Genomic DNA, 55371 nt, shown 5'->3' on the forward strand with positions numbered 1-55371 from the left:
GGTGGCCGGACCCGTGCGGGTCCGGCCACCGGCCATTCCACGAAATGGTCCGCGCGGTCAGCCTCCGGCGGAGTAGATGACGCGCTCGGCGGGAATGCGGACGGTGATCCGCTGCTCACCGGGCTGGCGGTAGGGGTAGCTGTCGACGCCGAGGTACTTCTTGGCGAGACGGTCGATGACCTCGTCCGCGCCGTCCTCCTCGAACCGCGCCGTCCCGGAGACGCTGACGGCGTGGAAGGCGTCGTTCGGGTCGAGCACGCTGATCGAGACACGGGGGTCCTGGCGGAGGTAGCGCTCCTTCGCCCGGCCGACCGCGGTGTTGAAGATGACGTCGTCCCCGTCCACGTCGACCCAGACGACGGTTCCGTGCAGGGAGCCGTCGGGGCGGACGGCCGTCACCCACGCGTGGTACGGCCGGCTCAGCAGTTCCTTGGCGTCGTCACTCAGTCCGGACATGGGTCTCCAGTCTGTCGTCGAAGGGCATGACGAAGGCCGCGCTCCGGATCGCCCTTCCGGTCATCCGGAACACTCCCCACCATGTTGTTGCACCTTCAACGAAGTAACAACCAAGCGGGCCGGCGCGCGTGTCACTCCCACCAGAAGGACCAGATCGTGCTGCCGCAGATCTGCTCCGCGTGACCCTCCAGGGTTCCCGGTCCCTGCAGGATGATCTCCGGGCAGAACGTCCAGTGCTCGGCCGCGACGTGCAGCGCGTGCCGGAAGGTGGTCGGCGGCGCGGCGACGCTCAGCTCCAGCGTGTTGAACCCGATCCCGATGACACGCGCCCCGAACCGGTCCTCCCAGCTGCGCACCACCGCGGACAGCGGCGCGGTCCAGGGGTTGTGGTGACGGGCGCCCTGCCAGCCCATCGCGGTGAGCGCGTCGGCGCCACGGGCCACGGGCACCAGCCCCAGGGGACGCCCGGACAGGACCTCCACGCACCGGCCGGCGAGGGCGTCGGGATCCTCACGACGCTCACCCGGCGGAGCGAGGCCGGGCGAGTAGCGGCCGAAGGGGGCGATGTCCGCGGCGGGTTCCTCCCACTCGGCCCACACCTCGGCCATGAAGGCGGCCGCGTCATAGTTGTCGATCTCGTCGACCGGCTCGGGGGCGATCTGACCGGTGGACCACGGCTGAGTGGTGTCCTCGAGCATCACCGGCCACAGGCCGGACGCGTGGTGTTCGGCCCGGAGCCGGGACCACAGCGCGCACGGGGCCGGGTCGTCGCTGATCCAGAAGGCGGGCCGCTTGGGCGGCTGATGCTGGGGGTAGCCCGGATCGGGCCAGACCACATATCCGGACGGAACCGTCACGGAGAGTGTCCGTCCGGCGGCGCCATCGGGGAAGAGTTCAGCCACTTCTGGCGGCAGCCGTTCGTGATAATCCATCGCAGTCGCTCCGGCGCCGGGCCGATCCAGGCGCTGCGGAGATCGTAGTGCGGCCGGGCCTCCCGCGTGCGGGCGGCCCGGCCGCTCATGCTGGGTCGGCGGACCTCAGCTCTTCGAAGCCGCGGCGAGCGCGGTCTTGCCGCTGAAGACCGGCAGGTAGCCGCTCGCGTGCCCGGTCGCCGTCGGGTGGTAGGAGCTGCCGATCGGGATGGTGACCGAGTTGAGCCAGCCGTCACCCGAGCAGAGCTCGTGCCCGGAGAACTGACCGCGGACGTCGGCGAAGGTGAATCCGGCGTTGGCGGCCGCCGTGCCGATCACGCTGTCGAGCTCGTCGGCGGCGCTGTTCAGGGCGACGTGCTTGGTGTGGCTCATCCCGATGCACCCGGAGTCGTTGGTGATGTACAGGTGCGGGTAGTCGAGCACGACGACGTGCGCGTTCGGCGCCTTCCACTTGATCGTGGAGTAGACGTTGCCCAGCAGGCCCGGCAGCTGCGTGTCGGCGAAGTTCTTGGCGGTGTTCACCGCGCTCACGCAGGACGAGTCGGAGCTCAGGACGCAGGTCTGCATCACGCTGCTGAACCCGGCGTCGTTACCGCCGATCGTGATGCTCACCAGCGAGGTGCTCGAGCTGAGCGAGCCGAGCTGGTTGCTGAGCACGTCGCCGGTCTTGGCGCCGGAGCAGGCCGCGAACGTGAACGAGGCGGGGGAGTGCGCGGCGGCCCACTTGGCGGGGTAGGCCTTGCTACTGCGCTGGCAGGTGCTGTCCAGGTCGTACGAGCCCGTGCCGGTGCCCGACGAGTACGAGTCGCCGAGCGCCACGTAGTTGACCGTCGCGGCCGAGGCGGAGGCGGCGGCGCCGACCACAGTGGCGGCCGAGAGGGTGACCGCGCATGTTGCGGAGACGACGAGGCGGGGGAGTTTCATCGACTCTCCTGAAAGGGGGGACGGAGGCTCGACTAACTCAAGCACCGGAATCCCCGTTTGAGGAGGAGCCGAAATCGGCCAGTTTTCGTGACCGATTAAGTCGTTGACACCTGACGAAACGACTGTCAGATTTGTTAACTATTCCCAGAAACCGGGACGATCAGGGCCGACAGGCGACATGTCGGGCGACCTGCTGTTTCATCCGGCGAAGGTGACCTGAGGGGCGCGGCCCAGCGCGATCAGCGCGAGATTGCGCAGTGACACGGAGCCCGGCCGCAGGTAGTCGCCGTGGCCCGCGGACCCGGCGGCGAAGACCCGCGCGCCGAACGCCGGCGACACCGGGTCGGTGCCGAAGCCCACGCCGAACATCCGCACGTGCGGCACGAGCCCGATCCAGTCGGCGGTGCCACGCGCCGCCCACACGCGCGCCCGCGTGCCCAGACCGGCCGCGCTGGACGCCGACATCCCCGGGCTCCCGAACGCCGCCACGTCGCTCACGGGCAGTCCCCGGACCGCCTCCCCGCACACGACCGATCCGTAGCTGTGGCAGAGCAGGGTGGTGTCGGCCGAGGGGTTCAGGCGGTGGACGTCGGTCACGAACCGGCGCAGCCGGGCCGCGCCGGTGTCGGCGCGGAAGTCGGTGATGACCCCCGGGCTCGTCACCTTGGGCGGGCTGTAGCCCAGCCAGGCGACCACCGCCAGGTCCGTACCCGGCTGGACGCGGCGTGCCTCGTCCAGCAGCGCCCGCGCCCCGCCGCCGGGCGTGGCGAACGGCCGGTGCCCGCGGACGTCGAACGTCGTCACGGTCGTGTCGGCGCCCGGCACCAGGATCGCCACCCGCCGGGCGTGGGCGAGATCGCCCAGGACCTCGACGGCGCGGCCGGTGCCGCGCGCGTCGAAGAACAGGAACCGCCGGCCGGGCACCATGAGGCGGCTCAGCGACCGGACCATCGCGAAGTCCTGGATCCGCCGCGCCGTCTGCAGCGCGGCCCCCATCGCGCGACGGTTCGCCTTGTAGCGGACGGCGAGGGTCGACACCGACAGGGCCGGCAGCGCTCCCGGCTTGGCGTACATGTTGACGCGTCCCGCGCCGAGGGTCGTCACCCAGATCGCGACCACGGCCGCGACGGCCGCCAGGCACCTTTTGAGAGCGCGGGTACGAGGCAGTCGAGGTGTGGTCATCCGGGGAACCCTCCAGGGGAAAGCGGCACGGCGTGGGTGGGGACGGGACCCGGACGGGGCCGGGTGCGCACCCGCCGGCCGACTCCGGGAGAGAGCCCCCACGCGGCGCCGCGCCACAGCATAGGCCACGTCGAACCTGACAATGCCGTGGTCGGGCCGCCGGAGAGTGAGACGGGCGGCCGGGGACGTTGGTTCGCCCGGCCGCCCGCCGATCTCGTCGAACCGCCTTACTGGACCAGCGCCCAGGAGGCGGGGGACGTGTCCGGGGCGGCCGACGTGTTGCGGCGCTTCGCCCGGTAGATCTCACCCTGGTGGTCCACCAGCGCGCCCGCCGGGTAGGCGGTGCCGGTCTTCCAGACCGTCAGCCCGACCGGCGAGATCCGGCTCGTACGCCCGTCGACGGCGCGGGTGCGCAGCAGCACGGTCGGTCCGGCCTGCACCGGGCCGGCGTACGGCTTCCAGGAGACGCCGTCGGCGGAGTACTCCAACGCCATCCCGGGATCACGGACGTTCGCGGTGAGCGTCCCGTTCCGCACCTGCCCGCCCGGCAGCGGGATGCGGTAGTTCACACCGACGCCCGGCAGCCCGACCGGCTTGTAGAAGGACAGCAGCGGGAAGGTGACCTGCCCGAGCGTGTTCGAGAAGACGTTCCACGCCGCCGGCATCTGGGCGGTGTTCGGCGTGTTGAGGTTCCAGGCCCGCTCGGCGACGCCGAGGAGCTTGGGGAACGCCTGGTACTCCCGGATCCCCTCCGCCTTGCCGTTCTCGGCGAAGAGCTGCGCCTCCATCCCGAGGATGTTCTTGCGGCCCTCGGGCGTGAGCTTCTCCCAACTCGGGTTCGCCGTGATCGGGTTGCCCCACCGGTCCTGGGTCGCGCTCGCGTACACGTCGTACGGCTGGTACGTGAACGTGCTCTTCTCGTCCACGTAGTTGGCCCAGTAGTAGCCGGGCTCGTCCGGGTCCTTGTTGTAGGCCAGGTCCATGTACAGGTTGGTGGCGTGCGCCAGGATCACCTGCCGGCCGGTGTTGGCGAAATGGTACGCCCAGTCCTCCCGGCCCCAGCCCCAGACGTTCTGCCAGGGCAGCGCGATGAAGTGGTCGAGGTTCAGCGTCCGCGGATCGTCGCGGATGACGTCCTCCCACCCGGCGGTCGTCGGCGCGGCCGTCAGCGCGATCTGGTTCCACTTCGCGAAGAAGTAGTTCATCAGCGCGGCGTCGTCCTTGCCGGCGGTCTCCGGGTTGCTCTCGCACGCGGGTGAGCCCTGCCAGCGGTCCGGTCCCGGCGGCTCGTCACCCCCCAGGTTCAGGGTGTTCAGCGGCGCGCCGGCTTCGGCGTACAGCTTCTTGACCTCGGTCACGACCTTGCCGAGGAACGCGTAGGTGCTCGGCAGGCACGGGTTGGCCAGGTTGTCGGTGTACCCCTGGACGCTGACGTGGTGCGAGGTGTCCTTCGGGTCCAGCAGCCGGTACGTCGCGTCGCCGGTCTGCTGGTAGCGGCGCTCCATCGACTGCACCGCGGCCCGCGCGTGCGCCGGGAAGTCGAACTCCGGGACGACCTGGATGTGCCGCTGGTCCGCGTACTTCAAGATCTCGGTGAAGTCCGAGGTCGTGTAGTAGCCGCTGCCCTTACCGACGAAGTTCACGGTGTCCTGCTCGAACCCCTGGTAGGCGGGCTCGCGTCCGAGATTGGCCTCGGTCGCGTCCCGGGCCTTGTCCGTGACGCCGTCGCCGCCGCCGAGGTCGTTGCCCGAGCCCATGGCCTGGTGCAGCTGCTTGCTCTGCGCGAGGTCCAGGCCGCGGTGCGCGCCGAAGCCGGTCAGCTCGGGGAGCCCGGGGATCTGCAGCCGCCAGCCCTCGTCGTCGGTGAGGTGGAAGTGCAGCCGGTTCAACTTCAGGTACGACATCAGATCGAGGAACTTCTCGATCGTCTGCTTGGTCTCGAAGTGCCGCGCGACGTCGATGCCCATCCCGCGGTACCCGAACAGCGGAGCGTCGGCGATCGTCGCCCGCGGTACGGCGATCTTCGACTGCCGGGCGCCGCGGGCCGCCGCCTCGTACGCCGACACGGGGATGAGCTGACGCAGCGTCTGCACGCCGTACAGCACGCCGGCCGCGTCCTTGCCGACGATGTCCACACCGCGGGCGGTCGAGCGCAGGGTGTAGCCCTCGGCGTCCGCCTTGCCGTCGTGGTCGACATCCAGCTTCGGGTCCACCGACAGCCGGATGACGGTCCCGCCCTTGCCGCCGCCGCTCTTGACGACGTCACCGAGCGCCGACCGCAGATAGCCCGCCTCGCCGGACAGCCCGGCCGGGTGGCGGATCACGGTCCGTCCGTCGACCGTCACCGTGCCCTGCCCGGCGGTGGCCGACAGGGGCTGCGGGACGAGCCGCTGCTGCAGGGTGAGGTTCGCCCGCTGCGCGGTGTTGTCGGCGAAGCGCGTCGCCGCGGTCTCGACGGGCCGGTTGTCGCCGGAGAACGCCTTGGTCTGCTTCGGATCCGCCGGATCGAGCAGCGCCTTGGCGGGCACCCACTCGGCGGGACCGCCGTCGAAGGAGATGCTCCAGGCCGCGGGCGCGTCGGTCTTCTGGATCGCCCAGAGCTCGAAGTTCATGTCGATCCGGCGGCGCTCGCCCGGCCTGAGCGGGGCGAACCCGCTCGTGGGCTTCAGGACGTACAGGTCGCCGCTCTGCGCCGTGTCGGCCCGGGCGACGGTCAGCCCCTGGGCGGCCAGTTGTGCCCGCCCGGTGTCGCCGGCCGCGCCGGACAGGACGGCGGCCGGCTGGCGTACGGAGTTGAAGTACAACGCCCAGTCGCCGTCGAGGGAGCACCGGCCGCCCCCGTTGGCCAGTGTGAGACGGGCGAGGTAGTACTGCGCGTCGGTGACCGTGTGGTCGATCGGCTGGAAGGTGACGGACAGGTCCCGCCCGTGGGGGTGACAGGTGCTGGTCACCGCGTGCGCGGGAGCCGTGGTCAGGACGAAGGACGAGGTCAGCGCCGTCGCCGCCAACAGGCGGAGCGCTGCCGATCTGATCGGGGTGCTCATAGTGGTAGGTGCCGCTCTCCTGAGAGGTCGGTGGGGCCATCGTCGCCCGATGGCTGGGCATGGAAGAGGCGCAGCGGGGCGAGAGGAGTGGTCACGGACCGTCACGCGGCCAGGGATCTAACACGAACAGGAAACTAACCTGTTTATTTTTGGGGGCGCAACGAGTCGGGCCTCCTTCGGCCATGAAGATTGAGGTCAGAACCTCTGACCAAAGGCGGTCAGTGGGCCCGGGGCTAGGCTCGCACTGTGATCAACGGCGGACGAGACGAGGAGGCCGCTTCACGCGGCGACGAAGACCCACCCGAGGAGACCACCCCGGCGACGGGAAACGCGTCCGCGCGCCGTCCGGACGCGGCGCCGAGGGCGCGGCCGGGCGCGGCGTCGAACGCGCGGCCGGGCGCGGCGTCGAGCGGGCGGGGAGCGGGCGCGGCGTCGAGCGGGCGAGGGGACGCGGTTTCGAGTCGGCGGCCGGACGCCGCGCCGGGTGGGCGAGCGGGCCGGGATCCGCGCCGCCGCCGGGCCCTGCTCGAGGCCGCCGACCGGATCATCCTCCGGGAGGGGCCGGAGGCGTCCATGGCCGCGATCGCGTCCGAGGCGGGCATCAGCAAGCCCATCCTCTACCGGCACTTCGGCGACAAGTCCGGTCTCTACCAGGCCCTCGCCGAACGGCACACGCGGGCGCTCATGGACAACGTCCGGGCGGCCTTCCTGCGACCCGGCGACATCCGCACCCGGTCGCGGGCGGCGATCGACACCTACCTCGCGGCCATCGCCGCCAACCGGCACCTGTACCGCTTCCTCGTGCACCGGGCCAGCGCCGAGGACACCGCCACGCACAGCGCGATGGGTACGGTCATCCGCGGTCTCGGCGGTGAGATCGCCGACATCCTCCTCCGAGAGGGCCTGCTGCCCGACCCGGTCCGCGTGCACATCTGGAGCCACGCCACCGTCGGCATGGTCCAGGCGGCGGGGGAGTGGTGGCTGGACCACCCCGACGTGCCACGCGAGACGGTGACCGACGGCATCGTCGACCTCCTCCTCGACGGGCTCCCCGAAGCCACCCGCCGCTGACCGGCTCTGCGCCGAGTCATGGCCGCCTGGGCGGTTTGTTCATCATCGCCGCGGGTAGGGCGAGCCGTGACAGGGGGCATCACGAAGGGCGACGGATCCGTCGCCGACGCCGCGACTCGCGGCGCGAACCGTACGGCGCTGTTCCACGGAGTGGAAGGCCGCGCGAACGCGGGGATCCTGGCGAACGGCCGAGCGTCGCCGCCCGCCTGAGGCGCGGACGACGATTCCAACGCGGGAACGGTTTCGGAGCGGCCTGACCGCCGGGAGCCTCTCAGGCGCGCGGACAGGTGTGGCCGGTGAGCGCGTCTCGCGGCAAAGGAGGCCAACATGAGCGCAGCCGAGAGTGCGAAGTCGACCTCGACGGGCTCCGAGTCACAAGGCGGCGCGGTCACCGCTCGGACGAGCGGTGAACTGGTCGGTGAGCACGGCAAGACGTCGATCGCGGACGCGGTCGTCGCGAAGGTCGCCGGCATGGCGACCCGTGAGGTGCCGGGGGTGTACGCGATGGGCTCGGGGCTGTCCCGCGCGGTCGGAGCCGTCCGCGAACGCCTTCCCAGGGCCGGCGGCCCGAGCGTCACCCAGGGCGTCGTGGTGGAGGTGGGCGAACGGCAGACGGCGATCGACCTGGGGATGATCGTTGAGTACGGCGTCTCCATCCCCGACCTCGCCAACGGCGTGCGGCGTAACGTCATCAACGCCGTCGAGAAGATGTGCGGGCTGGAGGTCACCGAGGTCAACATCACCGTCGGCGACATTCACCTCCCGGACGAAGAAGCCGAGCCGGCCGAGCCACGGGTCCAGTGACGATCTCCGGCGACACCGTGGAGGCCGGGCGGCTGGCCGACCGGATCAGGGAGAGGGTGACCGCCTGCGCGTCGGTCGCGCGTCTCGCCGAGGGCCCGGTCGCCACCTATCTGCCCGGTCGCTCCGTCCAGGGCGTGGCCGTCGGAGAGGGGGAGGTGCGCGTCGCGGTCGTGGCGGTCTACGGCCGGCCGCTGGCCGAGATCGCCGCCGAGGTCCGCCGAGCCGCGCGGAGCGTGGTGCCGGAGTGGCGGGTCGATGTGGCCATCGATGACATCGAGATTCCTGGACGGCGAAGGTGAGAGCGGACCGGCATGACTTCAGCGTCTGGGTGCGGGCGCACCACCCGGACGTGGGCGGCGATCCGGAGCAGTTCGCCGCCGGCATCGAACGCTGGCGCGCACCTTGCGGAGAAGCGGGGAGCGTGACGGTGTTCCGCTCCCGGCGCGGGCTGTGGCCGCTCGTCTGCTGGGCGAGGCGCCGACGCCGGGCGAAACGGCACCTGGCGTGAGGAATAACGGGGGGTGCACGGTATGGACGAACTGCGCTGGTGGCCGGTGGTAGGTCTGGGGTTCGGAATCGCGTTGGGATTCGCCGGCGCGTTCGGCGGCGTCAGCGCGTTCTTGATCGTGCTGGTGCTCGGAGTGGTCGGGCTGCTGACCGGACGAGCGCTCGTCGGCGATCTGAACCTGCGTGAACTGCTCGGTGGCCGGAGGCACACGTGAGCCCCGCGCCGTCGGCGCCGTCGGCGGTGCCCGAAGATTCTGAAGCGGCGGGGGAGACCCGCGGCCGTACCACGATCACCGCGCGGGTCGTGGAGAAGATAGCGTCCCGCGCGCTGACCGAGGTCGACGGTGTCCACGGGGCCGCCGGACGACCTCTGGGCCTGCCGTTCGGAGTCGGTCCGACGATCGCCGGACCGCGGGTGAAGGCCCGCGTCGACGGGGGGCTGGCGATGCTGCGGATGCGGATCTTCGTTGTCTACCCGGCGCCGCTACGACAGGTGACACGGAGGCTGCGCGCCCATGTCATGGCCCGCGTCGGCGAGCTGACCGGCCTGCGGGTCCGCCAGGTCGACATCGACATCGCCGGACTGACGCCGCCCGAGCGAGCCGGCGGGCGGCCGCTGTGACCGCCTCGGAGCAGGGCCGGCCGCCCGCGACGATGTCCCGCCGCGAGCGTCGGCGCGCGTTCCGGCCTCGCCGTGCCGTCCCGGCCATCGTGACGGCCGCCGTGCTGGCCACCGTCGCCATCCTCATCGCGGCGGAGGTGATCACGGCCCTGCTGTCGCACCGCGCGGGGAACGTGCTGCCGGTGTCGTACCTGGCGCGACTCGGCCGCGACACACGCTGGGCCGACCCCCTCACACTGGCCGTGGCGGCCGTGCTCGCGGCGCTCGGCCTCCTGCTGTTCCTGCTCGCGCTGTGGCCCGGGCGCCCGCGGAGCATCGCGTTGGCCTTCGACGACCCCGCCGTGGTCCTGGGGATCACGGCGGCGGGGCTCCGGCGGCAGCTCGCGCGGATCGCCCGGAGCGTCGACGGCGTTACCCGCGCCCGCGTCACCGTCCGACGCCACCGGGTCCGGGTACACGCGACCAGCCCGCTTCGCGATCCTCGCGGACTGGCCGAACAGGTGGAGCACGCCGTCACCGAACGGCTCCGGGAACTCGCACCGCTGCGTCCGCCGCGCGTGCGTGTCACCATCCGGCACCGAGAGGACTGACCCATGCCGCACCGCACCGCACGCCGGAACCGAATCGGCCTGGCGGTCATCGGGCTCATACTGCTTCTGGGCGGCGCCACGGCGTTCCTGCGCGGCATCGGCCTTTACCCCGGCGTGCTCGGAGTCGAGCGCACGCCGATCACCGACCGGGCCACCCGCTCCTTCGTCGACGGCCATATCTGGTTCTGGGCCGCGCTCGCCGCCGTCGCCGTCGTGATCGGAGTGGCCGCGCTGTACTGGCTCATCACCCAGGCCCCCACCGGCGCCCTGCGGGCGGTCCGGCTCGAGAGCGACCGCCGGGAGGGGGCCACGACGCTGCCCGCCCGCGTGGTCGGCGACGCGTTCAAGAGCGACCTTCTCGACAGCCCCGACGTGCGGAGCGCGGCTGTGACGCTCGCCGGGACCCCGGCCCGCCCGTGCCTCTCCCTCACCATGACCCTGGAACCGGACGCCGATCCGGCCGGCGCCAAAGACCTCCTCCATCCGGCACTTCGGCGGCTCCGCCAGACCATGGAGACCCCGGACCTGCCGGCCGTCGTCCGCATCCGAACCGGCCGCTGACCTCGTCGCAGGACTCCCGGGCCTTCTGCCGGCCGCGTCGGTCTCGGCTCACCGGGGGTACCCGCCGGTCGGTACCGCACGGTGCCGACCGTCATCCGGACGCCGAGTGCCCGGCCTGACGGAGGTCGTCGGCGAGGCACCGGCCCGTGTGCGACTCCTCGACGGTGAGCAGGCCGTCCGGCGTGCCCTCGTAGACGACGCGGCCGCCGCGGCGGCCCGCCTCCGGGCCGAGGTCGATGACCCAGTCGGCGTACTTCACGACGTCCAGGTCGTGCTCGATCACGATGACGGTGTTGCCGCCGTCCACCAGGCGGTCGAACAGCCCGAGCAGCCGCCGGGTGTCCGCCATGTGCAGTCCGGTGGTGGGCTCGTCGAAGACGTAGATCACACCGCTGTCCCGCAGCCGGTGGGCGAGCTTGAGTCGTTGCCGCTCGCCGCCGGACAGAGTGGACAGCGGCTGTCCCAGGGTGAGATAGCCCAGTCCGACCTCGCCGAGCAGGGAGAGTCTGCTGCGGATGCGCGCGTCGTCGAAGAAGGCGTGCGCCTCGTCGGCCGTCAGCGCGAGGACGTCGGCGATCGTCTTGCCGTGGAACGTGTGGCGCAGCGCCTCGTCGTTGAACCTGCGGCCCGAGCAGCGTTCGCACACGGTCGTCACGGGGTCCAGGAAGGCCAGGTCCGTCTCGATCTGTCCCCGCCCCTGACACTCGGGGCACGCGCCGGTGGAGTTGAAGCTGAACAACCCGGGCTCGGTCTTCGAGGCCCAGGCGAACGACCGGCGGATGACGTCCATGACGTCGAGGTACGTGGCCGGGGTGGAGCGCGTCGAGACGCCGATGGCGGACTGGTCCACCACGACGGTCTCCGGGTGCTGTGCCGTGAAGACCCGCGAGATCAGGGTGCTCTTTCCCGAGCCGGCCACTCCGGTCACGCAGGTCAGCACCGCGGTGGGAATGCCGACCGTGACGTTCCGCAGGTTGTGCAGGTCGGCGTCCCGGATCGGCAGGGTGCCGGTCGGAGCCCGGTACGTCCCCTTCAGCCCTGGCACCGTCAGCAGGCTCCGGCCGGTCGGGGTCCCGGACCGGCGCAGCCCCTCGACGCCGCCCTCGTAGATCACCTCGCCTCCGTCACCGCCCGCTCCTGGGCCCATGTCGATCACGTGGTCGGCGCTCTCGATCACGGTCCGGTCGTGCTCGACGACCAGGACGGTGTTCCCCTTGTCGCGGAGCGCGCGCAGCAGGCCGGTCATCCGGCGCACGTCGCGCGGGTGCAGACCGACGCTCGGTTCATCGAAGATGTAGGTGAGGTCGGTCAGACTGCTGCGCAGGTGCCGTACCACCTTGAGCCGCTGGGCCTCGCCGCCGGACAGGGTCGAGGTCTCCCGTGCCAGGGTGAGATAGCCCAGGCCGACCGCCTCGATGCCGCGCAGCGCCGCCACCGCGGCCTCGGCGACGGGCTTGACCGTGGGCGCCTTGATCCGGGTGAGCCGGGGGATCAGCTCACTGACCTCCAGGGCGGCGTAGTCGGCGATGTTGTCCCCGTCGATGCGGGAGTCCAGCGCCGCCTGGTTCAGCCGGGCTCCGCCGCAGACCGGGCACGGGCCCTCGACGACGACCTGTTCGACGGCCGCCCGCTCTTTGTCCTTGAGGCCGTCGAGGCCGTTCTTCAGATAGCGGCGGTCGAACCGGAGGGCGATGCCCTCGTACGCGTTCTTGTAGACGCCGTTGCGGCCCGTACGGTCCACCGTGAACCCGCTGCCGTACAGCAGCACCTCCCGGTCGGCGTCGCTGAACTCACGGATCGGCAGGTCCGGATCGAACAGGCCCGACTCGGCGTACAGCTGCCACAGGAAGGTGCCGGGCGCGAACGCCGGAAATCCGATCGCGCCCTCGTTCAGGCTCTTGTCCTCGTCGAGCAGCCGGCTCAGGTCCAGGCGCACCGTCGTGCCCAGGCCCTCGCACTCCTCGCACATGCCGCGCGGATCGTTGAAGGAGTACGCGTGCGAGTGCCCGGCGCTGGGGCGGCCGTGTCGGGAGAACAGCACCCGGAGGATGGGGCTGATCTCGGTCATCGTGCCGACCGTCGACCGCGCGTTGCCGCCGACGGGCCGCTGGTCGATGACGACCGCCGCGGAGAGGTTCTCGATGGCTTCGGCCTCCGGCCGCTCGTACCTCGGCAGCCGGTTGCGGATGAACCAGGGGAACGTCTCGTTCAACTGTCGCTGCGACTCGACGGCGATCGTGCCGAACACGACCGAGGACTTCCCCGAACCGGAGACGCCGGTGAACACGGTCAGCTGGTGCTTCGGGACGCGCAGGTCCACGCCCTTGAGGTTGTTCTGGCGCGCGCCGCCGAGAACGATGAGGTCCCCGGGATGAGCGCGCTGGCCGGCCGTCATGGATTCCTCCCGAGAGTCGGTGGTCCGAGGGGACCGCGCGGTCGGTCCGACACCATAATGGTTTCCGAACGGAAATCATATTCGGCCGAGGCCGGCCCTGTCCGCGAGCCGGCCCTGTCCGCGGGGGCGAGCGCCGGTCCGCGAGGGCGAAGAGCCGGTCCGCGAGAGTGAGCGCTGATCCGCGAGAGTCAGCGCCGGTCCGCGCGTCTTAGGATTGACCCGCGCCGCGGATCCGGCGTTCTCGTCATCCGAACCGGGGGTTTCCATGACGGCATCCGGCGCCCCACCGGAGATGCCTTCCGGTGAGCCCGACGAGCTGGAGGACGCCCTGTCCCACCTCCAGTGCGTCCTGGTGGCCCGGCGGGCGCTGGCCAATCCGGAAGGGGTCACCTGGCAGCAGTACGACGTGCTCGAACTGCTGCGCATCCGTGGCCCGATGATGCCCTCGGCCCTCAGCACGGCCCTCGGCGTCTCCCGGCAGACGATCTCGAAGGCCCTTCGGATCCTCAAGGACCTGGGACTCGTCGGCCAGGAGACGGTCGGTGCGGACCGGCGCGAGCTGACGACCTTCCTCAACGCCGAGGGGCACGCCTTCCTCGCGCGCATCGCGCACGGTCGCCGGGACAACGCCCGGGCCGTGGCGGCCGCGCTCACGCCGGCCGAACGCGCGATGTTCGCGGAGTTGTGCGAGAAGGCGACGGTGGCGCTGGGATTCGATCCCTCCCGACCGGACGGCGCGGATCGACTCCGGTCGGCAGGGGAGGTGCGCGAGGCTCGGTGAACGCCGGACGTACTCAACCTCTTAACGGGAGCGATCGGGGCGATCCGGGCCGCTGCGGCGGCGTTTCCCGAGACGTGCGCACACGGCATGATGCCGGGCCGGAGGTCGGCCCTTCACCCGAGCGGCGGCCGTCCCCTGGCCGGGGACGGCCGCCGCTGCGCCGGTGAGGGAGAGGTCAGGCGAGTTCCGCTTCGATCTCGCGGGTGCCCGAGGCGACCTTGGGGTCGCCCTCGTCGGCGTAGTAGTCGTCGGCGCGGGTGGCGTCGACGCCGTCCGCGGCCTTGACCGCCTTGAGCACGAGCGTCGCGACGACGGCGACGACCAGGTTGACGAGCAGCGCCAGCATGCCGACGTAGACCGTCACCTTGGTGTCGAACCCGAGGTCGCTCAGCGGGTACGCCGAGCCGCCGAAGTGCACCTTGTGGGTGGCCGGGTTCGGGATGCGGTAGAGCATCCACAGGCCCGCCGCGAGGCCCGCGACCCAGCCGGCCATGAGGCCGCCCCGGTGGAACCACCGGGTGATCAGGCCGAGGCCGACCGCCGGGAGCGTCTGCAGGATGATGACGCCGCCGATCAGCTGCAGGTCGATGGAGAACTGCGGGTCGAGCAGCAGGATGCACGCGACCGCGCCGACCTTGACCACCAGCGAGACCAGCTTGCTGACCTTCGCCTCCTCGGCCTCGCTCGCGTCCCGGCGGAAGTACTCCCGGTAGATGTTGCGGGTGAACAGGTTGGCGGCGGCGATCGACATGATCGCGGCGGGGACGAGCGCGCCGATGCCGACGGCCGCGTACGCCACGCCGGCGAACCAGCTCGGGAACATGTGGTCGAACAGCAGCGGGACGACCGTGTTGCTGTCCGGCTTGCCGCCGGTGGTGAGCGGCTTGACGCCGGCCGCGATGGCCATGAAGCCGAGCAGCGCGATCAGGCCCAGCACGAAGCTGTACGCCGGGAGCGCGGCCATGTTCCGCTTGATGACGTTGCGGTTCTTGCTGGCCAGCACGCCGGTGACGCTGTGCGGGTAAAGGAACAGCGCCAGCGCCGAGCCCAGCGCGAGCATCGCGTAGTTGAGCTGGTTGTTCGCGTTCAGCAGGGTGCCGTCCGCCGGGGTGGGCGTCTTGTCGAACTTCGCCTGCGCCGCGTTGAAGACGTGGCCCCAGCCGCCGAGCTTGTGCGGGATGTACAGCACGGCCACGCTGATCACGATGTAGATCAGCGCGTCCTTGACGAACGCGATCAGCGCGGGTGCCCGCAGCCCCGACTGGTAGGTGTAGGCCGCCAGGATCGCGAACGCGATGACGATCGGCCAGTGGCCGGTCACGCCCATCGCCTTCAGGGTCGCCTGGATGCCGACGAGCTGCAGCGCGATGTACGGCATCGTCGCGACGATGCCGGTGATGGCGATCAGCAGCGCGAGCAGCGGCGATCCGAAACGGGCACGGACGAAGTCGGCGGGGGTGACGAAGCCGTGCACGTGGGACACCGACCACAGGCGGATCAGCACGAGGAAGACCAGTGGGTAGACGACCACCGTGTACGGCACGGCGTAGAAGCCGGCCGCGCCGGCGCCGAAGACCAGCGCGGGCACCGCGACGAACGTGTACGCGGTGTAGAGGTCACCGCCGATGAGGAACCAGGTGATCCACGAGCCGAAGCTGCGGCCGCCCAGGCCCCACTCGTCGAGGGTGTGCATGGTGTCCGGGCGGCGCCACCGGGCCGCGACGAAGCCCACCACGCTGACCAGGACGAACAGGACGCCGAAGACGATGACTTCGGTGAGGTGTCGGCTCGACATGCCTCAGTCCTCCTTCGACCCGGACGGGCGCCGCGTCATCAGGTACACGACGGTCGTCGTCGCGACGCCGAGGATGATGAACGCGAACTGGGCCCAGTAGAAGAACGGGAAACCGGCGAGGCGCGGCTTGTCCTTGTTGAAGATGAAGGTCAGGAGCGGCACGACGACCGGAAGGACGAGCAGCCAGTTCCAGGGGCTGCGATCGCCGCGGCGGGGCCTGGGGGTGGTCTCGGCCAAGGGGGGCCTCCGTGGTGCGTTAACTACGTGACAAGGCCGTCCAGGGGACATTCCGGGCAGCCGTAATCGGATTTCGTACCACAAAGTTCATCAGCGCTGGATCTCGGTTAGGTCTCGGCGGCGTCCCGGATCGTGGGCGATGGCGTCCCGTATCGTGGGCGTGGCGTCACCGGATCGTGGGCGGTGATGCCGCCGGACCGCGTGCCCGGTGGCGCGGCCGGACCCGGAGCGGGTAGCCTTCGACCTATGCGAACCCAGCCGACCCAGTGGTGGTGGCGCCGCTAGGCGGCGCGGGTTACGCATTCTCTGATTCCGCAGCGACCGCCTTCGTCCGGCGGTCGTGTTCAGCTCTCCGCCGGAGGAGGCCCGACATCGAGGGGCCGATCGTGGAGACGACGACGGAGTATGTGACGGCCGGCGGCGTACACGTCACACGCACCGACACGCCGGTGGATCCGGCGCGCAAGAGCGACGCGCTCGACGCGCTCGTCCAGGCCGTGGGGGAGCGCCGTGGCGCCGTGCTGAGCTCGGGCATGGAGTACCCCGGCCGGTACAGCCGGTGGCACATGGCCTACGTCGACCCGTGCCTGGAGATCGTCGCGCGCGGCCGCCGGCTCGCGGTCCGCGCGCTCAACGACCGCGGTCGCGTGCTCCTGCCCGCCGTCTCCGAGGCGATGGCCGCCACCGGCGAGCCCGTGGACATCCCCGACGGCGTCGAGGTCTTCGTCCCGTCGACCGACGAGGTCTTCACCGAGGAGGAGCGCAGCCGCCGGCCCACCGTCTTCACCGCGCTGCGCGCCGTCACCGATCTGTTCCGCGGCGAGGACCCGCATCTCGGCCTGTACGGCGCCTTCGGCTACGACCTCGCCTTCCAGTTCGAGCCCATCCGGCTGAACATCGACCGCCCGGCCGACCAGCGCGACCTCGTCCTGCACCTCGCCGACGAGATGATCGTGGTGGACCGCAAGCGCGAGACCTCGGCCCGCATGTCCTACGAGTTCGAGATCGGCGGCGTCAGCACCCGTGGCCTGCCGAGGGGGACGGAGCCCACTCCGGTGCCCCGCGCCGCCGAACTGCCGCCGCAGCCGACGCCGGGCGCCTACGCCGAGGTGGTGCGCGAGGCCAAGGAGAAGTTCGTCCGCGGCGACCTGTTCGAGGTCGTGCCCGGCCACGTGATGTACGGGCCGTGCGACTCCCCGGCGGCGTTCTTCGAGCGGCTCCGCGTCACGAACCCGGCCCCGTACGAGTTCTTCTTCAACCTGGGGGAGGGCGAGTACCTCGTCGGCGCGTCCCCGGAGATGTTCGTGCGCGTCACGGGCGACCGGGTCGAGACCTGCCCGATCTCCGGGACGATCCGGCGCGGCGGCGACCCCCTCGAGGACGCCGACAACATCCGTGAGCTGCTCAACTCGGCCAAGGACGAGTCCGAGCTGACCATGTGCACCGACGTCGACCGCAACGACAAGTCCCGCGTCTGCGTCCCCGGCAGCGTCAAGGTGATCGGCCGGCGGCAGATCGAGATGTACTCCCGGCTGATCCACACCGTCGACCACATCGAGGGCCGGCTGCGGCCGGGCTACGACGCCCTCGACGCGTTCCTCACGCACATGTGGGCGGTCACCGTGACCGGCGCGCCGAAGACGTGGGCGATGCAGTTCATCGAGGACCACGAGGAGACGCCCCGCCGCTGGTACGGCGGCGCGGTCGGCTGCATCGGCTTCGACGGCTCCATGAACACCGGCCTGACGCTGCGCACCGCGCAGATCCGCGACGGGATCGCCGCCGTACGCGCCGGAGCCACGCTCCTGTACGACTCGGACCCCGACGCCGAGGAGCGCGAGACGTACCTGAAGGCACGGGCGCTGCTCGAGGCACTGTCCCCGACCGGCGAGGACGAGACCACCGCCGGCGCTCCGGAGCGCCCGCGCGTGGGCGAGGGGATGACCGTCCTGCTCGTCGACCACCAGGACTCCTTCGTCAACACCCTCGCCGACTACTTCCGGCAGCAGGGCGCGAACGTGACCACGCTGCGCTTCGGGTTCCCCGACAAGATGCTCGACGAGATCCGGCCCGACCTCGTCGTCCTGTCGCCCGGCCCCGGGCGGCCGACGGACTTCGACACCGCCGAGCTGCTCGACGCCGTGTACGTCCGGGAGATCCCGGTGTTCGGCGTCTGTCTCGGCCTGCAGGCCATGGTCGAGCACGCGGGCGGCGAGCTCGCCCTGCTGCCCGAGCCGGCGCACGGCAAGCCGGGCCGGGTCGCGGTCGGCGGCGGCGACCTGTTCGCCGGGCTGCCGGCCGAGTTCACCGCCGCGCGGTACCACTCGCTGCACGCGAAGGCCGACCAGGTCCGTGGCGGGTTCGCGGCCACCGCGATGCTCGGCGACGTCGTCATGGCCATCGAGGACCCGGCCAACCGGCGCTGGGCGGTGCAGTTCCACCCGGAGTCCATCCTCACCGCCACCGGGGAGACCGGACACCGGATCATCACCAACCTGCTGCGCCTGGCCCGCTGACCCTTCGGCGCGAAGCCGACCTGACACGGCGAGCGTCGTGGCCGGGTGAGGTACGAGCCCGGCCACGAGGCGAGCGAGGGGGTGAGCGACCCGTCGGCCGCGCTTGAGCGGCGGTCCGCCCGGGCATTGATCAGGCGTGACGGCAGCCGACGCGCTCGACGAGGCACTCGCGATGCCGCTCGTCGACCACCACTGTCACGGGGTACGCCGCGACGACCTCGACCGGTCCGCCTTCGAGCGGCTCGTCACCGAAGGCGGGCCGTCACCGGCCGGCACCACGCACTTCGACAGCCCGGTCGGGCTGGCGGTCCGGCGGTGGTGCGCGCCCATCCTCGGCCTCGAGCCGTACGCCGCGCCCGAGGCCTACCTGGACCGGCGACGGCGGCTCGGGGCCGAAGAGGCGAACCGGCGGCTGCTGCGCGCCGCCGGCGTCGCCGACTTCTGCGTCGACACCGGCGTGGCCGCCGCCGACCTGCTGACGCCGGAGGAGATGGGGCGGCTCGGCGACGCGCGGGCGCACGAGGTCGTACGGATCGAGTCGGTGGCCGAGGACGTGGCCGGCCGCTGCCCGCCGGCGACGGCGTACGCCGCGGAGTTCACCGAGGAGCTCATGCGCCGCGCGGACGGGGCCGTCGGCCTGAAGTCGGTCATCGCCTACCGGATCGGCTTGGAGTTCGACCCGCGTCCGCCCATCGCCCGCGATGTCACGGAGGCGGCCGCACGCTGGCTCGCCGGGCCGGCCAAGCTCACCGACCCGGTGCTGCTGCGGCACGCCCTGTGGACCGGCGCCGAGATCGCCGGCGACCGCGGGCTGCCGCTGCAGATCCACACCGGGTTCGGCGACACCGACCTGACCCTGCACCGGGTGAATCCCGCGCTGCTCACCGACTTCATCCGGATCGTGCCCGCGCCGATCGTCCTCCTGCACTGCTACCCGTACCTCCGGGAGGCCGCCTACCTGGCCGCGGTCTTCCCGCACGTGCACGCCGACATCGGGCTGACGGTCACCTACACCGCCGCGTCGTCGGCGCGGGCGATCGCCGAGGTCCTCGAGCTGGCGCCGTTCCACAAGGTCCTCTTCAGTACCGATTGCTACGGGCTCGCGGAGTTGTGCCACCTCGGCGCCCACTTCTTCCGGCAGAGCCTGGGCGCGGTGCTCACCGAGCGCTCGGGCGAGTGGTCGCCGACCGACGTCGTACGCATCGCGCGCCTGATCGGCGCCGACAACGCCCGCCGCCTGTACCCCCTGCCTCAGGGCTGACGCGGCTCGATCTCGACGCGGTTGTCGTGGAAGACGGCGCCGCCGCCCATGTCGGAGTCGCGTTCGTCGACGGTGGCGTTGACGGTCGCGCCGCCGTTGAACTTCGCCCAGTGCCCCTTCGACGTCGCCGCCACCCCGGGCCGTACGCGGTCCGAGACCTGCGCGACGGCCTCGAACGAGCCGCGGGCGTTCGACACCCGGATGGGCGTCCCGTCGGCGATGCCGCGTGCCGCCGCGTCGTCCGGGTGCACGGTGACGGTCGGCGCGCCGGCCCGCCGGCGCAGCTCCGGATTGTTGCCGAACGTCGTGTTGAGGAAGTTGTGCTGCGCCGCCGAGATGAGCACCAGCCCGTCGCCTGGGTCGGCGTGCGGGGTGTATCCGGGCAGCGGGTCGAGCCCCACCCGGGTCGCCCGCACCGAGTAGAACTCCAGCCTCCCCGACGTCGTGGGGAACCCGTCGGCGAACGGCAGGAACGGCCGCGCGACGTTCAGCCGGGCGAATCCCGTCTTCCGCAGCGTCTCGACCGTGATCCCGGCGAGCGACGGGTGCGGGGAGTCGAGGAGCTGCCGCGCCAGGTCCTCGTCGGAGTCGTACAGGCTCGGCTCGGTCAGGCCCATCCGGCGCGCCAGGCGGCGGAACGTCTCCGAGGTCGACAGGCACTCGCCGGGCGGCGCGACCGCCGGTTCGTTCCATCCGAGGTACAGGTGGCCGTACCCGGCGATGACGTCCAGGTGCTCGGTCTGCATCGTCGCGGGCAGCACGATGTCGGCGTAGTCGGTCGTGTCGGTCGGGAAGTGCTCGAGCACGACGGTGAACAGGTCCTCGCGCGCCAGACCCCGGCGGACCTTGGTCTGGTGCGGGTTGCTGCCCACGGGGTTCGCGCCGAAGACGAACAGCGCCTTGACCGGCGGGTCGGTCACGTCAAGCAGGCCCTCGCCGAGCCGTGTCATCGACAGGGTGCGCACCGGGTGCGGCAGCAGATCGATGCGGACCAGGCCCGGCAGGTTCAGCGTGAAATGACCGCTCGTCGAGTAGCACAGGCCGCCGCCGGGCAGCGCCCAGTCGCCGGTCACCCCCGGCAGGCAGGCGAGCGTGCGCAGGGCCATGCCGCCGCCCGCGTGCCGCTGCATGCCCTGCGTCGCGCGGATCGCGGTCGGCCGGGTCCGGGCGATGCGCTCGGCGAGCGCGACGATCCGCTCCTCCGGCAGGCCGGTGATCCGCGCCACGCGGTCGGGCGGGAACTCCTCGATCCGCGCCCGGAACTCCTCCCACCCCAGGGTGTGTCGGTCGATGAACTCCTGGTCGTGCGCGCCGAGCCGGACGATCACGTGCATCAGCCCGAGGGCCAGCGCGGCGTCCGTGCCGGGCAGCGGGGCCAGGTGCTCGTCGGCCTGCGCGGCCGTGCGGGTGCGCACCGGGTCGATGGCGACGATGTACGCGCCGTCGCGCCGGGCGTCCTGGATGAACTTCCACACGTGGTGGCCGCTGGTCAGCGGGTTGGTGCCCCACAGCACGATCAGCTTCGAGCGGGCGAAGTCCTCCGGGTCCATGCCGCCGGCCGTGCCCAGCGTGTACTTCAGGCCCCTGCTGCCGGCGACGGAGCAGATCGTCGGATCGTGGATCGACGCGCCGAGCACGTTGAAGAACCGGCGGCCCGCGAAGCCCTCGAGACCCTGGATGTAGCCGAGGGATCCGGTGCCCTGGAAGGGCCAGATCGCCTGCCCGCCGTACGTCCGGCGGACCTCGTCCAGTCGCGTGGCGATCTCGTCGAGGGCCTCGTCCCAGCTGATCCGCTCGAACCGGCCCTCGCCCTTGCGGCCCACACGGCGCATCGGATGCAGGATCCGGTCCGCGGCCCGGGTCTGCTCCAGGTAGCGGTTCACCTTGACGCACAGCGCGCCGCGGGTCACCGGGTGGGCCGAGTTGCCGCGCATGCTCACGGCCGCACCGTTCTCGACGTCGACCACCCAGGAGCACCCGTCCGGGCAGTCCAGCGGGCAGGCTCCCCAGACCTTGGTCAAACCTCTCCCTCGAAGTGCTCGGCCAGGTAGGCCTCCATGTCGGCGCCGCCCTCGCGGGCGAGGACGTGCCGCAGCCAGGCACGCCGCTCGAAGTCGGTGACGGCCAGTTCCCATACGCAGCCGATGGCGGGCGTCGGGTGCGGTCGCATGGCGCCGAGCCGGTTCGGCAGGGACGAGAATATCCGCTGGTGGATCTCGTTCTCCCCGGCCCACCAGTCGTAGAGCGCGAAGGCATAGTCGGCGGCGTCGTGGACGATGACGAAGCCGGCGCCGTACCGGTCGATGTCGTACGGGTCCTCGCCGCCCTTGTGCGCCGCCGGGTGCGGCAGCGCGGTCGGGACCAGCAGCTCGGCGGTCTTCACCAGCTCGGGCCGGGGACGCTCGCCGGTCGCGGCGATGCCGTAGAACTTCAGCCGCCAGCCATTCGACTCGTGCAGTTTGAGGAAGCTGATGGGCCGGGGGCGATGGGCGCCGGTCCTGGTCATCGTGGTCTGGGTCACCGCTCCTCCTGGGACAGGTGCTGCTTCAGGTATACCTGTCATTACCGTCACCTCCCGACGCCACTGACTCGCGCGGCGTTCGAGGCCGACCGCAGGGTCACTCCCCGATCACTGTCCGTCCGAGCCGCGGCGCTCAGAAGAGACGGCGGGCGCCGGGGTGGTCCTGGGCGCCGTCGACGGGGACGTTGGCGCCGTTGATGCCGCTCGCCCGCGGGGACAACAGGAAGCAGGCCGCGTCGGCCACCTCCTCGAGCGTGACCAGCCGGCCGGCGGGGAAGTCCTGCCGGGCGAAGGCCGCCAGCCGTTCCGGATGCGCCGCGCCGAACTCCGCCCAGCCGCCGCCCTCGAAGTACGTCGAACCTGGGCTCAGCGCGTTGACCCGGATGTGGCGGCTCGCCAGCTCCTGGGCCAGTGTCGCGGCGAGATGGATCTCGGCGGCCTTGGCGGAGGCGTAGGAGGACTTCGGGCCCGGCTTCCAGCCGGTGATCGAGGAGACGATCACCACGGAGCCGCCGCCGCGCCGCTCGAAGTGCGGCACGGCGCAGCGCACGGCGTGCGCGGCGTGCAGGACGTTCAGTGCGTAGGTCGCCGCCCAGTCCTCGGGCGTCGAGTCCAAGAGGTCCCCGCCCCGCGCGCCCCCGGCGTTGGCCACCAGGAGGTCGAGGCCGCCCAGCCGTTCGGCCGCGTCGTCGATCGCCCGGCGCAGTTGCTCGGGATCGGTGACGTCGGCGACCGCGCCGTACGCGCCGAGGTCCGCCGCCGCCTCTGCCAGGCGTTCGGGATCCCGGGCGCAGACGGCCACCGACGCGCCCTCGGCGATGAGCGAGCGCGCGATGCCGTACCCGATGCCCGCCGAGCCACCGGTGATGAACGCCGTCTTTCCCGACAGGCCCAGGTCCACGGGCGTCCCCTCGATCGTCCGCGTGTGCCGGTCAGCCTAGGGCTTCAGGAGAACGGCCTGGGTCTGCGTGGTCTGGGCGACCCTGCGGCCGTCGCCGTCGTACAGGTCGGTCTGCACGACGATGGTGGTCCGGCCCGTGTGCAGGGGGCGCGCCACCGCGCGTACGTCGCCGCCCCGCACGCCGCGGAAGAACCGCGTGCTCGTCTCGACCGTGGTGGTGTTCGCGCCCGGCGGCAGGTTGAGGAAGGCGCAGGCGGCGCCGACGCTGTCGGCGAGCGTGATCAGCGCGCCGCCGTGCATGACGCCGCCGGCGGTGCAGCGCTCCGGCGCCCAGGGGAGCCGGCCGGTGACCTCCTCGGCGGACGCCGACTCGATCACCAGGCCGGTGGCCCCGGCGAACGGCATGGCGGACAGGAGCTCGTCAGGGGAGATCATGCCGACAGTCTGCCGCCGCCGGTGCCACCGTCCATTACCCGCCGGGTAATGGACCTTCGGCGCGGCGACGGTGCTGCCGGATGGCGGCGGAATGCTCGCCTGCGGCTGTTCGGCGGTGGTGCCCGCCGCTCAGCCGGCGGCCAGGTCGAGGGCGACCGCGGCGGTCCAGGACTGGGGTCTGCTGCCGAGCGGGTGCGCGGTGAAGGGCTGGTAGTACTCCGCGAACACCCCGTCGGTGAGCTGGTAGAGCGCGGCCTCGCGCAGCCGGTCCGCGGCGTCGTGCTCTCCGGAGCGCTCCAGGCCCCAGATGAGCAGCAGGTTCATCGGCGGCCACTGCGGACCCCGCCAGTATCTGGCGACGTCGAACTCGGGCGCCTCCGGGCTGGTGCTGGGCGGCAGGGGATAGGCGAGGTCCGGGTTGCCGCACCAGGCGGGGGAGTGCAGCAGGTCGACGAGGCGACGCAGGCGGTCCGCGTCCAGACCGCCGGACAGGAGCGGCGCGAACCCCGCGAGGGTCTTCGTGCGCAGCGTCCGGTCCGACCGCAGGTCCACGTCGGCCGCGAACCCGTTCTCGTCGGTCGTGCCGAGCACGCCGCGGCGGAAGCGCGCGGCGTAGCCGAGCAGTTCGTCGCCGACGCCCAACCCGAGCTCGTCGCCGGCGCGGGCGAGATCCTCGTTCGCGGCCGCGAAGATCGCGCTGGCGAAGACGTCGGCCACCCGGAAGCTGAGCGACTTGCGCGCCAGCTCGTCGTCGTAGCGCGCCTGCCGCAGCTCCTCGATCAGCCACTGGTACTTGACGTAGTCCGCGTCGGTCGGACGCTGCGACTGCTCGCCCAGCGCCTCGAGGTCGGACCGGCGGAACGGCCGGAAGCCCGGGTCGGGGACCACGTCGGCGTACGGCTCGTCCCAGCGGGGGGAGTTGTCCATCCCGCTCTCCCAGCCGTGGTAGATCATCAGCAGGCCACGACCGTCGGCGTCCCGCTGCTCGGCGAGGTAGCGGTGCCAGGCGAGCAACCGCGGCCACAGCGCGCGGGCCCGGGCGGTGACGTCGCGTCGTTCGGCGGCCCCGGCGCCGCGCGCGGCGTGCAGGATCCGGAGCAGGGCGAGCGCGTGCACCGGCGGCTGGATCAGCCCGCTGGTCGCGGCGTGGCCGGGGGCGTAGGGCGAGGTCTCCTGCGCCGCCCAGCGGTCCGGTCCGGGCTCGTACAGCGGGGCGTTGGCGGAGAACACGATGTGCGGGACCATGCCGTTGCCCCACTGCGCGGCGAACAGCGTCTCGAGCTCGGTCAGCGCCCGGCTCGCCGACATCCGCGCCAGCCCGACCGCGATGAACGCCGCGTCCCAGCTCCACATGTGCGGGTAGAGCCGGGGAGCGGCCACCGTGAGGGAGCCGCGGTCGTTGCCACGCAGGACCTCCGCGGCCTGTTCGGCGACCTCCGTGCGGCTCAGCCGCCTGACCACCCACAGTCGATGGCGTTCGGGTCTCGGTCTGTCACTGTCGGCCATCTCGTTTCTCCGCCGCTTTGGGAACTTAGTCCATCATGATGGCGACTTCGTCCGCGATCACGGACATAGTCGCTAAGGACGATCCTCCGCTCCTGTTCCGGACATGACAAGTGGCGTGTGTGTAACCGCTGTGTAACTTCCGTAATGGCGCGGAAACGAGGCTCAGCACTCGGAGCGCAGCGGCTCGGCCGCGGCGATCCGGGCGTCGACCGCCTCGGGGGAGAAGACATGGTCGATGACCATCGAGGCCGCGCCGACCACCCCCGCGCGTCCGCCCAGGTGTCCCTCGCCGATGTGCAGGCCGCGCGTCGAGCGGTACTGCACGCCGCGGAAGACGACCTCACGGATCTCGCCGACGAGATGCTCGCCCGCACCCGCCAGCGAACCCGCGACGATGAGGGAGCCGGGGTTCACGACGCTCACGACCACCGCCAGGACCTGGCCGAGCGTGCGCCCGGCCTCCCTCGTGAGGCGGACCGCCTCGGGGTGGCCGGCCAGCGCGAGACGGGCGACGTCGGACGCGTCGCGGACCGACGGGTCGTGGGCGGCGAGCTCGCGGGCGAGCGCGGCGCCGCTCGCCACGGCGGCGAGGCAGCCGCGCGAACCGCACGAGCAGACCACGTCCTCCCGGCCGGGAACGCGGACGTGGCCGATCTCGCCCGCCGCTCCGCCGACGCCGCGCAGCACCCGGCCGTCCTCGACGATCCCGGCGCCGATGCCGGTCGCGACCTTGACGAGCAGGACCGGCGGCGCGTCCGGACCGGCGGCGGTGTACTCGCCGAGGGCCATGACGTTCGCGTCGTTGTCCAGCAGGACCGGGCCGGGGAACTCCGCGGCCAGCGCGGCGGGGATGTCGTACCGCTCCCATCCGGGGGCGATCGGCGTCTGGACCGTACGGCCCGTACGGACGTCCACCGGGCACGGCAGGCCGACCCCGACGCCGCAGACCTCGGCGACCGACCGGCCGCAGTCGGCGAGGAGGTCGCGGAACCGCGACGTCACCCAGGCGATGGCCTTCTCCGGCCCTTCGGAGCTGAGCGTCCGGCCGGTCGTCTCACCGAGCGCCCGGCCGGAGAGGTCCGTCACCGCCACCCGGCCGTGCGTCGCCCCGAGGTCGGCGGCGAGCACGACGGCCGATCCTTCGTCGATCTCCAGGAGGCTGGGCCGGCGGCCCCCGGTGGAGGCGTCGACGCCTCCTTCGCGGACATAGCCGGCGTTGACCAACTGGTCGACGCGCTGCGCGACCGTGGACCGGGCCAGCCCGGTGAGCTCCATCAGGTCGCGGCGGGTGCGGGCCGCGCCGGCCCGGATGAACTGCAGGAGGTGACCGGCCGAGGGCGCGCTGACATTCGGCATGCCGTCGACCCCCTCTCCTCGGCGGCGCACGGCGGGAGCCCGGGGGACACCGCGGGCGGGATGCGCCACCGAGAGGAATTTTCCCATGACGCGCCGCCCCGCCGCGCCGTCCGGTCGAGGGCGCCGCATCGTGACCCCGGCCGAGGCGCCGTCCTGTCGCGCGGTCCGCCGGTGCGGCGCCGTGTCATGGCGTCGACCGAGGCGCCGCGCCGCGTCATGGCGTCGACTACCCGTGAGGTAATGGCCGAGAGCGGGTGGGCCCGATACCGTCTGAACGTCATGGTCACCATTACGTCTACACGCCCCGTCGGCGACCTGCTGCGCGACTGGCGCCGCCGCCGCCGACTCAGCCAACTGGAGCTGGCCGTCGAGGCCGATGTCTCCACCCGTCACCTCAGCTTCGTCGAGACCGGCCGCTCGCAGCCGAGCCGCGAGATGATCCTGCGGCTCGCCGAGCGGCTGGACGTTCCCCTGCGCGAGCGCAACGACCTGCTGATCGCGGCCGGGTACGCGCCGCTGTACTCGCAGCGTTCGATCGACGCCCCGGAGATGGGCCCGGCCCGGCAGGCCCTGGTCAGGGTCCTGGACGGCCACGAGCCGTACCCAGCGCTGGTGGTGGACCGATTCTGGAACCTGGTGATGGCCAACAACGCCGCCATGCTGTTCCTGGAGGACGTGTCCGACGACCTGGTCCGGCCGCCGGTCAACGTCCACCGGCTCGCCCTGCATCCCAAGGGTCTGGCGTCCCGCGTCGTGAACCTGCCGGAGGTGCGCGCGCATCTCGTCGCCCGGATGGAGCGTCAGGTGTCGCTCACCGGCGACCCGGAGCTGGCCGCGCTGCACGAGGAGACCAAGGCGTACGGTCCCGACGTCGAGGAGGACGCGGTCCATCAGCCGGCACACGACATCGCGCTGCCGACGATCCTGCGGTACGGCGACCAGGAGCTGAGCTTCTTCAGCACGGTGACGACCTTCGGCGCGGCCGCGGACGTCACCCTCGCCGAACTGGCCGTCGAGGCGTTCTTCCCCGCGGACGACGAGACCGCCGCCGTGCTGCGCCGGCGCGCGGAGACGGGCGAATAGGGGCCGCGTGTCTCGCGACCTCAGCGGTCCGGCGCGTCGTAGTGGATCCGCTCGGCCGGGACGCCGAGTCGCTGGAGGTTCGTGACGGTCCGGGAGACCATCCCGGCCGGTCCCGCGACGTACACGTCATGACCGGACCAGTCCTGGAACCGGTCGAGGACGTCGGACACCGGCCCCCGCGCGCCGCCGCAGCCCGGCTCCTCCGAGAGGACCGGCACCAGGTGAAGCCGCGGCCGCTCGTCCGCGAGCGCCCGCAGGGCCGGCAGGTCGTACAGGTCCGCGGTCGTGCGCGCCCCGAACAGCAGGTGGACGTCATGGCCCTCCCGGCTCCGGAGGGCCTCCTCCGCCAGCGCCTTGAGGGGACCGAGCCCGGTGCCGCCCGCCACGCACAGGACGTCGCGGTCCGATTCCGCGTCCAGGACCATGCCGCCGGAGGCCCGCCCCAGCAGCAGCGCGTCGCCGACCCGGGTGTGGCGGACGAGCGCCCCGCTGACCCATCCGGCGGGCAGTGCCCGTACGTGGAGGCGCAGCAGTCCGTCGTTCCCGGGTGCGTTCGCGATCGAGTACGTCCGCCAGACCCGGGGCCAGCGGGAGGTCTGGACGGAGAGGTACTGCCCGGCGCGGTAGGACAGGGGTTCACTCGGCCGTACGGTCAGGACCGCGATGTCGGCGGTCCGGCGGTCGTGCTGGACGACCTCCCCGATCCACCAGGGCGGTGCCTGCGCCGCGTCCTCTTCGGCGGCCTGGATCATGATCGCGGCGGCGGTGTCGAACATCGCCGTCCAGGCCGCCTCCATCTCCGCGGTCCAGGAACCGCCGCCGTACGCGCGGAGCGTCGCCAGCAGCGCCCGGCCCATCGCGTCGTAATGGGCGGGAGCGATCCCGAACTTGCGATGCTCCCGGCCGAGCCGGGTGAGGAAGCCGGAGAAGGTCTGTGGATTGTCCAGGCTTGCGGTGATTTGAGAGAGGGCGTCGAACATCCGGTGGCGTTGCGCGGCCATGCTTGAGGGAAAAAGCGCGCGGAGTCGTGGGTTCTCGGCGAAGAGGCGCCCGTAGAAATAGGCGATGCTTTTCTCCGCGTTCGGTTCGATGAGCGCGTAGATTTCCTTGATCATCCGAGGTTTCAGTGATTCCACTGATTCCATCGCCCGTTCCCATCGCTCGTTCCCGCGCTGCCCTGTAGTGCGAGTTTCGCATCTCACCAGGGAGAACATCAACCGGTTGGGAGGATTGAATTCCGAGATGTACGAAGCGTAATCGAGCGCGGATTTTGCGGGATTGGAGGGTAAATAATGATGATTCTCGGATACTGATCGGTATGCAATTGGCCCCGCCGTGCGCCTGGCTGCATACTGGGAACGATAGAAGAAATATCTACGGGTTTGAAGGAACCTCTACTTCGGATCACCCGTGCGTACGCAAGGATGTACCCGCGACTCTGGGTCATCCGCGCATAGGGGCGAGAGGTCGGGCGGTCCGGCGCGACACGTATGGCGTCACCGGGGCCGGCATGCGACATCATGACCCGCGTCGGCGAGAGACCACCGCAGGAGTTCGGGAGGAGGCTCTGGATGGCAGGGTCGACGTACGGCACGGGGCCCGCCCTGATCGGAATCACCACCGACCTGGAGCCCGCGCGCTGGAGCGACTGGGTGCGGGAGGCGGCTCTGCTGCCCGTCTCCTACCTCCACGCGATCGAGCGCGCCCGTGCCGTGCCCGTACTCGTCCCGCCGTCGATCCGCGCCGCCGTCCCCGTGCACGTCGAACGCCTCGACGGATTCGTCATCGCGGGCGGCGCCGACCTCGACCCCGGCCTGTACGGCGAGCAGCCGCACGAACGGACCGGCCCGCCGCAGCCCTATCGGGACGGTTTCGAACTGACGCTGCTGCGCGCGGCGATCGAGGCCGACCTGCCGTTCCTCGCCATCGGGCGCGGCATGCAGGCGCTCAACCTCGTCCGGGAGGGCAGTCTGATCCAGCACCTGCCCGACGTCGTCGGCGGGGACGCCCACGCCCCGGCCTCCGGGTGGACCGGCAGGCACCGGGTGCAGTTCAGCCCCTCCAGCACTCTGGGCCGGATCCTCGGCGAGCAGGCGGAGGTGCCGACCCGCCACCATCAGGCCGTCAAGCGCCTGGGCCGGGGACTCGTCGCGGTCGGCTGGTCCGAGGACCAGGTCGTCGAGGCGGTCGAGCTGCAGGGCCACCGGTTCGGCGTCGGCGTGCAGTGGCACCCCGAGGAGGGCGACGACCTGCGCCTGTTCGAGGCGCTGGTCCGTGCCGCATCCGACGACCGCCGCTGAGCGGGTCCCGCCGGGACCGAGGCTGCCGGGCCGCCGCTGCGCGGGCGGTGATCTTCTGGGTAGGCTCGGGCCAGCCGGACGCGGAGGTCGGACCGATGAACTACGAATCGTACGAGCGGCTGCGGATCGACTGGGCGCGCGACGGCGTCCTCCGCATCACGATCAGCGCCCCCGAACGCCTCAACGCCGTCGACGCGACCGGCCATCGGGAGCTGGCGCAGATCTGGCGGGACGCCGACGCCGACGACGACGTGCGCGCCGTGATCGTACGCGGGGCGGGAACCGCGTTCTCCGCCGGCGGCGACCTGGCCATGATCGAGGACATGATGGCGGACTACGAGGTACGCTCCCGCGTCCTGCGCGAGGCCCGCGACATCGTCTACAACGTCATCAACTGCGGCAAACCGGTCGTGAGCGCCATCCAGGGACCGGCCGTCGGCGCGGGCCTGGCGGTCGCCCTGCTCGCGGACATCTCGGTCGCGGGCCGGACCGCCAAGATCATCGACGGCCACACGCGGCTCGGCGTCGCCGCCGGCGACCACGCCGCCGTCATCTGGCCGCTGCTGTGCGGCATGGCCAAGGCGAAGTACCACCTCCTGCTCTGCGAGCCGCTCACCGGCGAGGAGGCCGAGCGCATCGGCCTGGTCAGCGTCTGCGTCGACGACGACTCCGTGCACGACAAGGCCCTCGAGATCGCCGGACGGCTCGCGGACGGCGCCGCCCAGGCCATCGGGTTCACCAAGTACGCCCTCAACAACTGGCTGCGGATGGCCGGTCCCACCTTCGACGCGTCCCTGGCCCTGGAGTTCTACGGCTTCGCGGGTCCTGACCTGCGGGAGGGCGTCCAGGCCCTCCGGGAGAAGCGGCCGCCCCGCTTCTGAGCTACGACGATGCCGAGCCGGCCGCCGGCGGGCCCGCGGCCGCGTCCGGTAGCCGCAGATAGCGCGCGACCAGCCGCGCCAGGCGCTCGGCGATGACGTCGACCGGATCCGTCGGCAGCATCACGTGACTCATCGTCAGGCGGATGACCGCGTCGGCGAGCTCGGCCACCTCGGCGGCGTCGAGCCCCGGCCACTGGCGTACGGCATGGCTGACGATGCGCTCGCGCGCGGCGAACAGCACCGGCTCGGCATGAGTGGTCATCAGGGGCAGCAGGTCCTCGCTGCCCTCACCGGTCAGCGTGGCCTTCTTCAACGGGTCGTCGGCGGCGGTCCGCAGCGTGTACGCCACGGCCGCCGCGACCGCGGAGTACAGGTCGGCGTGGTCGGACAGCGCCGTGTCCACGCCGTCGAGATAGCGCTCGTTCTCCCGGAGGTTCAGCGCCTGCGCCAGCCCCCACTTGTCGCCGAACTCGTTGTAGACCGTCTGCCTGCTGACCCCGACCGCGTCGGCGACGTCCTGCATCCGCACCCGGCGGAATCCGCGCTCGATGATCAGGCCGGCGGCGGCGTCGAGCAGGTCTTCGCGGAGTCGGCGACGTTGCTGCATGATCCCAGATTCCCAGAGAGACGGCGGCGCGGGAACATCCGTGTCATCCGGCCGGCGACGCGGCGGAAATCGTGTCATCCGGTCGGCGGCGCGGCGCGTCCTTCTTCATGTGGTGACGACAAGGAGAGACGTGATGAAGGTATGGCCTCCGGGAAAGGCTCATCGCCCGGTCGCCGGTCCGCTCACCCGGCACGCGTCGCGTCGTCACGAGTCCGACCTCGCGGGCTGGGTGATCCGCGACGAGAAACTGCTGGTCGACAGCAGATTCGGTGGCGACCAGGAGCTCTACCGCGCCTGGCGGGACCGCCTGTGGCGGGAGATGCACGACGCCGTGCACGATTCTCGGCCGGTGCGGCAGAACGCCGATGAAGAGGAATATGTAGTAATGACGGCATTCGGTGGCGACTGGGCGCAGTACCGTGTCTGTCGTGACCGGCTGCAAGAAGAACTGTGGCAGATCATGAAGGTCACCGACCGGCGCTGAACAGCGCCCCACGGACCGCCGCGCGGCCGGGGTCATCCCCCCGATCCCCGGCCGCGCGGCCCTGACCTGCGAAAACACTGCTCTTGGTCAACATGCAAGATTCCCGGTTGGCTCAGTCGATCTTGTGAGCTAGTCATCAATGCAGGTGGAAGCACCTGTGTAGGGCGGAGTCCCGGCGGACAGCTCGGGGCGTAACGCGTAAAAGTTACAAGATCGCGGATGGGGGTTCGGTGGACCGTTGGGAGGCGTGTCCAGACAAGCGACCTACACCATTCATTGAAGGTCGTTGATGGGATTGCGGAATGGCAGAGCCATCGTGACTCCACCCTCGTCCGGGTAAGGACCGCGCCAGCCGATAGCCGTGAGGCCTCGTGCCGTGAGCGCCGGGTCGCGTTGGGCCCCGGCCGGTCGCTGCCACCCGGCGCGTTATCCGGGACGGCTCGGCCTGCTGCTGACTAACGTGCGGGGAATGACTCCCGACGCCGCCGCGAAGTACTTCTGGCACGAGGCCCCCGTCGCAGAAGGACTGGAGATCACTCAGGTGTACGGGTATCTGATCTGCCCCAGGACCGGCCGCGTCTTGGTCCAGGACGATGAGGGAACGTTCAACCTGCCAGGCGGCACGCCAGAATCGTTCGACGCCGACCTGGTGGACACCCTGGTTCGGGAGGCGTTCGAGGAGAACCAGGTCGTCGTCAGCGATGCGGTCTACCTGGGGTATCAGGATCCACCGGTCGCGCCGCGCGCCGTACGCCCAGGTCCGGATGGTCGGGCTGATCGGTGCGTTCGAACAGCGCCAACCTGACCCGGACGACGGCCGGACGTACCGCCGGCTGATGACGTCGCTGGCGGAGGCACCCAAGGTGCTGGGCTGGGGTGAGCCCGCGGTCGCCCAGGTCAAGCTGGCAGCTCGGATCGCCGAGGAGGCATGGGGCGTGCCGGTCGGCTCACCGGAACCGACCGGCTACATCGATTGACGCACGGCCCTCCCCACACACCGGCGAAGGTGATCCTCCACCTGCGCGCGGGAGTTACGGTCCGCGCGGCGGACTCTCAGGTCCTCCACCGAGTGTAGGGGGGTCTTGGCTCATCACGGAGTCTCGAGTGGGACGCCGAGCGCGTCCGCTGCGCGGTGCTGGATCGCGGTCGCGTCCTGGCGGCCGGCCTCAAGCCGCAGGCGATTGCCTGGCCGCCGTGGCGGACGGTGAAGCTGGCGCTGGCGCAGAGTCGAGGCGATCACGGCCGTCGGATGTTCGCCGCCACGTCCCGGACCGCTTCTGGCCACGGCGCGCCAAGGACCCGACCGGTCGGCGCGCCCGCCACCGCGTCGTCGTGCTGACCGCGCTCACGCTCCCGGTCCTCGTCTTGTCGATGGCGCCGGGCCTGCAGTTCCGTGACTGGCAGTGGCTGTGCCTGGCACTGGCGGCCCCCGTGGCGACCTGGGGGGGCGTGGCCGTTCCATCGGCGGGCGGCGGCCGGGCTGCGGCACGCCACGGCGACGATGGACACGCTCGTCAGCCTCGGCGTGCTCGCCTCCTTCGGATGGTCGGTGTACGCGCTGTTCCTCGGCGGCGCGGGCACACCCGGAATGCGAATGCCGTTCGCGTGGACCGCGACACCGGACGGAGCCGGCGCGCACATGTATTCCGAGGCCGCGACGGGCGTCACCCTGTTCGTGTCGGTCGGTCGGCACCTCGAGGCGCGGGCCCGGCGGCGTACCGGCTCCGCGCTCACCGCCCTGGGCGCGCTGGCCGCCAAGGACGTGCAGCTCGAAGACGGCGGGAGGATACCGATCGGCGAGCTCAGGCCGGGCCGGCGCTTCGTGGTGCGACCGGGGGAGACCGTCGCCACCGACGGCGTCGTCGTCGAGGGCGGTTCCGCGATCGACGCCCGCCTGCTGACCGGCGAGAGCGTTCCGGCCGAATGCGGCCCAGGCGATCGGGTGACCGGCGGGACGACCAACGTCGGCGGCGCACTCGTGGTCCGCGCCACCGCCGTCGGCGCCGACACCCGGCTCGCGAAGATCACCGCTCTGGTCGGCGAGGCACAGCTGGGCAAGGCGCGGGCGCAGCGCCGCGCCGACGAGATCGCCGGGGTCTTCGTCCCGATGGTGCTGTCGATCGCGGTCACCGCACTCGGGTTCTGGCTCGGCGCCGGCGCCGACACCGGTGCCGCCCTCACCACGGCCATCGCCGTCCTCGTGGTGGCCTGCCCGTGCGCGCTCGGGCTGGCCACGCCGCTGGCGCTGCTGGCCGCCACCGGGGCGGGCGCACGCCGGGGCGTCCTGATCAACGGCCCCGACGCCCTGGAACGCCTCGGCCGCATCGACACGGTCGTGATCGACAAGACGGGGACGCTCACCAGCGGCGACATGGCGCTTCTGGAGACCGTCGCGGCACCGGGCGAGGACACCCGGCAGGTGCTGCGGCTGGCAGGCGCCGTCGAGCATCCGTCCGAGCATCCGATCGGCCGCGCGATCGCCCGGGCGGCGCGCTCGCACGGGCGATCGCCCGAGGCGACCGGGTTTCAGGCGACGCCCGGCCATGGGGTCTGTGGACGCGTGGACGGGCGGCTGATCAGCGTCGGCCGCTGGACCGGTGAGACGCTGCCCGAGCCGCTGCGCGCCGCCGTCGACCGTGCCGACCGGCACGGCCACACCAGCGTGCTTGTAAGGGACGGCGACCGGCCGATCGCGGCACTGACGATCGGTGACACCCTCCGCGACGGCGCCCGGGAGACGATCGCACGGCTGCACCGAATGGGGCTTCATACGGTCCTGGCCACCGGCGACCGGACCGCGACGGCACGCGGCGTCGCCGAGCGGGTCGGCATCACCGACCATCACGCCGACGTCGACCCCGCGGGCAAGGCGGCCATCGTCGCCGACCTGCAGGCACGTGGCCGTACCGTCGCGGCGATCGGCGACGGCGTCAACGACACGGTCGCCCTCGCCCGCGCCGACCTCGGCGTCGCGGTCGCCGACGGCACCGACGCCGCCATCGGCGCTGCCGACGTCGCGCTCGTACGCCCCGACGTCGGCGCGATCGCCGACGCGATCGTCATCGCCCGCCGCGCCGCGACGACGATCAAGGTGAACCTGGCGTGGGCGTTCGCCTACAACCTCATCACCATTCCACCGGCCGCGCTCGGACGGCTGAACCCGATGCTGGCCGCGGCCGCCATGTCGTCGACGTCCTCGCCGTCGGAGTCTTCACGCCCAACGAGAAGCCCGCCGAAGAGGCCAAGCGGCTCTTCGCGGCCTATCCGCAGTGGCAGGCGTCCAAGACCGGCACCTACGCCGTCATCTCCGACGGCGCGTACCTCGGGCCGATGAACGCCTGGGCCGTCGAGAAGCTCGCCAAGGTCATCCACCCCGATGGCTGACCGTACCGCCCGGCCGCATCTGGTCTCCGGCCCCGCGACCGGCGTGCTGATCGCCGGGCTGGCCGTGGCACTGCTCGTCGTGTCGCTGGTCGCGATCTCGATCGGTTCGGTGACATTGCCCGTCGGCGTGGTCTGGCAGGTGATCGGCGCGCACCTGACCGGCCGCGTGGACTCGGTGGATCCGTTGCGGGAGCAGGTCGTCTGGGACATCCGCACACCGAGAGTCCTGCTCGCGGCCGTCGTCGGCGCCGGGCTCAGTGTCGCCGGCGTCGCCCTGCAGGCCCTGGTGCGCGACCCGCTCGCCGATCCGTACGTCCTGGAGGTCTCATCAGGTGCCTCGCTCGGCGCCGTACTGGTCGCCGCGCTCGGAACGACGGCGCTCGGCGGCCTCGGGACGGCAGGCGCGGCGTTCACCACCTCCCTGCTGAGCGTGCTGGTGGTCTACCTGCTGGCCCAGCGCGCCAGCCGCCTGCTGGACTCGCGGCTGGTGCTGGCCGGGGTCGCCGTCGGGGACCTGTGCTCGGCGGCGACCAGCTACGTCCAGCTGCAGATCGATCCGAGCGAGTTGCAGCGCCTGATGTTCTGGCTCATGGGCAGCCTGGCCGGCGGCACCTGGCACGACCTCGGCACACCCGTCGCCGTGATCAGTGTCTGTGTGACCTACCTTCTTCTGCAGGCCCGGAACCTGAACGCACTGACGACCGGCGACGACGCCGCAGCGGGTCTGGGCGTGCCGGTCCAGGCCCTGCGGATCATCCTGCTGATCGTCGGATCGCTGCTGACGGCCACGGTCGTCAGCGTCGCCGGAGGCATCGCCTTCATCGGGCTGATGGTGCCGCACATCACCCGCTTCATCGTCGGAGGCGACCACCGGCGGGTGCTTCCCGTGGCGCTCCTGCTCGGCGCCGTCTTCCTGGTCCTGGTCGACCTCGCAAGCCGCACCGTCGACCGGCCCGGAATCCGGCCGTGGCCTGTTCATCGTCGACGCCTGCTCGAACGCCTGGGGGTGCCGGCCGGGCAAGGACGGCACCGGCAAGGTCATCTGGGCCGCGCTGGGCCCCAAGAGTGCGGACTGAGGGTCGCGTGCCGGTAGCGGACCCCGCCTCACGCGAGGCGGTGAACTCGCAGGACGGTGTCGTCGCGGGTCCCGGTCTCCCCCTCTGGACCCGTCAGCTCGCGGGTGAGCACCTCGTCGGTGTCCACCGCCCATTCTCCGGGACCGGCCGCCACCACGTCGAGGACGTCGGAGTTCGCCGGCAACCGGAAGTCCATCGGCGGCTCTTCGAACCACGACGGCCACCCGGCGTGGCCGATGACCAGCAGCGTTCCGCCCGGTCCGACGGCGGCGGCCGCCGAGGCGAGGATCGCCTCCCACTCGCCCGCCCCGGCCACCGGCGAGTGCAGGAACTGCGCCGACACCAGGTCGAAGACTCCCCCGGGGAACGATCGGGACAGATCGTGCTGCTGCCATTCGATCTGGTCGGCCACGCCGGCCTCGGCCGCGGCGGCGGCCGCCCCGCGCAGCACCGTCGCCGACACGTCGACCGCGGTGACCCGCCACCCCCGTTCCGCGAGCCAGATCGCGTCCCCGCCCGTCCCGCACCCGAGATCGAGCGCCGTTCCGGCCGGCAGTGCGGCGGCCTCCCGGGCGAACAGGGGGTTGGCCCGGGCGACCCAGTCGGCAGGTGGCTGCCAGCCTCGGTAGAACCCTTCCCAGTAGGTCTCTGCGGTATCGGTCGGAGCCGGGACGGGCATCGTCCACCGCGGTGTCCTCGCAGCGCTATCGGTCATGGAGCCATGGTCACCGGACCGGCCTGCTACAAGCAAACCAAGTTGCCGGAACGGCAAATTCGGGCCTCCAAGGTGTGTTTTCGCGCCGCAAGGAACATCGCTCCAGATCGGGATAGAGCTATAGGGGATCGGTTGGTTCCCCCGCCTTCAGGCGGAGGAAGGAGGTCGGCGTTCTCCTGTCGTCTTGCGGCCCGGCCGCCGGGCCGGGAAGGGGCGCGGGGGCTCACGCGTGGCCTGTTCCGTAGCGGCGCCGGAACTGCTCGACGCGGCCGGCGGTGTCCAGGACGCGGCTGCGGCCGGTGTAGAAGGGGTGGCTCGCCGAGGAGACGTCCACGTCGATGACCGGATAGGTGTTCCCGTCGGTCCACTCGATGGTGGTGTCACTGGTGGCGGTCGAGCGGGTGAGGAAGGCGAAGCCGGCCGAGCGGTCGCGGAAGACGACGGGCCGGTAGTCGGGGTGGATACCCGGTTTCATGACACTCCTGATCAGCAGGCGCGGGCGGTGGGCCCGAGCCACGGGGTGAAGGGGTCGGCCAGCCGGGCCCAGGCCCGCTCGCCGAAGGCCATTTCGGGCCCGGTCAACACTGCTTCGTCCAGCACCGAGCACAGCTCCCGGTCGAGCAGGTCGGTTCCCGTGAAGCGGATCTCGCTGCGGCGGTCCCCGTGCTCGGGATGCCAGTCCAGGCACGCCGCGGTACGGCGGATGGGGGAGACGCGCTGCCACTCGTCGGGGCCGGCGGCATGCAGCCATCGCCCGGCCGGCTCGATCGACAGCGTCGCCCCGGCGATCTGCCACGACAGCAGGGTCAGCGGGCGGCTGGCGAGCCACAGGTGGCCGCGGGCGCGCCGTACGCCGGTGTTCATCACCCGATCGAGGGCGGCGTACAGCCGTTCGGGGTGGAAGGGGCGGCGGCTGCGCCAGATCAGCGTGCTCACTCGGCCGAACGCCGCCGGGCAGCCGGGGAGCGCGCCACCGGGCTGCGTGCGCTCCAGGACGGCTTGCAGATCGAACGCCTTTCCCGCGTCCACGCCGATGCGGTCGGCGGCGGCGTCGATGTCCGTGAAGCCCGCCCCTGGGGACAGGTGGGTCAGCAGCGCCCGGCCGAGCCCGACCTGGTCCGGATCCGCGTCCGACCCGGTCCAGGTCAGGAACACATCCGCCGTCTCGGCCTGGCGCGCCAGCAACCCGGCGAGCGTACGGTGGTCGGTCACGCCGGCGGCCAGGCCGCGCTCGGCGAGCGTCTCGGCGCCGGCCAACGCGTCCGCGACCGACCCCAGGTCGACGATCATCGCGACGGTCTCCACCGTGGCACCCGCTCCCTCGGACGCGATCGCGGCATCCAGGGGATCGGCCGTCTCGGGAAGCACGAGCATCAGCCGGCCACCGGGCAGACCGGTGAGGAAGTCCGGCAGGTCGGCGCGGAGCGCGCAGCTCGCGCAGTGGTCCACCGGCACCGACGTCCGTTCGCCGTCATGGCTGCGCAGCAGGGTGCCGTCCTCGTGCCGGTAGCGGGCGACGGGGACGCCGAGCGCGCGCATCCGGACACACAGCAGATCCGACAGCGCGGCGGACGTTCCGGTGATGATGGTGACACGCAGCGGTTCGCGCACCCTCGCCTCCTTTCCCTTACGTGGCCTACCAGCTGGACTTGCGGACGCCGGGCAACTCGCCGCGGTGGGCCATCTCCCGGAACCGGATGCGCGACAGCCCGAACGCCCGCAGGTGACCGCGAGGCCGCCCGTCGATCACGTCACGGTTGCGCAGCCGGGTCGCGCTGGCGTCCCGGGGCTGACGGCTCAGCTCGCGCACCGCCTCCGCCCTGGTCGCGGCGTCGGTGTCCGGCGACTTGATGATCCGTTTCAGTTCGGCGCGCCGGTCGGCGTACCGGGCGACCACGGCCCGGCGACGCTCGTTCTTGACGATCTTGCTCTTCTTGGCCATCAGACCTTCTCTCCCCGTGCCCGGATCTCGGCGACGACGGCCTCGATGCCGCGCTTGTCGATCGTCTTGATGCCCTTGGCGCTCACCGTGAGCCGGACGTACCGCCGCTCACTGGGCAGCCAGTATCGCTTCGTCTGGATGTTGGGATCGAAACGGCGGCGCGTGCGCCGGTGCGAGTGGGAGACCTTGTTCCCGAATGTGGGCTCACGTCCGGTGACCTGACAGCGGCGAGACATCGCGCTCCTTCCGGTAGGTGTCACCACCGAGCTTACTGGAAACGATTTTCGTTTTCGACCCATCCGGGGCGGTAGACAATGAAAATCATTGTCGATAAGCTGGTCATCGTCCCTGGCGCTGCACGCACCCCGGCGATCATGGTCGGGCCGATTCTCACCCGCGGCGACGCCGAGACCGGCACGCGATGGCTGACCGGCGGTGATCTGGACGTCGGCCGGCTCGATCCCCGCTCGGCGGCCGGCCCGCCGCATGCCGCCTCTCCTGACGCCCCTCATCCTCGTGAAAGGAAACGCTCATGGCCGTGCCTAAACGGCGTACATCTCGGGCGAACACCCGATCCCGGCGTTCCCAGTGGAAGGCCCGGCGACCCGACCTGGTCCCCATCGTCATCGGCGGGCGACGTCATCTCGTCCCCCGCCGGCTCGTACGCGCCTATGCCACCGGCGTCCTCATGCCCGAGGACGACGCGCGCCGGTGATCGGCGTCTGAGGACGTGTCATGGGGCGGGCCGCCCGCGTTCCGCGGGCGGCCCGCCGTGCTGTCAGCAGTCGACGAGTTCGGGTTTTTGGTTGAGGATCTGGGCGCGGGCGGTGATGAACTGCCGGTAGGCGCGGTCGGCGCCGGGGCGGAAGACGGCGACGCGGTGGCAGTTCTGGAACGCCAGTCGTACGCCGAAGTGGTTCTCCAGAGCGGCGCGCATGGCGTCGCTGGCCATCATGCGCAGGAGCTGGCCGCGGGCGGTCTCGTCCGGCGGCGGGGTCTTGTTGTCGGCGAACTCCCCGTCACTGTCCCGCAGTTCTTCGACGAGGCCGGTGACGACCTGCCAGCCGTAGGGCAGGGAGGTGCGGATGCAGTCGACGAACGCGGCGTCGTCGACGTCGCCGCGCTGGGCGTCCTGGAGGAGTTGCGGGGAAACGGTCAGCGACATTGGTTCTCCTATCGGATCGATGGGTCGCCTGGGACGGTAGATCGGTTGGGCGGGACGGTCAGGTAGCGGTGGCGTCACAGACCTGTGGCCGGTCTGTGAAGTCCGGCCGCCGTGCGCGGCCGACGAGTGTGGTGGTGGCCGCGACGATGAACAGGGCGCCGCAGATGACGGCGGTGCCGGCGGCGGTCGCGACGCGGTAGTGCAGGGACAGGGCCAGCCCGGCAGCGCCGCTGGCCGCGCCGAGCACGCCGCCCATGAGCGTGGCGGGGATGATGCGGCGGGTCCACAGCAGGGCCGAGGCGGCGGGGCCGACCAGCAGCGCCAGGGGTAGCGTCGCGCCGACGGCCGGTACGGCGGTCACCACGGTCACGGCGAGAAGGGCCAGCAGGCCGCCGTCGATGAGCCGCGTGGGGTACCCGAGCGCCCGGGTCACGGAGGGGTCGAACGCGGCGAGCACCAGTTCCTTGTGCGCGAGCGTGAGCGTGACGGCGACGAGGACGGCTGTGATCGCCGCGACGGTGATGTCGCCGGTTCCGGCGGTGAGGGGGGAGCCGACGAGGGCGGCGCTCAGGTCCTTGCTGAAACCCGGCCGGGTCGAGATCAGCACGACGCCGAGCGCGAGCGCGCCGCTGAGCATGGCACCGGAGCGCTGGTGATGTGATCGGGACGCGACGCCGCCGCGGCCCATCACCGCGACCGCGCCCACCGCCGCGATCCCGGCGCCGATCTTGATGTCGGCCCCCACGACGGCGGCTGCGACGATGCCGAGGAAGGTGACGTGGCCGAGCGTCTCGGTGAAGAACGCCAGGCGCCGCAGCACGACCTGGACGCCGAGGACGCCGCAGACCCCTCCGGTGAGGAGGAGTTCGGTCAGTGCCCGCTCGGTGAGCGCGCTCATCCGGCCTCCTCGAGGTGCGACGGCCCGGTGGTGGCCGGAGCGGATCGATCCGCCGCCTGCCGGCGGCGTCGTGATCCGGTGATGGCGGTCCAGGTGGTGGTCGCCGCCAGGAACAGCGCGAAGAGGGTTCCGGTGACGACGGTGATGGTGCCTCCGGTGGCGACGTCGTACCGGGTGGAGATCAGGACACCGGCCAGCCCGCTGCCGATACCCGAGGTCACGGCGATGGCGGTCATCGCGGTGACGTCATGGGTCCACAGGCGGGCGATGGCGGCCGGGGCGACGAGCACGGCGACGGCCAGGATCGCGCCGACGGCGGGGACGGCGACGACGATGACGGCCTCGACGGTGAGCAGTAGTGCCAAATCGATGGCGGTCGGCCGGTATCCGGCGGCGGCGTAGCCGCCGGGATCGAAGGCGCGGAACGTGAGTTGCCGGCCCGCGACGGACAGGAGCGCCAAGACGATGACGCCGACCGCCGCGACGGCGGTCAGGTCGCCGGTCCCGACGGTGAGGATCTGGCCGACCGTGTAGGCGGTCAGGTCCTTGGTGAACCCGTCGCGGGCCGACAGCAGGACGACGCCGAGCGCGAACCCGGCCGACAGCACGATCCCGATCGCCGTGCTCGTGCCCTGCCCGGGGCGGCGGGACAGGGCCAGGACGCCCAGCACGATGAGCACGCCGAACAGCCCGCCGCCGGCATACAGGTTGACTCCGGCGATGGCGGCCAGCACGACGCCCGGGAAGGTCGCGTGCGTCATGGCGAGGGTGAAGAACGGCAGCCGCCGCAGCAGGATCTGCACGCTGATCAGGCCGCCGACCGTGCCGAGGAGCACGGCTTCGAGGATCGCCCGGTCGACGGCGGTCATGGCGCCCTCCGTACCGGGCGCGGCCGTCGCCGGATCATCCCGGCCGCGAGCGCGACCAGGTGGCAGGCGATGAGGACGAGGACGACGGTGCCGCCGGAGGCCAGCCGCAGCCCGTGATGGATCGAGGCGTCGTAGCTGACGGCGAGTCCGGTCCAGCCGGCGAGGGCGCCGAGGACGGCGGCGATCGGCACGATGAGCGCGAGCCGGTCCGACACCACGCGTGCCGCGGCGGCGGGAACGATGAGCAGTGCGATGACCAGGACGGTCCCAACGGCGCGTACGGAGGCGACGACGACCAGGGCGACGATCGTGTTGGTGGCGAGGTCGAGCAGACCGATCCGGTATCCGCTCGCCCGGGCGCCCTCCGGGTCGAAGGCGCGGGCGAGCAACGGCCGTCGCAGGATCACCATCGTGGTGATGACCAGGGCGGTCACGGCGAGGGTCTGGGTCAGCTGGGCGGCGGTGACCGTGAGGATCCGGCCGAACAGGAACGCCGTCAGGTCGGCGGTGTAGCCGGATTCCCGGGAGACGAGAACGACGCCGACGGCGAAGAAGGTGGTCAGCAGGACCGCGAGCGCGGCGTCTTCGGTGACGGCGCGGTGCCGGGTGAGCAGGGTCAGCAGCACCGCGGTCGCGGCGCCGGCGATGAGCGCGCCCCAGAAGATGCCCCCTTCGCCGCTCAGCAGGTAGCCGATGACGACGCCGGGGAAGACCGTGTGGGTGAGGGCGTCGGTCATGAAGGCCAGGCGACGAAGGAGGATCAGCACGCCGACGGTGCCGGCCAGCGCCCCGAGGATCACCAGTTCGGCGAGCGCGCGGGCCATGAAGGGAAACCGGAACGGTTCGATGAAGATCTGATACATGGCTAGGAGTGGGCGACGATGACGCGGTCGCCGCGCAGTTCGAGGGCGTGTCCGCCGTAGGTGGCGCGGAGCCGGTCGGGGGTGAGCGTGGCCTGGGTGGGGCCGAAGCCGTACTGCCGGCGGTTGAGCAGGCAGACCTCCTCACAGGCCAGGTGGGCCAGCGCCAGGTCGTGGGTGGAGACCACCACCGCGGCGCCGTCCTGCTTCAACCGGGCGATGGCGTCCAGCAGGGCCTGTTCGCTGACCGCGTCGACGCCGTTGAACGGCTCGTCGAGCAGCAGCAGGCGGGGCTCGGCGGCGATGGCGCGGGCCAGCAGCACGCGCTGGCGCTGCCCGCCCGACAGGGTTCCGAACCGGTGGCGGGCGCGGTCGGCCAGGCCGACCTGCTCCAGGGCCCGGCGGGCGGCCTCCTTGTCGGCGGCCTTCGCCCGGCGCAGCCACCCGATCCGCCGGTAGCGGCCCATGAGCACGACCTGACCGACGGAGATCGGGAACTCCGGATCAAGGGTGTCGGCCTGGGGGACGTACGCGACGTCGCGCCGCGCCGCGGCCGGAGGCCGGCCGAGGACGGTGATCCGGCCTCCGGCGAGCGGGACCAGGCCGAGGATCGCCTTGATCAGGGTGGACTTGCCGGCGCCGTTCGGGCCGATCAGGGCGACGGCCTCGCCGGGGGCGACCATGCCGTCGATGTTCTCCAGCGCGAGGGCGGGCCCGTAGGCGACGGTGACCTCGTCCAGGTCCAGCGCCGGCGGCGGGATCTCCGGTTCCACAGTTTTCACGCTCAGCCCTTCAGTGCGGTGACGATGGTGGTGGTGTTGTGCCGCTCCATGTCGAGGTAGGTGGCCCCGGCCGAGCCGGCGGGCCCGAGCGTGTCGCCGTACAGGGAGTCCTCGCCGGCCTCGACCTTCACCCCGGCCTGCCTCCCGATGGCCTCGGCGGTCTTGGGGGGCAAGGAGGACTCGGAGAAGACCGCCTTGACACCGGTCGCCTTGATCTTGGAGATCAGGGAGTTGAGCTGCTTGCCGGACAGTTCGGCGGAGGTGTCGAAGCTGGGGATGATCGAGCCGACGAACGTCAGGTGGTAGCGGTCGATGTAGTAGCCGAACGCGTCGTGGTTGGTGACGAGCTTGCGCTGGTCTGCGGGCAGGGTGTTGATCTGCCCGGCGATCCAGGAGTCCAGCTGCTCGAGCTTGGTGGTGTAGGAGGTGAGGTTCGCCTCGTAGGCCGCCTTGTCGGCGGAATCCTTGCCCTCGAACGCGGTGGCGATGTTGCGGCTCATGGTCTCGGCGTTCTTGGGGTTGTGCCAGATGTGGGGGTCGCCGGCGGCCTCCTCGTCGGTGCCGTTGCCCTTGCGGACGGCCACGCCCTTGCTCGTGTCGACGAGCGTGCCGTGAAACCCTGCCGACTTGATCGTCTGATCCAGCCACCGCTCCAGGCCGACGCCGTTCTCCAGGACCACGTCGGCCTGCGCGATGGCCTGGATGTCGGCGGGGGAGGGTTCGTAGTCGTGCGGGTCGACGTTGGGTTTGAGGATCTGGGTGACCTTGACCTTGTCGCCGCCGATGTTGCGGGCGAAGTCGGCGACCTGCGTGGTCGTGGCGACCACGTTCAGCTTCTTGCCGCCGCTCGCCGAGGTGCCGGCGTCTTTCGCGGAACTCGAACCGCAGGCCGCGGCGGCGAGCAGGCAGCCCGCGACGACGGGGACGGCCGGCAGGGGGAATCGGGTGCGCAACGTATCTCCTCGAGGCATTCCATGCTAATGAAAACCGGTCCCATGTTCACCCTAACGGAAATGGTTGTCAATATCGGCCGATGTCCGTACGCTCGGCGCATGCGCTCCCACCCCGCCACCGCCGGCCGTTCCGGCAGTGGAGGCGTCGATGAGCTGTCCGCACGGCTCCGCGCCGCGGGCCTGTCCCCGACCCGGCGCAGACGTCAGGTGCTGGAAGCGCTCGATGGCCGGCGGCGCCCGATCGGCGCGCACGAGCTGTACGTCGAACTCGCCGGCCAGGGGCATCGCGTCGGGATGTCGACGGTCTACCGGACGTTGGCGGCGCTCGCCGACGCCGGGCTCCTGCACGTCTTCATCCACAACGGTGAGACCCGGTACCGGCCGTGCGCTCCCGGCCGTCACTACCACCTGGTGTGTCGCCGCTGCGGTGACGTCCAGGAGCACCCGGCCGCCGACGACGGCGCTTGGCTGGACGCCATCGCGGCCGAGGTCGACTTCGAACCCGACCCGCGCCAGGCGGAGGTGTACGGCGTCTGCGGTTCGTGTCTGCGAACCGGACCCGACGGCCTCGGAGGTTGATACGGTCGAGAGGCGACCGATGACCAGACCTCGACCGGCCGGAGCACCGACCATGACCTCGCACTCGACCGCCCGACCCGCGCGGCAGACCTCCGCCGGCCGGGGAACCCGCGTGCGAGGCACACGGCAGGCCGAGGCGTTGAGCCACGTCCTGGCGGACCTGCCGGGATTCAGCAGCGCTCAGGACATCCATGCCGAGTTGCGCCGCCGGGGTGAGCGCATCGGGCTGACCACGGTCTACCGTCATCTCCAGGTCCTCAGCGAGGACGGCGCCGTCGACACCCTCCGCGACGAGACCGGCGAGACGCTCTACCGTCGCTGCGAGACCAGCGCCCACCACCATCACGTCACCTGCCGATCGTGCGGGCGTAGCGTCGAGGTCGAAGGACGTGCGGTCGAGCGCTGGGCCGAACGCGTCGCGACCGAGGCGGGCTTCACCGACGTCGACCACACCGTGGAGATCTTCGGCCTGTGCCCCGACTGTGCGGGCGAGCGCCGCTGACCCCCTTCCCGTGACCGGGCGATGATGGAAGTGCCGTCGCGCCCATCTCGCCTTCCGGGGGGCTTGCGGTGGCGTAGGCGTTACCGGAAAACCACTGAAAACGGTTTTCGATTCCGATAAGCTCTCCATGTGCGCCAGCGCGTTGCGTCACCGATATCGATGTAACATTCAGTGCGCATCTGTTCACTCAGTGCCACTCCGGCTGGCATGAGTACGAGAGGGATTCATGAAGATCGCGTTCGTCGGTAAGGGCGGAAGCGGAAAGACGACGCTGTCATCGCTGTTCGTCCGGTATCTGGCGGCTTCCGGTGCTCCGGTGGTGGCCGTCGACGCCGATATCAACCAGCATCTGGGGGTGGCGCTCGGGCTGGATGAGTTCGAGGCCGCCGCGATCCCGGCGATGGGAGAGCGCCTGCCCGAGATCAAGGAATACCTGCGTGGGGCCAATCCGCGGATCTCCTCCGCCGCGGCGATGGTCAAGACCACCCCGCCCGGCTACGGCTCCCGGCTCCTGCGCATCGGTGGTGACGATCCGATCCACGAACGTCTGACGGTGGAGGCGTCCGGGGCCCGGCTCATGGTCACCGGTCCGTTCACCGACGACGATCTCGGCCACTCCAAGACCGGGGCGGTCGAGCTCTACCTCAACCATCTGGTGGACGAGCCCGGGGAGTACGTCGTCGTCGACTGTACGGCCGGGGCCGAATCATTCGCGTCCGGCATGTTCACCCGGTTCGACCTGACGTTCCTGGTCGCCGAGCCCACTCGTAAGGGGGTGAGCGTCTACCGGCAGTGGACCGACTACGCCGCCGACTACGACGTGGCCCTCAAGGTCATCGGCAACAAGGTCCACGGCCCCGAGGACGTCGCCTTCCTGCGTGAGCAGGTCGGTGACGCGTTGCTCGGCTGCGTGGGGGACTCCAGCGCCGTCCGCGCGATGGAACAGGGCCGGCCCTTCACCCTGACCGACCTCGCGGACCCCGACCGACGGATGCTCGCCGCCATGCGAGAGGCGGTCGACGCCCGACCGAAGGACTGGCCGAAGTTCACTCGCCAGGCGATCGAGTTCCATCTCAAGAACGCCGACGCCTGGGCGAATTCGGCGACCGGCGAGGATCTGAAGGCTCAGATCGACCCGGGATTCGTCCTCGGCCCCGAGGCCATGACGGCGGCGCTGCCGGCCGTCCGATAACGGGGGGCACAGGGCCGGAGGTCTGGCACGATGCCGAGTGCGCCCAGGTGGCGGGCCGTCGAGGCGGCATGGGAGGAGGACGCGGAACTCCCGCCCGCCGAGTGGGGCCGACGACCACCGATGGCCGCAGGGCCCCGCGCGCTGCTCGGTGTCGTCGCGGTGGCCGGTGTGCTGGCGGCGGGCAGAGTGCTGGCCGCCCCGCACCTGCGCGAGGCCAGGGTGCAGGGGTGGGCGACCGTCTTCGTGGCGATCTGTGTGCAGGCGTTGCCGTTCCTGGCCTTCGGCGCCACCGTCTCCGCCGCGATCTCGACGTTGGTGCCCGAGGCGTTCTGGCGGCGAGCGTTGCCGCGTCGCGCTCTCCTCGCGGTGCCGGTCGCCGGTGCGGCCGGCGCCGTACTGCCGGGATGCGAGTGCGCCTCGGTCCCGGTCGCGGGCGGTCTGATGGCCCGTGGCATCACGCCCGCCGCCGCGCTGGCCTTCCTGCTGTCGTCCCCGGCCATCAACCCCGTGGTGCTCGTGGCCACGGCCGTGGCCTTCCGCGGGCATCCGCAGATGGTCGCCGCCCGCTTCGCGGCGTCCTTGCTGGTCTCGGTGGCGGCCGGGTGGCTGTGGCTGCGGTTCGGCCGCACCGAATGGCTGCGGATCCCCTCCCGCCCGCGCGCCGCCCACGGGGCGCGATGGCCGGGATTCGCCGCGGCGCTGCGGCACGACCTGCTGCACACCGGCGGCCTGCTGGTCGCCGGCGCGGCGATCGCGGCGACCCTCAACGTCACGGTGCCCCCGGCCTGGACCGCGGCCGTGGCAGGCGTTCCGTGGCTGTCGGTCGCCGTGCTCGCGGCACTGGCCGTGGTGATGTCGATCTGCTCGGAGGCCGACGCGTTCGTCGCCACGAGCCTGACCCAGTTCTCCGCAACGGCCAAGCTGGCCTTCCTCGTCGTCGGCCCGATGGTGGACCTCAAACTCATCGCGTTGCAGGCCGGCACCTTCGGACCGCGCTTCGCAGCCCGGTTCGTCCCTATGACCTTCGCCCTGGCGATCGTCGCGAGCGCCCTCATCGGCCGGGTCCTGCTGTGAGAAAGGCCGCCCAGAACGTCGTCCTACTGGCGGTCGGCGGGACACTGCTGTGGATCACCCTGGCCGGCCGCGAGTACCTCAACTACGTCCGCCCCGGCTTCCGGATCCCGCTGATCGCCACCGGAGCCGTCCTGTGCGCGCTCGGCGGACTCGGCATCGCCATCACCTGGCGCCGCACCGCCCCCGCGACATCCGACAGGCAGGGCGACGAGCACGACCACGATCACGGGCCACGAGCCACCTGGCTGCTCTTTCTCCCGCCACTGGTGATCGCCATGATCGCGCCGACGGCCCTGGGCTCCTTCACCGCCGAACGCGCCGTCGACCAGGCCCCACGACCGCAAGCCGGACCTGCCCTGGCGGCGTTGTCCGCCGACGGCCCTACGCGAATCTCGCTGACCGAGTTCACCGCCCGTGCGTTCCAGGCCAAGGCCGGTCACGACACCCTGACCGGGCGCCAGGTCATCCTGACCGGATTCGCCCGCCCGGCCGGCCGGAACCAGTGGATGCTGATCCGCCTGCGTATGACCTGCTGTGCGGCCGACGCCGTCCCGATGCGCGTCATCATCAAGAACACGCCCGCACCGCCCACCGGCACGTGGATACGGGTCACCGGCACCTGGTCGCCGCTCTGGGCGAGCATCGACGACATCGCCTTTCCTCAGCTCACGGCCACCGGCCTGGAGCGCATCGCCCGACCCGCCGACCCCTACGAATGACGCGGTGATCCCCGCCTGCCGTACGGGCACCCGCGCAGTCGGCACTCTTCACCGGGGTCACCACCGGGAAAGGAGGAGACCGAGGGGGTATCTACTGATGACAGCGATGACAGAGCACCGACAGCACACCGGCCACACCCATGCCCACGGGCAGGGATGCGGGCATGTCGCCGTGCCGCACGGCGACCATGTCGACTATGCCCACGACGGGCATCTGCACCGACCGCACGACGGACACGTCGACGAATGCGAACCCACCGGCCATCTCCAGCATGATGACCATCCACATCGGCACGGTGAGGGCTGCGGACATGTGAGCGTGCCGCACGGCGATCACATCGACTATGTCCATGATGGATGCCGGCATGCCGCCCACGGAGATCATTGGGACGAGCACTGAACATCGAACATCGCTAGCCCATCTGTCCCCAGCCGCGCCGATTTCCGGCAGAGTATGGGAATGCGGGTGGGTGCGTTCCTACTGGCGGCGCAGTTCCCCGGTCAGAGCGACGGTGAAGTGCTGACCGCCACGGTCGAGGCGGCCGTCGCCGCCGAGCAGGCGGGGTTCGACGACGTGTGGTTCGCCGAGCATCACTTCATGTCGTACGGCACCTGTCCGTCGGCGGTCACGCTCGCGTCCTATGTCCTGGGCCGTACGGAACGGATCGCGGTCGGGACGGCAGTGAGCGTGTTGTCCACCGCCCACCCGGTCGCACTCGCAGAGCAGACCGCGCTGTTGGACCAGGTGTCCGGTGGCCGGTTCCGGCTCGGGGTCGGGCGGGGCGGCCCGTGGGTGGACCTTGAGGTGTTCGGGACCGGGCTCACGCGGTACGAGTCCGGTTTCGCCGAGAGCCTCGATCTGCTGCTGGCCGGACTGACCCGTCCCCGGCTTTCGGCGACCGGGCCGACCTTCGGCTTCCGCGAGGTGCCAATGGTGCCGCGCCCGCGCACCCGCCCGTCCCCGCCGGTCGTGGTCGCCTGCACCTCGGCCGGCACCGCCGCGCTGGCCGCCGAACGCGGCCTGCCGATGCTGCTCGGCATGCACATCGACGACGAGGGCAGGCGGCGGATGGTCGACGCGTACACCGCCACGGCCCCGAACACACGCGCGGAGCACGTGGCCGCCGTCATGGCCTACGTCGCCGACACCCGGGCCGAGGCACAGGGACTACTACGCGCGGAGCTGCCACGCTGGCTGCGGCCGGGGCTGGCCGGGTACGTGCCGGTCGACGACCGGCCCCACACCCCGCGCGACCCGGACGCGTACGCCGAACTGCTGTGCCGCATCCACCCGGTCGGCACCGCCGAAGACTGCGTGGAGACCATGGCGGCGACGGTGGAGCGCACTGGGACCGCCACCTGATCCTCATGGTGGAGGGCGCCGGATCCCCGCGCCGGACCCGGGAGAACATCGCCCGGCTCGGCGCCGAGGTCCTCCCTCACCTCCGCGCCCGTTTCAGGGACCGAGACCGCGAACCAGGATCCGAACTTCTCAATTGACCCGAGAGTCCTAGCTGAATGGAGGTGGGGGCCGGCTATGCCCACGGACGGCCGCTGCAGGCGCTGCGCCGGCCGATCCACAGCCTGCACGATCTCCAACCGGCGGCGCCGCCCAACGCGGTGGCGTTGACCATCGACGACGGCCCGCATCCGGAGTGGACACCGATGATGCTGGACCTGCTGGCCGAACTGGACGTTCCGGCGACGTTCTCACTCATCGGCGTGCAGGTCACCGAATACCCGCGGCTGGTCCGGCGGATCGTTGCGGCCGGACATCAGGTGTCCGACCACACGGTGACGCACCCGTTGAACCTCCCCGCGCTCACGGACGCCCGGGTCCGTGAGGAGATCGGCGGTGGCCACGACCGGATCGCCCAGATCTCCGGAGTCGCGCCGAAGTTCTTCCGTTCCCCGGGCGGCGCCTGGTCGCAGCGGATCCTCGACGTCGCCGCCGAGCATTCCATGATCTGCATCGACTGGCAGGTCGACCCACGCGACTGGGCACGCCCCGGCACCACGACGATCACAGACCGGCTGCTGCGCGCCCAGGCGGGCGACATCCTGCTCTGCCACGACGGCGGCGGCGACCGTTCGGAGACGATCCGGGCGCTGCGGACGGTCATCCCCGCGCTGAAACAACGCGGCCTCACCTTCGTCGTCCTCTGAGGAGGCCGCACCGTCAACGTCCGCGTCCTCGTGGTCGGTCACCATTCGCTCAGAGCCGGGGCAACCGCTGGAGCAAGGCGTTCTTGTCGATCTTGCCGACCGCTGTCAGCGGTAGTCGGTCGACTGCGATCACGTCGTCGGGGGTCTTGTAGGCAGCCAGTCCGCGCTGTTTCAGGAAAGAGGCCAGTTCCCGAGTGCTGGGCGCCTGGCCCTGGCAGACCAGGAAGGCCACCGGCCGTTCGCCCCATTGGGCGTCCGGGGCGCCGACCAACGCCGCTGCGGTGACGGCCGGATGGGTGAGGAGGTGCTCCTCCACCTCGGTGGCGGCGATCTTCTCTCCGCCACGGTTGATCTGGTCCTTGATCCGTCCGACGACTTCCAGGTTTCCCGACGGCGTCCGGCGGACGAGGTCCCCGGTGCGGTAGAAGCCATCCGCGGTGAAGGCGATCCGGTTGTGTGCCTCGGCCCGGTAGTAGCCGCGCGGCGTATAGGGGCCGCGGGTGAGCAGTTCCCCGGGTTCGCCGTCGGTCACCGGTCGGCCATCCGCGTCCACGATGAGGATTTCGTCATCCGGGGAGATCGGCCGGCCCTGTGTCGTGCATATCAGGTCTTCGGGGTCGTCGAGGCGGGTGAGGTTGATCAGGCCTTCGGCCATGCCGAACACCTGCTGGACCTGGGCGCCGAGCGCGGGCCCGATCCTGCGGGCCATCTCGTCGGCGAGCCTGGCCCCACCGACCTGGAGTATCCGCAGGCTGTCGAGCCGGTAGTGGCCGTGCTCCGCCTCGTCCAGCCAGTACGGAACCAGCGGTGGGCTCAGTGACGTGATGGTCACGCGCCTCTCGTCGATGAGGCGGAGAGCGGTCTGCGGGCTCGGGTCGGGGCAGGCGACGACCGTACCGCCGGACATGAGCGTGCCCAGCACGCCGGGGCAGGCGAGCGTGAAGTTGAACGCGATGGGGAGAACTGCCAGGTAGACCGAGTCTTCGTCCAGGGTGCAGATGTCCGCCGCGGCCCGTGCGTTGTAGGCGTAGTCGTCGTGGGTCCGCTGGACCAGCTTGGGTAGGCCGGTCGTACCGCCCGACAGCAGAAGCAGCGCCAGGTCTGAGGACTCCGCACCGTCCCCGTCGGCATGCCGTGGGGTCGAGCCGCTGGTCGGTCCGGTGGACGGCGGAGCGGTGCGGTCGTACAGGTCCTCCAGCCGGGTGAAGTCGCGATGGGCGCCCGGATCGCCGCAGACCACCACATGGCGCAGCGGCGCGCCCGCCGTCTCCTTCGCCATGTCGTCGACCAGTTCCCGGGCGAGTTCGCGGTAGTCGAAGCGGGCGTGCCGGCCTGGGATGATGTACGCCGCCGCATCGCTGACCCGCACCATGTGTTCGATCTCGGTCCGGCGGTGCCCTGGCATCGCGTGCACGGGCACCGCGCCGATGCGCTGGAGGCCGAACCAGGCCAGCACGAACTCGGCCCGGTTGGGCAGTTGGACCACAACCCGGTCCCCGCGCTCGATGCCCAGCCGCCGGAATCCCAGGGCCAAGCGATCGGCCGCCGTGTCGAGTTCGGCGTAGGTCCAACTGCGGTCCCCGTCGACCAGGGCGACGCGTTCCGGTCGCGCCTCGGCCCACGAGCGCAGGTACGAGCCGAACGTCCGGCCACTCCAGTACCCGGCCCGCCGGTACCGCTCGGCATCGGTGTCGGACCACGTCGGATGAGCTTTCACGACAACGGCTTCCTCTCGGCGTCGCCTCCGGCCGGTGCCGGGGGTTGGCGCGGGACTGGATCATGTGCATACTGATCGACGTTAATGATAATCGTTACCGATAAGTGTGACATCCCGCCAACGGACGACGCGGTCCTGGCGCGGACAGGAGCCGGCGGCTGACGCCTGCCACCCGGCCGCCGCGGTCGGAGGCCTCCGCCGGTCCGGCCCTGCGAAGCACCGAGGAGTACGACGGAAGGGGATCTGTGTCCGTGCGCGATGAACAGCTCGGTGGTGGATCGATCTCGGAGGACGCAGCGTCGGCGACGAGTCCGCCGTCCAGGATTCCGGCCGGTGGGCCGCCGGTCGCACGCCCGTCCGTCCCGACGGCCCGTGAGGTGCGCGAGGACGTGGCCCGGGCGTTGGAGATCCCCGTCGACGAGGTCGACGACGGGCGCGACCTGTTCGAAGTCGGCCTCGACTCGTTGCGGTTGATGTCGCTGGTCAGTGCCTGGCGCCGCCGCGGCTGGTCGGTGAGCTTCCAGGACCTCTCCGAGGATCCGGTCCTGGACACCTGGGTCGCCCTGATCTCCAAGAGCACGGGCACGGAGCCGGTGTCGCCCGTCCCGCCGCACCGGCCGGCACCGGTGTCCGCGAGGCCTGACGAGGAGGACGCGCCGTACCCGTTGGCGACGATGCAGCACGCCTACTGGGTCGGCCGGCAGGACGGTCAGCCGCTCGGCGGCGTCGCCGCGCACTTCTACACCGAACTCGACGGCCACGACCTGGATCCCCGGCGGCTCGGGGAGGCGCTGGAGGCTCTGACGGCCCGCCACGGCATGTTGCGGGTGCGCATCGACGACGAGGGCCGCCAGCATCACGTGGCCACCGGTCCCCGCCTGACCGTCCATGACCTGCGCGACCGGTCCGCCGAAGAAGTCGACGCGGTGCTGGACGACCTGCGTGAGCGATACACCCACGCCCGGATGAACGTCGCCACGGGCGAGGTGATCCGGGTCGCGCTGTCCCTGCTGCCCGAGGGCAGGACACGCCTGCACCTGGACCTGGACATGATCGCCGGCGACGCGCTCAGCCTGCGCAACCTGCTGTCGGACCTGCGCTGGCTGTACGAAGAGCCGGGCGAACCGCTGCCTCCGATCGGCCTGAGCTACCGCCGCTACCTGGCCGAGCGCGCCCGCCGCCGCCAACCCGAGCGTGAGGAGTCCGCGCGCTGGTGGCACGAGCGGATACCCGATCTTCCTGGGCCGCCCCAGCTGCCCACCACGGTGGACCTGCTGCGACCCGTCTCGGCGGCCGACACCGCGCTCACCCGCACCGGACGCCTGCACCATTGGCTCGACCCGGAGGCCAAGGCGGCCCTGATCGAGCGTTCCCGCCGCCACGGCATCACGCCGGCCGCGCTCCTTGCCACCGCCTTCGCCGAAGTCGTCGCGGCATGGAGCGGCACCCAGCGATTCCTGCTCAACCTTCCGCTCTTCGACCGGGAGATGATCACATCCGACGTCGCGCAGTTGGTCGGCGACTTCAGCAGCTCGATCATGCTGGACGCGGACCTGCGCGCCGACCTGCCGGTCGTCGAGCAGGCCCGGCAGCTCCAGGCGCGCCTGCGGGCGGCCGTCGCCCACGGAGCGTACGGGGGCGTCGAGGTGCTCCGGGACCTCGCCCGGCACCGAGGCGGCCCGGTGCTCGCGCCCGTCGTCTACACCAGCGCCATCGGCCTCGGCGAGATCTACGAGTCAGAGGTCCAGGCGTGCTTCGGCCGTCCGGTGTGGATCATCTCTCAAGGGCCCCAGGTCGCCCTGGACGCCCAGGTCACCGAACTCGACGGTGGCCTGCTGCTCAACTGGGACGTTCGCGAGGGCGTGTTCGCTCCCGGAGCGCTGACCGACGCTTTCGCCGCCTACCGGCGTCTGGTGACCGACCTGGTCCGCACGGACGCCGCCTGGCTACGTCCGGTCGGAGCGCTGCTGCCCGCCGAGCAACTCGCCCGGCGTACGCGCGCCGCGCTCCCGCCCGCGCCCGCCTCACGCGATGCGCTGCACACGCGCTTCTTCGACATGGCCGAACGTCACCCGGAGCGCGTGGCGGTGATCCGCGAGGACGGTACGGAGCTGAGCTACGGACAACTCGCCCTGGACGCCCGAAGGGTCGCGGCACTGCTGCACCGCCATGGCGTACACCAAGGAGACGCGGTCGCCGTCACCCTGCCCAGGGGCGCCGACCAGATCACCGCGGTCCTCGGCGTGCTCGCCGTCGGCGCCGCCTACGTGCCTGTGGGCACGGAGCAGCCTCCCGTCCGACGGGCCGACATTCACCGCACCGCCGGAGCCACCATCGTGCTCACCGACGACGCGCACGTAGATCTGACCGGACGGCTCCCGGGGGTGACGGTACTCCGCCTGGCTGAGGCCCGGTTCGAGCAGCCGGCGACGGTCGTCCGTCCCGCGCCCGAGTGCCCGGCCTATCTGCTCTTCACCTCGGGTTCCACCGGCCGGCCCAAAGGCGTCGAGGTGCCGCACCGCGCGGTCGTGAACACCATCGACGCGGTGGGCGACCTGTTCGGCATCGGGCCGGACGACGGCACGCTGGCTCTGGCCCCGCTCGACTTCGACATGGCCACCTACGATCTGTTCGCACCTTTGTCGGCAGGTGGCCGCGTCGTCGCCCTGGGCGAGGAGCACCAGCGCGACGCGCGGCATTGGGCGCATCTGGTCCGGCCGCGGCCGGAGAGCGCACGCCCGGTTCCTGGCGGCGACCGATGGTTTCTCGGACTTCTTCACCGGCTGGGTACGCGCCACGCTGATCCCATCGACCGCTGCCTTGCTCGTGGTCACCCCAGTGGTCGTGCTGCTCGTCCTGGTGACGGCCGGGGTCGTCTTCGCCGGGGCCGGATGGACGCCCGTCGTCGACCTGGTGCCCTTCGTGCTCCTCGGCCCGGTCGTCAGCGCGCCGATGGGACTGATCGGCGCTCGCATGCAGCAGATCCGGACCGGTCAGGCGGCGGCCGCCCGGATCACCGCTCTGCT

Annotated in this window: 58 protein-coding genes (1 of these 58 only partly in view); 29 read left to right on the forward strand and 29 right to left on the reverse strand. The window is 71.3% G+C overall.

Annotation, left to right across the window (positions count from 1 at the left end; all coding sequences use genetic code 11):
* Positions 1 to 57 precede the first annotated feature (57 nt).
* From AB0K82_RS00385 to AB0K82_RS00405, 5 genes are all read right to left on the reverse strand, one after another.
* Positions 58 to 456, reverse strand: coding sequence for a TIGR03618 family F420-dependent PPOX class oxidoreductase (locus AB0K82_RS00385; protein ID WP_364390930.1), 399 nt, complete (start codon positions 454 to 456; stop codon positions 58 to 60).
* A gap of 131 nt (positions 457 to 587) precedes the next feature.
* A complete protein-coding gene (locus AB0K82_RS00390) occupies positions 588 to 1313 on the reverse strand; it encodes a DUF4253 domain-containing protein (protein WP_364390932.1) in 726 nt (241 codons plus the stop codon).
* A gap of 180 nt (positions 1314 to 1493) precedes the next feature.
* Positions 1494 to 2312 carry an SGNH/GDSL hydrolase family protein gene (locus AB0K82_RS00395; protein WP_364390934.1) on the reverse strand — a complete coding sequence of 273 codons (819 nt, stop codon included), beginning with the start codon at positions 2310 to 2312 and terminating at the stop codon, positions 1494 to 1496.
* Positions 2313 to 2510: 198 nt separating this feature from the next.
* Positions 2511 to 3494 carry an alpha/beta hydrolase gene (locus tag AB0K82_RS00400; protein ID WP_364390936.1) on the reverse strand — a complete coding sequence of 328 codons (984 nt, stop codon included), beginning with the start codon at positions 3492 to 3494 and terminating at the stop codon, positions 2511 to 2513.
* Positions 3495 to 3721: 227 nt separating this feature from the next.
* Complete coding sequence (locus AB0K82_RS00405) at positions 3722 to 6538, reverse strand: family 20 glycosylhydrolase (protein WP_364390938.1); 2817 nt, start codon at positions 6536 to 6538, stop codon at positions 3722 to 3724.
* A 246-nt stretch (positions 6539 to 6784) separates the two neighbouring features.
* Between AB0K82_RS00405 and AB0K82_RS00410 the strand changes: the two genes are divergently transcribed.
* From AB0K82_RS00410 to AB0K82_RS00450, 9 genes are all read left to right on the forward strand, one after another.
* Entirely contained in the window at positions 6785 to 7609 is an 825-nt protein-coding gene (locus AB0K82_RS00410) for a TetR/AcrR family transcriptional regulator (protein WP_364390940.1), read from the forward strand.
* 66 nt (positions 7610 to 7675) lie between these two features.
* The gene (locus AB0K82_RS00415) at positions 7676 to 7819 is read left to right on the forward strand and encodes a hypothetical protein (protein ID WP_364390942.1); all 144 of its coding nucleotides are present in this window, start codon (positions 7676 to 7678) and stop codon (positions 7817 to 7819) included.
* A gap of 117 nt (positions 7820 to 7936) precedes the next feature.
* Positions 7937 to 8413: an Asp23/Gls24 family envelope stress response protein gene (locus AB0K82_RS00420; RefSeq protein ID WP_364390944.1), complete on the forward strand. Its 477-nt coding sequence runs from the start codon at positions 7937 to 7939 to the stop codon at positions 8411 to 8413.
* Positions 8410 to 8712, forward strand: a complete 303-nt coding sequence (locus tag AB0K82_RS00425) for a hypothetical protein (protein ID WP_364390946.1) — start codon at positions 8410 to 8412, stop codon at positions 8710 to 8712. Before AB0K82_RS00420 ends, AB0K82_RS00425 begins: the two co-directional genes overlap by 4 nt.
* Entirely contained in the window at positions 8709 to 8921 is a 213-nt protein-coding gene (locus AB0K82_RS00430; protein ID WP_364390948.1) for a hypothetical protein, read from the forward strand. Before AB0K82_RS00425 ends, AB0K82_RS00430 begins: the two co-directional genes overlap by 4 nt.
* A 22-nt stretch (positions 8922 to 8943) precedes the next feature.
* Positions 8944 to 9135, forward strand: coding sequence for a hypothetical protein (locus tag AB0K82_RS00435; protein WP_364390950.1), 192 nt, complete (start codon positions 8944 to 8946; stop codon positions 9133 to 9135).
* Positions 9132 to 9542: an Asp23/Gls24 family envelope stress response protein gene (locus AB0K82_RS00440; RefSeq protein WP_364390952.1), complete on the forward strand. Its 411-nt coding sequence runs from the start codon at positions 9132 to 9134 to the stop codon at positions 9540 to 9542. The genes AB0K82_RS00435 and AB0K82_RS00440 overlap by 4 nt, the downstream gene beginning before the upstream one ends.
* Entirely contained in the window at positions 9539 to 10132 is a 594-nt protein-coding gene (locus AB0K82_RS00445) for a DUF6286 domain-containing protein (protein WP_364390954.1), read from the forward strand. Before AB0K82_RS00440 ends, AB0K82_RS00445 begins: the two co-directional genes overlap by 4 nt.
* 3 nt (positions 10133 to 10135) lie before the next feature.
* The gene (locus AB0K82_RS00450) at positions 10136 to 10693 is read left to right on the forward strand and encodes a hypothetical protein (protein ID WP_364390957.1); all 558 of its coding nucleotides are present in this window, start codon (positions 10136 to 10138) and stop codon (positions 10691 to 10693) included.
* A gap of 91 nt (positions 10694 to 10784) precedes the next feature.
* Here AB0K82_RS00450 and AB0K82_RS00455 read toward each other — a convergent pair whose 3' ends face one another.
* A complete protein-coding gene (locus AB0K82_RS00455; protein WP_364390960.1) occupies positions 10785 to 13088 on the reverse strand; it encodes an excinuclease ABC subunit UvrA in 2304 nt (767 codons plus the stop codon).
* Between the two features lie 265 nt (positions 13089 to 13353).
* On the opposite strand from AB0K82_RS00455, the gene AB0K82_RS00460 reads away from it, so the two are divergent.
* The gene (locus tag AB0K82_RS00460) at positions 13354 to 13869 is read left to right on the forward strand and encodes a MarR family transcriptional regulator (protein ID WP_364390962.1); all 516 of its coding nucleotides are present in this window, start codon (positions 13354 to 13356) and stop codon (positions 13867 to 13869) included.
* A gap of 175 nt (positions 13870 to 14044) precedes the next feature.
* Here AB0K82_RS00460 and mctP read toward each other — a convergent pair whose 3' ends face one another.
* On the reverse strand, positions 14045 to 15664 hold the full coding sequence (gene mctP / locus AB0K82_RS00465; protein ID WP_364390964.1) for a monocarboxylate uptake permease MctP: 1620 nt from the start codon (positions 15662 to 15664) through the stop codon (positions 14045 to 14047).
* Between the two features lie 3 nt (positions 15665 to 15667).
* Positions 15668 to 15901, reverse strand: a complete 234-nt coding sequence (locus AB0K82_RS00470; RefSeq protein WP_364390966.1) for a DUF3311 domain-containing protein — start codon at positions 15899 to 15901, stop codon at positions 15668 to 15670.
* A gap of 386 nt (positions 15902 to 16287) precedes the next feature.
* On the opposite strand from AB0K82_RS00470, the gene AB0K82_RS00475 reads away from it, so the two are divergent.
* Both AB0K82_RS00475 and AB0K82_RS00480 read left to right on the forward strand, forming a co-directional pair.
* Positions 16288 to 18417, forward strand: a complete 2130-nt coding sequence (locus AB0K82_RS00475; RefSeq protein WP_364390968.1) for an anthranilate synthase component I — start codon at positions 16288 to 16290, stop codon at positions 18415 to 18417.
* A gap of 136 nt (positions 18418 to 18553) precedes the next feature.
* On the forward strand, positions 18554 to 19678 hold the full coding sequence (locus tag AB0K82_RS00480) for an amidohydrolase family protein (protein WP_364390970.1): 1125 nt from the start codon (positions 18554 to 18556) through the stop codon (positions 19676 to 19678).
* On the opposite strand, the gene AB0K82_RS00485 is transcribed toward AB0K82_RS00480, so the two are convergent.
* From AB0K82_RS00485 to AB0K82_RS00510, 6 genes are all read right to left on the reverse strand, one after another.
* Positions 19669 to 21699: a molybdopterin oxidoreductase family protein gene (locus AB0K82_RS00485; protein ID WP_364390971.1), complete on the reverse strand. Its 2031-nt coding sequence runs from the start codon at positions 21697 to 21699 to the stop codon at positions 19669 to 19671. The two genes, AB0K82_RS00480 and AB0K82_RS00485, sit on opposite strands and share 10 nt — an antisense overlap.
* Entirely contained in the window at positions 21696 to 22199 is a 504-nt protein-coding gene (locus AB0K82_RS00490) for a hypothetical protein (protein WP_364390973.1), read from the reverse strand. Before AB0K82_RS00490 ends, AB0K82_RS00485 begins: the two co-directional genes overlap by 4 nt.
* A 133-nt stretch (positions 22200 to 22332) precedes the next feature.
* Positions 22333 to 23100, reverse strand: a complete 768-nt coding sequence (locus AB0K82_RS00495; protein ID WP_364390975.1) for an SDR family oxidoreductase — start codon at positions 23098 to 23100, stop codon at positions 22333 to 22335.
* 36 nt (positions 23101 to 23136) lie between these two features.
* Entirely contained in the window at positions 23137 to 23535 is a 399-nt protein-coding gene (locus tag AB0K82_RS00500) for a PaaI family thioesterase (RefSeq protein WP_364390976.1), read from the reverse strand.
* 129 nt (positions 23536 to 23664) lie between these two features.
* On the reverse strand, positions 23665 to 25041 hold the full coding sequence (locus AB0K82_RS00505; protein ID WP_364390978.1) for a glycogen debranching protein: 1377 nt from the start codon (positions 25039 to 25041) through the stop codon (positions 23665 to 23667).
* A 162-nt stretch (positions 25042 to 25203) separates the two neighbouring features.
* Positions 25204 to 26397 (reverse strand): ROK family transcriptional regulator, encoded by a 1194-nt coding sequence (locus AB0K82_RS00510; RefSeq protein WP_364390980.1) that lies wholly within the window; start codon positions 26395 to 26397, stop codon positions 25204 to 25206.
* A gap of 279 nt (positions 26398 to 26676) precedes the next feature.
* Between AB0K82_RS00510 and AB0K82_RS00515 the strand changes: the two genes are divergently transcribed.
* Positions 26677 to 27480, forward strand: coding sequence for a helix-turn-helix transcriptional regulator (locus AB0K82_RS00515; protein WP_364390982.1), 804 nt, complete (start codon positions 26677 to 26679; stop codon positions 27478 to 27480).
* Positions 27481 to 27500: 20 nt separating this feature from the next.
* Here AB0K82_RS00515 and AB0K82_RS00520 read toward each other — a convergent pair whose 3' ends face one another.
* Positions 27501 to 28595: a globin domain-containing protein gene (locus AB0K82_RS00520; RefSeq protein ID WP_364390984.1), complete on the reverse strand. Its 1095-nt coding sequence runs from the start codon at positions 28593 to 28595 to the stop codon at positions 27501 to 27503.
* Between the two features lie 456 nt (positions 28596 to 29051).
* Between AB0K82_RS00520 and AB0K82_RS00525 the strand changes: the two genes are divergently transcribed.
* Both AB0K82_RS00525 and AB0K82_RS00530 read left to right on the forward strand, forming a co-directional pair.
* The gene (locus tag AB0K82_RS00525; protein WP_364390986.1) at positions 29052 to 29780 is read left to right on the forward strand and encodes a gamma-glutamyl-gamma-aminobutyrate hydrolase family protein; all 729 of its coding nucleotides are present in this window, start codon (positions 29052 to 29054) and stop codon (positions 29778 to 29780) included.
* A 95-nt stretch (positions 29781 to 29875) separates the two neighbouring features.
* Entirely contained in the window at positions 29876 to 30661 is a 786-nt protein-coding gene (locus tag AB0K82_RS00530; protein WP_364390988.1) for an enoyl-CoA hydratase/isomerase family protein, read from the forward strand.
* Between the two features lies 1 nt (position 30662).
* Here the strand turns inward: AB0K82_RS00530 and AB0K82_RS00535 are convergent, their stop codons facing one another.
* Positions 30663 to 31268, reverse strand: a complete 606-nt coding sequence (locus AB0K82_RS00535) for a TetR family transcriptional regulator (protein WP_364390990.1) — start codon at positions 31266 to 31268, stop codon at positions 30663 to 30665.
* 133 nt (positions 31269 to 31401) lie between these two features.
* Between AB0K82_RS00535 and AB0K82_RS00540 the strand changes: the two genes are divergently transcribed.
* The 5 genes from AB0K82_RS00540 to AB0K82_RS00560 all read left to right on the forward strand — a co-directional run bounded on the left by AB0K82_RS00540 (position 31402) and on the right by AB0K82_RS00560 (position 36229).
* Positions 31402 to 31752 carry a hypothetical protein gene (locus AB0K82_RS00540; RefSeq protein ID WP_364390992.1) on the forward strand — a complete coding sequence of 117 codons (351 nt, stop codon included), beginning with the start codon at positions 31402 to 31404 and terminating at the stop codon, positions 31750 to 31752.
* 469 nt (positions 31753 to 32221) lie between these two features.
* Complete coding sequence (locus AB0K82_RS00545) at positions 32222 to 32557, forward strand: NUDIX hydrolase (RefSeq protein WP_364390994.1); 336 nt, start codon at positions 32222 to 32224, stop codon at positions 32555 to 32557.
* Positions 32558 to 32588: 31 nt separating this feature from the next.
* Entirely contained in the window at positions 32589 to 32729 is a 141-nt protein-coding gene (locus AB0K82_RS00550) for a hypothetical protein (RefSeq protein ID WP_364390996.1), read from the forward strand.
* Between the two features lie 524 nt (positions 32730 to 33253).
* Positions 33254 to 35086 (forward strand): heavy metal translocating P-type ATPase, encoded by a 1833-nt coding sequence (locus AB0K82_RS00555; protein WP_364390998.1) that lies wholly within the window; start codon positions 33254 to 33256, stop codon positions 35084 to 35086.
* A gap of 42 nt (positions 35087 to 35128) precedes the next feature.
* Positions 35129 to 36229 (forward strand): iron ABC transporter permease, encoded by a 1101-nt coding sequence (locus AB0K82_RS00560; protein WP_364391000.1) that lies wholly within the window; start codon positions 35129 to 35131, stop codon positions 36227 to 36229.
* Between the two features lie 11 nt (positions 36230 to 36240).
* Here AB0K82_RS00560 and AB0K82_RS00565 read toward each other — a convergent pair whose 3' ends face one another.
* The 5 genes from AB0K82_RS00565 to rpmB all read right to left on the reverse strand — a co-directional run bounded on the left by AB0K82_RS00565 (position 36241) and on the right by rpmB (position 39105).
* Complete coding sequence (locus AB0K82_RS00565; protein ID WP_364391002.1) at positions 36241 to 36927, reverse strand: class I SAM-dependent methyltransferase; 687 nt, start codon at positions 36925 to 36927, stop codon at positions 36241 to 36243.
* A gap of 223 nt (positions 36928 to 37150) precedes the next feature.
* A complete protein-coding gene (locus AB0K82_RS00570; protein WP_364391004.1) occupies positions 37151 to 37402 on the reverse strand; it encodes a type B 50S ribosomal protein L31 in 252 nt (83 codons plus the stop codon).
* Between the two features lie 11 nt (positions 37403 to 37413).
* Positions 37414 to 38538, reverse strand: coding sequence for a GTP-binding protein (locus AB0K82_RS00575; protein ID WP_364391006.1), 1125 nt, complete (start codon positions 38536 to 38538; stop codon positions 37414 to 37416).
* 25 nt (positions 38539 to 38563) lie between these two features.
* Positions 38564 to 38869 (reverse strand): 30S ribosomal protein S14, encoded by a 306-nt coding sequence (rpsN, locus tag AB0K82_RS00580; RefSeq protein ID WP_364391008.1) that lies wholly within the window; start codon positions 38867 to 38869, stop codon positions 38564 to 38566.
* On the reverse strand, positions 38869 to 39105 hold the full coding sequence (gene rpmB / locus AB0K82_RS00585) for a 50S ribosomal protein L28 (RefSeq protein WP_252783140.1): 237 nt from the start codon (positions 39103 to 39105) through the stop codon (positions 38869 to 38871). The genes rpsN and rpmB overlap by 1 nt, the downstream gene beginning before the upstream one ends.
* A 296-nt stretch (positions 39106 to 39401) precedes the next feature.
* Between rpmB and rpmF the strand changes: the two genes are divergently transcribed.
* Positions 39402 to 39584 (forward strand): 50S ribosomal protein L32, encoded by a 183-nt coding sequence (gene rpmF / locus AB0K82_RS00590; RefSeq protein WP_364391010.1) that lies wholly within the window; start codon positions 39402 to 39404, stop codon positions 39582 to 39584.
* Between the two features lie 63 nt (positions 39585 to 39647).
* On the opposite strand, the gene AB0K82_RS00595 is transcribed toward rpmF, so the two are convergent.
* From AB0K82_RS00595 to AB0K82_RS00620, 6 genes are read right to left on the reverse strand one after another with little or no spacing between them, the layout of a single operon-like run.
* Entirely contained in the window at positions 39648 to 40034 is a 387-nt protein-coding gene (locus tag AB0K82_RS00595) for an SCO5389 family protein (RefSeq protein ID WP_364391012.1), read from the reverse strand.
* 58 nt (positions 40035 to 40092) lie between these two features.
* Positions 40093 to 40932, reverse strand: a complete 840-nt coding sequence (locus tag AB0K82_RS00600; protein WP_364391014.1) for a metal ABC transporter permease — start codon at positions 40930 to 40932, stop codon at positions 40093 to 40095.
* The gene (locus tag AB0K82_RS00605; protein WP_364391016.1) at positions 40929 to 41801 is read right to left on the reverse strand and encodes a metal ABC transporter permease; all 873 of its coding nucleotides are present in this window, start codon (positions 41799 to 41801) and stop codon (positions 40929 to 40931) included. The genes AB0K82_RS00600 and AB0K82_RS00605 overlap by 4 nt, the downstream gene beginning before the upstream one ends.
* Entirely contained in the window at positions 41798 to 42664 is an 867-nt protein-coding gene (locus tag AB0K82_RS00610; RefSeq protein WP_364391019.1) for a metal ABC transporter permease, read from the reverse strand. Before AB0K82_RS00610 ends, AB0K82_RS00605 begins: the two co-directional genes overlap by 4 nt.
* Positions 42665 to 42666: 2 nt before the next feature.
* Complete coding sequence (locus AB0K82_RS00615; protein WP_364391021.1) at positions 42667 to 43443, reverse strand: metal ABC transporter ATP-binding protein; 777 nt, start codon at positions 43441 to 43443, stop codon at positions 42667 to 42669.
* Between the two features lie 2 nt (positions 43444 to 43445).
* Positions 43446 to 44396 carry a metal ABC transporter substrate-binding protein gene (locus AB0K82_RS00620; RefSeq protein ID WP_364391023.1) on the reverse strand — a complete coding sequence of 317 codons (951 nt, stop codon included), beginning with the start codon at positions 44394 to 44396 and terminating at the stop codon, positions 43446 to 43448.
* Between the two features lie 99 nt (positions 44397 to 44495).
* On the opposite strand from AB0K82_RS00620, the gene AB0K82_RS00625 reads away from it, so the two are divergent.
* The 5 genes from AB0K82_RS00625 to AB0K82_RS00645 all read left to right on the forward strand — a co-directional run bounded on the left by AB0K82_RS00625 (position 44496) and on the right by AB0K82_RS00645 (position 48462).
* The gene (locus tag AB0K82_RS00625) at positions 44496 to 44975 is read left to right on the forward strand and encodes a transcriptional repressor (protein ID WP_364391026.1); all 480 of its coding nucleotides are present in this window, start codon (positions 44496 to 44498) and stop codon (positions 44973 to 44975) included.
* Positions 44976 to 45087: 112 nt separating this feature from the next.
* Positions 45088 to 45477 carry a Fur family transcriptional regulator gene (locus AB0K82_RS00630; RefSeq protein ID WP_364391029.1) on the forward strand — a complete coding sequence of 130 codons (390 nt, stop codon included), beginning with the start codon at positions 45088 to 45090 and terminating at the stop codon, positions 45475 to 45477.
* A 226-nt stretch (positions 45478 to 45703) separates the two neighbouring features.
* Positions 45704 to 46669 carry an ATP-binding protein gene (locus tag AB0K82_RS00635; protein ID WP_364391032.1) on the forward strand — a complete coding sequence of 322 codons (966 nt, stop codon included), beginning with the start codon at positions 45704 to 45706 and terminating at the stop codon, positions 46667 to 46669.
* A gap of 30 nt (positions 46670 to 46699) precedes the next feature.
* Complete coding sequence (locus AB0K82_RS00640) at positions 46700 to 47743, forward strand: permease (RefSeq protein WP_364391034.1); 1044 nt, start codon at positions 46700 to 46702, stop codon at positions 47741 to 47743.
* Positions 47740 to 48462: a TIGR03943 family protein gene (locus AB0K82_RS00645; RefSeq protein WP_364391036.1), complete on the forward strand. Its 723-nt coding sequence runs from the start codon at positions 47740 to 47742 to the stop codon at positions 48460 to 48462. Before AB0K82_RS00640 ends, AB0K82_RS00645 begins: the two co-directional genes overlap by 4 nt.
* Before the next feature lie 91 nt (positions 48463 to 48553).
* Here AB0K82_RS00645 and AB0K82_RS00650 read toward each other — a convergent pair whose 3' ends face one another.
* Entirely contained in the window at positions 48554 to 48838 is a 285-nt protein-coding gene (locus AB0K82_RS00650) for a hypothetical protein (protein ID WP_364391038.1), read from the reverse strand.
* Positions 48839 to 48922: 84 nt separating this feature from the next.
* On the opposite strand from AB0K82_RS00650, the gene AB0K82_RS00655 reads away from it, so the two are divergent.
* Together AB0K82_RS00655 and AB0K82_RS00660 are read left to right on the forward strand one after the other, a co-directional pair.
* Complete coding sequence (locus AB0K82_RS00655) at positions 48923 to 49825, forward strand: LLM class flavin-dependent oxidoreductase (protein WP_364391040.1); 903 nt, start codon at positions 48923 to 48925, stop codon at positions 49823 to 49825.
* Between the two features lie 155 nt (positions 49826 to 49980).
* Complete coding sequence (locus AB0K82_RS00660; RefSeq protein WP_364391042.1) at positions 49981 to 50628, forward strand: polysaccharide deacetylase family protein; 648 nt, start codon at positions 49981 to 49983, stop codon at positions 50626 to 50628.
* 49 nt (positions 50629 to 50677) lie between these two features.
* Here AB0K82_RS00660 and AB0K82_RS00665 read toward each other — a convergent pair whose 3' ends face one another.
* Complete coding sequence (locus AB0K82_RS00665) at positions 50678 to 52345, reverse strand: (2,3-dihydroxybenzoyl)adenylate synthase (RefSeq protein WP_364391044.1); 1668 nt, start codon at positions 52343 to 52345, stop codon at positions 50678 to 50680.
* A 377-nt stretch (positions 52346 to 52722) separates the two neighbouring features.
* Here AB0K82_RS00665 and AB0K82_RS00670 point away from each other — a divergent pair, with 377 nt between their 5' ends.
* Positions 52723 to 55371 carry the 5' portion of an AMP-binding protein gene (locus AB0K82_RS00670; RefSeq protein WP_364391046.1) on the forward strand. It continues 174 nt past the right edge of the window, so 2649 of the gene's 2823 nt are visible here — the first part of the coding sequence; the start codon lies at positions 52723 to 52725; its stop codon lies beyond the right edge, outside the window.

The sequence above is a fragment of the Actinoallomurus sp. NPDC052274 genome, from assembly GCF_040679475.1.
In the GTDB taxonomy this organism is placed as follows: Bacteria; Actinomycetota; Actinomycetes; order Streptosporangiales; family Streptosporangiaceae; genus Actinoallomurus; species Actinoallomurus liliacearum.

What these genes read in the sequence shown, in the direction of transcription:
- AB0K82_RS00385 (WP_364390930.1), bottom strand. Translation starts at nt 456, where the DNA reads ATGTCCGGACTGAGTGACGACGCCAAGGAACTGCTGAGCCGGCCGTAC.
- AB0K82_RS00395 (WP_364390934.1), bottom strand. Translation starts at nt 2,312, where the DNA reads ATGAAACTCCCCCGCCTCGTCGTCTCCGCAACATGCGCGGTCACCCTC.
- AB0K82_RS00400 (WP_364390936.1), bottom strand. Translation starts at nt 3,494, where the DNA reads ATGACCACACCTCGACTGCCTCGTACCCGCGCTCTCAAAAGGTGCCTG.
- AB0K82_RS00405 (WP_364390938.1), bottom strand. Translation starts at nt 6,538, where the DNA reads ATGAGCACCCCGATCAGATCGGCAGCGCTCCGCCTGTTGGCGGCGACG.
- AB0K82_RS00420 (WP_364390944.1), top strand. Translation starts at nt 7,937, where the DNA reads ATGAGCGCAGCCGAGAGTGCGAAGTCGACCTCGACGGGCTCCGAGTCA.
- AB0K82_RS00435 (WP_364390950.1), top strand. Translation starts at nt 8,944, where the DNA reads ATGGACGAACTGCGCTGGTGGCCGGTGGTAGGTCTGGGGTTCGGAATC.
- AB0K82_RS00450 (WP_364390957.1), top strand. Translation starts at nt 10,136, where the DNA reads ATGCCGCACCGCACCGCACGCCGGAACCGAATCGGCCTGGCGGTCATC.
- AB0K82_RS00455 (WP_364390960.1), bottom strand. Translation starts at nt 13,088, where the DNA reads ATGACGGCCGGCCAGCGCGCTCATCCCGGGGACCTCATCGTTCTCGGC.
- AB0K82_RS00460 (WP_364390962.1), top strand. Translation starts at nt 13,354, where the DNA reads ATGACGGCATCCGGCGCCCCACCGGAGATGCCTTCCGGTGAGCCCGAC.
- mctP (WP_364390964.1), bottom strand. Translation starts at nt 15,664, where the DNA reads ATGTCGAGCCGACACCTCACCGAAGTCATCGTCTTCGGCGTCCTGTTC.
- AB0K82_RS00500 (WP_364390976.1), bottom strand. Translation starts at nt 23,535, where the DNA reads ATGATCTCCCCTGACGAGCTCCTGTCCGCCATGCCGTTCGCCGGGGCC.
- AB0K82_RS00505 (WP_364390978.1), bottom strand. Translation starts at nt 25,041, where the DNA reads ATGGCCGACAGTGACAGACCGAGACCCGAACGCCATCGACTGTGGGTG.
- AB0K82_RS00510 (WP_364390980.1), bottom strand. Translation starts at nt 26,397, where the DNA reads ATGCCGAATGTCAGCGCGCCCTCGGCCGGTCACCTCCTGCAGTTCATC.
- AB0K82_RS00515 (WP_364390982.1), top strand. Translation starts at nt 26,677, where the DNA reads ATGGTCACCATTACGTCTACACGCCCCGTCGGCGACCTGCTGCGCGAC.
- AB0K82_RS00520 (WP_364390984.1), bottom strand. Translation starts at nt 28,595, where the DNA reads ATGATCAAGGAAATCTACGCGCTCATCGAACCGAACGCGGAGAAAAGC.
- AB0K82_RS00525 (WP_364390986.1), top strand. Translation starts at nt 29,052, where the DNA reads ATGGCAGGGTCGACGTACGGCACGGGGCCCGCCCTGATCGGAATCACC.
- AB0K82_RS00530 (WP_364390988.1), top strand. Translation starts at nt 29,876, where the DNA reads ATGAACTACGAATCGTACGAGCGGCTGCGGATCGACTGGGCGCGCGAC.
- AB0K82_RS00535 (WP_364390990.1), bottom strand. Translation starts at nt 31,268, where the DNA reads ATGCAGCAACGTCGCCGACTCCGCGAAGACCTGCTCGACGCCGCCGCC.
- AB0K82_RS00540 (WP_364390992.1), top strand. Translation starts at nt 31,402, where the DNA reads ATGAAGGTATGGCCTCCGGGAAAGGCTCATCGCCCGGTCGCCGGTCCG.
- AB0K82_RS00545 (WP_364390994.1), top strand. Translation starts at nt 32,222, where the DNA reads ATGACTCCCGACGCCGCCGCGAAGTACTTCTGGCACGAGGCCCCCGTC.
- AB0K82_RS00550 (WP_364390996.1), top strand. Translation starts at nt 32,589, where the DNA reads ATGACGTCGCTGGCGGAGGCACCCAAGGTGCTGGGCTGGGGTGAGCCC.
- AB0K82_RS00555 (WP_364390998.1), top strand. Translation starts at nt 33,254, where the DNA reads ATGGACACGCTCGTCAGCCTCGGCGTGCTCGCCTCCTTCGGATGGTCG.
- AB0K82_RS00560 (WP_364391000.1), top strand. Translation starts at nt 35,129, where the DNA reads ATGGCTGACCGTACCGCCCGGCCGCATCTGGTCTCCGGCCCCGCGACC.
- AB0K82_RS00565 (WP_364391002.1), bottom strand. Translation starts at nt 36,927, where the DNA reads ATGACCGATAGCGCTGCGAGGACACCGCGGTGGACGATGCCCGTCCCG.
- AB0K82_RS00570 (WP_364391004.1), bottom strand. Translation starts at nt 37,402, where the DNA reads ATGAAACCGGGTATCCACCCCGACTACCGGCCCGTCGTCTTCCGCGAC.
- rpsN (WP_364391008.1), bottom strand. Translation starts at nt 38,869, where the DNA reads ATGGCCAAGAAGAGCAAGATCGTCAAGAACGAGCGTCGCCGGGCCGTG.
- rpmB (WP_252783140.1), bottom strand. Translation starts at nt 39,105, where the DNA reads ATGTCTCGCCGCTGTCAGGTCACCGGACGTGAGCCCACATTCGGGAAC.
- rpmF (WP_364391010.1), top strand. Translation starts at nt 39,402, where the DNA reads ATGGCCGTGCCTAAACGGCGTACATCTCGGGCGAACACCCGATCCCGG.
- AB0K82_RS00595 (WP_364391012.1), bottom strand. Translation starts at nt 40,034, where the DNA reads ATGTCGCTGACCGTTTCCCCGCAACTCCTCCAGGACGCCCAGCGCGGC.
- AB0K82_RS00600 (WP_364391014.1), bottom strand. Translation starts at nt 40,932, where the DNA reads ATGAGCGCGCTCACCGAGCGGGCACTGACCGAACTCCTCCTCACCGGA.
- AB0K82_RS00605 (WP_364391016.1), bottom strand. Translation starts at nt 41,801, where the DNA reads ATGACCGCCGTCGACCGGGCGATCCTCGAAGCCGTGCTCCTCGGCACG.
- AB0K82_RS00610 (WP_364391019.1), bottom strand. Translation starts at nt 42,664, where the DNA reads ATGTATCAGATCTTCATCGAACCGTTCCGGTTTCCCTTCATGGCCCGC.
- AB0K82_RS00625 (WP_364391026.1), top strand. Translation starts at nt 44,496, where the DNA reads ATGCGCTCCCACCCCGCCACCGCCGGCCGTTCCGGCAGTGGAGGCGTC.
- AB0K82_RS00635 (WP_364391032.1), top strand. Translation starts at nt 45,704, where the DNA reads ATGAAGATCGCGTTCGTCGGTAAGGGCGGAAGCGGAAAGACGACGCTG.
- AB0K82_RS00640 (WP_364391034.1), top strand. Translation starts at nt 46,700, where the DNA reads ATGCCGAGTGCGCCCAGGTGGCGGGCCGTCGAGGCGGCATGGGAGGAG.
- AB0K82_RS00655 (WP_364391040.1), top strand. Translation starts at nt 48,923, where the DNA reads ATGCGGGTGGGTGCGTTCCTACTGGCGGCGCAGTTCCCCGGTCAGAGC.
- AB0K82_RS00660 (WP_364391042.1), top strand. Translation starts at nt 49,981, where the DNA reads ATGGAGGTGGGGGCCGGCTATGCCCACGGACGGCCGCTGCAGGCGCTG.